50 protein-coding genes and 1 pseudogene (1 of these 51 running past the window's edge) are annotated in these 55,907 nt (G+C 72.4%); 20 read left to right on the top strand and 31 right to left on the bottom strand.

The genetic code is table 11. The features are described 5' to 3' along the window. A pseudogene (locus ACWD11_RS19205) lies at positions 1-174 on the top strand (ABC transporter permease); the annotation flags it as partial. Positions 175-204: 30 nt separating this feature from the next. On the opposite strand, the gene ACWD11_RS19210 reads toward ACWD11_RS19205, so the two are convergent. Next, entirely contained in the window at positions 205-1,545 is a 1,341-nt protein-coding gene (locus tag ACWD11_RS19210; RefSeq protein ID WP_451284270.1) for an aldehyde dehydrogenase family protein, read from the bottom strand. A 154-nt stretch (positions 1,546-1,699) separates the two neighbouring features. Between ACWD11_RS19210 and ACWD11_RS19215 the strand changes: the two genes are divergently transcribed. Continuing rightward, positions 1,700-2,140: an SPW repeat protein gene (locus ACWD11_RS19215; RefSeq protein WP_451284272.1), complete on the top strand. Its 441-nt coding sequence runs from the start codon at positions 1,700-1,702 to the stop codon at positions 2,138-2,140. A gap of 155 nt (positions 2,141-2,295) precedes the next feature. Here ACWD11_RS19215 and ACWD11_RS19220 read toward each other — a convergent pair whose 3' ends face one another. Continuing rightward, on the bottom strand, positions 2,296-3,012 hold the full coding sequence (locus ACWD11_RS19220; protein WP_451284274.1) for a phosphotransferase: 717 nt from the start codon (positions 3,010-3,012) through the stop codon (positions 2,296-2,298). A 70-nt stretch (positions 3,013-3,082) separates the two neighbouring features. Continuing rightward, positions 3,083-4,033 (bottom strand): SDR family oxidoreductase, encoded by a 951-nt coding sequence (locus ACWD11_RS19225; RefSeq protein WP_451284276.1) that lies wholly within the window; start codon positions 4,031-4,033, stop codon positions 3,083-3,085. A gap of 135 nt (positions 4,034-4,168) precedes the next feature. Between ACWD11_RS19225 and ACWD11_RS19230 the strand changes: the two genes are divergently transcribed. Further along, positions 4,169-4,654 (top strand): nucleoside deaminase, encoded by a 486-nt coding sequence (locus ACWD11_RS19230; protein WP_451284278.1) that lies wholly within the window; start codon positions 4,169-4,171, stop codon positions 4,652-4,654. Between the two features lie 130 nt (positions 4,655-4,784). Beyond that, the gene (locus ACWD11_RS19235) at positions 4,785-5,513 is read left to right on the top strand and encodes a class I SAM-dependent methyltransferase (RefSeq protein WP_389417959.1); all 729 of its coding nucleotides are present in this window, start codon (positions 4,785-4,787) and stop codon (positions 5,511-5,513) included. 54 nt (positions 5,514-5,567) lie between these two features. Here the strand turns inward: ACWD11_RS19235 and ACWD11_RS19240 are convergent, their stop codons facing one another. Then, the gene (locus tag ACWD11_RS19240; RefSeq protein ID WP_451284280.1) at positions 5,568-6,260 is read right to left on the bottom strand and encodes a chaplin; all 693 of its coding nucleotides are present in this window, start codon (positions 6,258-6,260) and stop codon (positions 5,568-5,570) included. 317 nt (positions 6,261-6,577) lie between these two features. Between ACWD11_RS19240 and ACWD11_RS19245 the strand changes: the two genes are divergently transcribed. Next, on the top strand, positions 6,578-8,158 hold the full coding sequence (locus tag ACWD11_RS19245; protein ID WP_451284282.1) for an alpha/beta fold hydrolase: 1,581 nt from the start codon (positions 6,578-6,580) through the stop codon (positions 8,156-8,158). Between the two features lie 10 nt (positions 8,159-8,168). On the opposite strand, the gene ACWD11_RS19250 is transcribed toward ACWD11_RS19245, so the two are convergent. Then, on the bottom strand, positions 8,169-8,594 hold the full coding sequence (locus tag ACWD11_RS19250; RefSeq protein ID WP_451284284.1) for a MarR family winged helix-turn-helix transcriptional regulator: 426 nt from the start codon (positions 8,592-8,594) through the stop codon (positions 8,169-8,171). Positions 8,595-8,659: 65 nt separating this feature from the next. On the opposite strand from ACWD11_RS19250, the gene ACWD11_RS19255 reads away from it, so the two are divergent. Together ACWD11_RS19255 and ACWD11_RS19260 are read left to right on the top strand one after the other, a co-directional pair. Continuing rightward, on the top strand, positions 8,660-9,073 hold the full coding sequence (locus ACWD11_RS19255; protein ID WP_451284286.1) for a PaaI family thioesterase: 414 nt from the start codon (positions 8,660-8,662) through the stop codon (positions 9,071-9,073). Between the two features lie 84 nt (positions 9,074-9,157). Beyond that, positions 9,158-10,255 (top strand): baeRF3 domain-containing protein, encoded by a 1,098-nt coding sequence (locus ACWD11_RS19260; RefSeq protein ID WP_451284288.1) that lies wholly within the window; start codon positions 9,158-9,160, stop codon positions 10,253-10,255. Positions 10,256-10,261: 6 nt separating this feature from the next. On the opposite strand, the gene ACWD11_RS19265 is transcribed toward ACWD11_RS19260, so the two are convergent. Further along, positions 10,262-10,675 (bottom strand): SsgA family sporulation/cell division regulator, encoded by a 414-nt coding sequence (locus ACWD11_RS19265; RefSeq protein WP_389417953.1) that lies wholly within the window; start codon positions 10,673-10,675, stop codon positions 10,262-10,264. 457 nt (positions 10,676-11,132) lie between these two features. Here ACWD11_RS19265 and ACWD11_RS19270 point away from each other — a divergent pair, with 457 nt between their 5' ends. After that, positions 11,133-12,560 carry a PP2C family protein-serine/threonine phosphatase gene (locus ACWD11_RS19270; RefSeq protein ID WP_451284290.1) on the top strand — a complete coding sequence of 476 codons (1,428 nt, stop codon included), beginning with the start codon at positions 11,133-11,135 and terminating at the stop codon, positions 12,558-12,560. Between the two features lie 56 nt (positions 12,561-12,616). On the opposite strand, the gene ACWD11_RS19275 is transcribed toward ACWD11_RS19270, so the two are convergent. Then, on the bottom strand, positions 12,617-14,107 hold the full coding sequence (locus ACWD11_RS19275; RefSeq protein WP_451284292.1) for a DNA-binding protein NsdB: 1,491 nt from the start codon (positions 14,105-14,107) through the stop codon (positions 12,617-12,619). Positions 14,108-14,360: 253 nt separating this feature from the next. On the opposite strand from ACWD11_RS19275, the gene ACWD11_RS19280 reads away from it, so the two are divergent. Next, a complete protein-coding gene (locus ACWD11_RS19280; RefSeq protein ID WP_451284294.1) occupies positions 14,361-15,503 on the top strand; it encodes an aminoglycoside phosphotransferase family protein in 1,143 nt (380 codons plus the stop codon). 172 nt (positions 15,504-15,675) lie between these two features. Continuing rightward, positions 15,676-17,613 carry an N-acetylmuramoyl-L-alanine amidase gene (locus ACWD11_RS19285; protein ID WP_451284296.1) on the top strand — a complete coding sequence of 646 codons (1,938 nt, stop codon included), beginning with the start codon at positions 15,676-15,678 and terminating at the stop codon, positions 17,611-17,613. 11 nt (positions 17,614-17,624) lie between these two features. Here ACWD11_RS19285 and ACWD11_RS19290 read toward each other — a convergent pair whose 3' ends face one another. The 7 genes from ACWD11_RS19290 to ACWD11_RS19320 all read right to left on the bottom strand — a co-directional run bounded on the left by ACWD11_RS19290 (position 17,625) and on the right by ACWD11_RS19320 (position 23,576). Beyond that, positions 17,625-18,122, bottom strand: coding sequence for a hypothetical protein (locus ACWD11_RS19290; RefSeq protein ID WP_250072606.1), 498 nt, complete (start codon positions 18,120-18,122; stop codon positions 17,625-17,627). Between the two features lie 105 nt (positions 18,123-18,227). Continuing rightward, positions 18,228-19,133 carry a universal stress protein gene (locus tag ACWD11_RS19295; RefSeq protein ID WP_451284298.1) on the bottom strand — a complete coding sequence of 302 codons (906 nt, stop codon included), beginning with the start codon at positions 19,131-19,133 and terminating at the stop codon, positions 18,228-18,230. A 150-nt stretch (positions 19,134-19,283) separates the two neighbouring features. Continuing rightward, on the bottom strand, positions 19,284-19,526 hold the full coding sequence (locus tag ACWD11_RS19300; RefSeq protein ID WP_250072611.1) for a DUF397 domain-containing protein: 243 nt from the start codon (positions 19,524-19,526) through the stop codon (positions 19,284-19,286). Positions 19,527-19,621: 95 nt separating this feature from the next. Beyond that, positions 19,622-20,788 (bottom strand): thiolase domain-containing protein, encoded by a 1,167-nt coding sequence (locus ACWD11_RS19305; RefSeq protein ID WP_451284300.1) that lies wholly within the window; start codon positions 20,786-20,788, stop codon positions 19,622-19,624. Beyond that, positions 20,785-21,828, bottom strand: coding sequence for a thiolase domain-containing protein (locus ACWD11_RS19310; protein WP_389417946.1), 1,044 nt, complete (start codon positions 21,826-21,828; stop codon positions 20,785-20,787). Before ACWD11_RS19310 ends, ACWD11_RS19305 begins: the two co-directional genes overlap by 4 nt. Beyond that, positions 21,825-22,766, bottom strand: coding sequence for a Zn-ribbon domain-containing OB-fold protein (locus tag ACWD11_RS19315; protein ID WP_451284302.1), 942 nt, complete (start codon positions 22,764-22,766; stop codon positions 21,825-21,827). The genes ACWD11_RS19310 and ACWD11_RS19315 overlap by 4 nt, the downstream gene beginning before the upstream one ends. Positions 22,767-22,775: 9 nt before the next feature. Continuing rightward, entirely contained in the window at positions 22,776-23,576 is an 801-nt protein-coding gene (locus ACWD11_RS19320; RefSeq protein ID WP_389417944.1) for a crotonase/enoyl-CoA hydratase family protein, read from the bottom strand. A 165-nt stretch (positions 23,577-23,741) separates the two neighbouring features. Here ACWD11_RS19320 and ACWD11_RS19325 point away from each other — a divergent pair, with 165 nt between their 5' ends. Both ACWD11_RS19325 and ACWD11_RS19330 read left to right on the top strand, forming a co-directional pair. Beyond that, entirely contained in the window at positions 23,742-25,343 is a 1,602-nt protein-coding gene (locus ACWD11_RS19325) for an acyl-CoA synthetase (RefSeq protein ID WP_389417943.1), read from the top strand. A gap of 329 nt (positions 25,344-25,672) precedes the next feature. After that, on the top strand, positions 25,673-27,211 hold the full coding sequence (locus tag ACWD11_RS19330) for a sulfatase (RefSeq protein ID WP_451284615.1): 1,539 nt from the start codon (positions 25,673-25,675) through the stop codon (positions 27,209-27,211). A 27-nt stretch (positions 27,212-27,238) separates the two neighbouring features. Here the strand turns inward: ACWD11_RS19330 and ACWD11_RS19335 are convergent, their stop codons facing one another. Next, positions 27,239-28,087, bottom strand: a complete 849-nt coding sequence (locus tag ACWD11_RS19335) for an alpha/beta fold hydrolase (RefSeq protein ID WP_451284305.1) — start codon at positions 28,085-28,087, stop codon at positions 27,239-27,241. Between the two features lie 10 nt (positions 28,088-28,097). Then, positions 28,098-29,597, bottom strand: coding sequence for an acyl-CoA synthetase (locus ACWD11_RS19340; RefSeq protein ID WP_389417941.1), 1,500 nt, complete (start codon positions 29,595-29,597; stop codon positions 28,098-28,100). Between the two features lie 124 nt (positions 29,598-29,721). Here ACWD11_RS19340 and ACWD11_RS19345 point away from each other — a divergent pair, with 124 nt between their 5' ends. Both ACWD11_RS19345 and ACWD11_RS19350 read left to right on the top strand, forming a co-directional pair. Next, complete coding sequence (locus tag ACWD11_RS19345; RefSeq protein ID WP_451284307.1) at positions 29,722-32,130, top strand: penicillin acylase family protein; 2,409 nt, start codon at positions 29,722-29,724, stop codon at positions 32,128-32,130. A 202-nt stretch (positions 32,131-32,332) separates the two neighbouring features. Beyond that, positions 32,333-32,605, top strand: coding sequence for a hypothetical protein (locus ACWD11_RS19350; protein ID WP_389417939.1), 273 nt, complete (start codon positions 32,333-32,335; stop codon positions 32,603-32,605). 38 nt (positions 32,606-32,643) lie between these two features. Here ACWD11_RS19350 and ACWD11_RS19355 read toward each other — a convergent pair whose 3' ends face one another. After that, positions 32,644-34,197 (bottom strand): acyl-CoA synthetase, encoded by a 1,554-nt coding sequence (locus tag ACWD11_RS19355; protein WP_451284309.1) that lies wholly within the window; start codon positions 34,195-34,197, stop codon positions 32,644-32,646. Next, positions 34,194-35,303: an NAD(P)H-dependent flavin oxidoreductase gene (locus ACWD11_RS19360; protein WP_451284311.1), complete on the bottom strand. Its 1,110-nt coding sequence runs from the start codon at positions 35,301-35,303 to the stop codon at positions 34,194-34,196. The genes ACWD11_RS19355 and ACWD11_RS19360 overlap by 4 nt, the downstream gene beginning before the upstream one ends. A gap of 168 nt (positions 35,304-35,471) precedes the next feature. Between ACWD11_RS19360 and ACWD11_RS19365 the strand changes: the two genes are divergently transcribed. After that, positions 35,472-37,235, top strand: coding sequence for a serine hydrolase (locus ACWD11_RS19365; RefSeq protein ID WP_451284313.1), 1,764 nt, complete (start codon positions 35,472-35,474; stop codon positions 37,233-37,235). Positions 37,236-37,254: 19 nt separating this feature from the next. Here the strand turns inward: ACWD11_RS19365 and ACWD11_RS19370 are convergent, their stop codons facing one another. The 5 genes from ACWD11_RS19370 to ACWD11_RS19390 all read right to left on the bottom strand — a co-directional run bounded on the left by ACWD11_RS19370 (position 37,255) and on the right by ACWD11_RS19390 (position 43,243). Then, on the bottom strand, positions 37,255-37,470 hold the full coding sequence (locus tag ACWD11_RS19370) for a hypothetical protein (protein ID WP_250072661.1): 216 nt from the start codon (positions 37,468-37,470) through the stop codon (positions 37,255-37,257). 125 nt (positions 37,471-37,595) lie between these two features. Beyond that, complete coding sequence (locus tag ACWD11_RS19375; protein ID WP_451284315.1) at positions 37,596-39,173, bottom strand: phytoene desaturase family protein; 1,578 nt, start codon at positions 39,171-39,173, stop codon at positions 37,596-37,598. A 59-nt stretch (positions 39,174-39,232) separates the two neighbouring features. Next, entirely contained in the window at positions 39,233-41,467 is a 2,235-nt protein-coding gene (locus ACWD11_RS19380; RefSeq protein WP_451284317.1) for a tetratricopeptide repeat protein, read from the bottom strand. A gap of 107 nt (positions 41,468-41,574) precedes the next feature. Further along, a complete protein-coding gene (locus tag ACWD11_RS19385) occupies positions 41,575-42,753 on the bottom strand; it encodes an acyl-CoA dehydrogenase family protein (RefSeq protein ID WP_451284319.1) in 1,179 nt (392 codons plus the stop codon). Positions 42,754-42,868: 115 nt separating this feature from the next. Further along, positions 42,869-43,243 carry a ferredoxin gene (locus ACWD11_RS19390; protein ID WP_389417932.1) on the bottom strand — a complete coding sequence of 125 codons (375 nt, stop codon included), beginning with the start codon at positions 43,241-43,243 and terminating at the stop codon, positions 42,869-42,871. 71 nt (positions 43,244-43,314) lie between these two features. Here ACWD11_RS19390 and ACWD11_RS19395 point away from each other — a divergent pair, with 71 nt between their 5' ends. After that, complete coding sequence (locus ACWD11_RS19395) at positions 43,315-43,680, top strand: DUF6479 family protein (protein WP_389417931.1); 366 nt, start codon at positions 43,315-43,317, stop codon at positions 43,678-43,680. 76 nt (positions 43,681-43,756) lie between these two features. On the opposite strand, the gene ACWD11_RS19400 is transcribed toward ACWD11_RS19395, so the two are convergent. Beyond that, complete coding sequence (locus ACWD11_RS19400; protein WP_451284322.1) at positions 43,757-46,138, bottom strand: phosphoketolase family protein; 2,382 nt, start codon at positions 46,136-46,138, stop codon at positions 43,757-43,759. Positions 46,139-46,186: 48 nt separating this feature from the next. On the opposite strand from ACWD11_RS19400, the gene ppk2 reads away from it, so the two are divergent. Then, positions 46,187-47,005 carry a polyphosphate kinase 2 gene (gene ppk2, locus ACWD11_RS19405; protein WP_451284324.1) on the top strand — a complete coding sequence of 273 codons (819 nt, stop codon included), beginning with the start codon at positions 46,187-46,189 and terminating at the stop codon, positions 47,003-47,005. Between the two features lie 21 nt (positions 47,006-47,026). Here ppk2 and ACWD11_RS19410 read toward each other — a convergent pair whose 3' ends face one another. From ACWD11_RS19410 to ACWD11_RS19420, 3 genes are read right to left on the bottom strand one after another with little or no spacing between them, the layout of a single operon-like run. Beyond that, the gene (locus ACWD11_RS19410) at positions 47,027-47,914 is read right to left on the bottom strand and encodes a universal stress protein (RefSeq protein WP_451284326.1); all 888 of its coding nucleotides are present in this window, start codon (positions 47,912-47,914) and stop codon (positions 47,027-47,029) included. Positions 47,915-47,929: 15 nt separating this feature from the next. Next, entirely contained in the window at positions 47,930-50,299 is a 2,370-nt protein-coding gene (locus ACWD11_RS19415) for a glycoside hydrolase family 65 protein (protein WP_389417927.1), read from the bottom strand. Then, positions 50,296-51,036, bottom strand: a complete 741-nt coding sequence (locus ACWD11_RS19420; RefSeq protein WP_451284328.1) for an HAD family hydrolase — start codon at positions 51,034-51,036, stop codon at positions 50,296-50,298. Before ACWD11_RS19420 ends, ACWD11_RS19415 begins: the two co-directional genes overlap by 4 nt. A 255-nt stretch (positions 51,037-51,291) precedes the next feature. On the opposite strand from ACWD11_RS19420, the gene ACWD11_RS19425 reads away from it, so the two are divergent. Further along, positions 51,292-52,038, top strand: a complete 747-nt coding sequence (locus ACWD11_RS19425) for an SCO2400 family protein (protein WP_451284330.1) — start codon at positions 51,292-51,294, stop codon at positions 52,036-52,038. Between the two features lie 7 nt (positions 52,039-52,045). Here the strand turns inward: ACWD11_RS19425 and ACWD11_RS19430 are convergent, their stop codons facing one another. Next, positions 52,046-52,900: a LysR family transcriptional regulator gene (locus tag ACWD11_RS19430; RefSeq protein ID WP_389417924.1), complete on the bottom strand. Its 855-nt coding sequence runs from the start codon at positions 52,898-52,900 to the stop codon at positions 52,046-52,048. Positions 52,901-52,968: 68 nt separating this feature from the next. Between ACWD11_RS19430 and ACWD11_RS19435 the strand changes: the two genes are divergently transcribed. Next, the gene (locus ACWD11_RS19435; protein ID WP_389417923.1) at positions 52,969-53,874 is read left to right on the top strand and encodes an EamA family transporter; all 906 of its coding nucleotides are present in this window, start codon (positions 52,969-52,971) and stop codon (positions 53,872-53,874) included. Here ACWD11_RS19435 and ACWD11_RS19440 read toward each other — a convergent pair. The 3 genes from ACWD11_RS19440 to ACWD11_RS19450 form a co-directional block, all read right to left on the bottom strand. Further along, positions 53,859-54,281 (bottom strand): PPOX class F420-dependent oxidoreductase, encoded by a 423-nt coding sequence (locus tag ACWD11_RS19440; RefSeq protein ID WP_389417922.1) that lies wholly within the window; start codon positions 54,279-54,281, stop codon positions 53,859-53,861. The genes ACWD11_RS19435 and ACWD11_RS19440 overlap by 16 nt on opposite strands. A 66-nt stretch (positions 54,282-54,347) precedes the next feature. Further along, positions 54,348-55,244, bottom strand: coding sequence for an NAD(P)-dependent oxidoreductase (locus ACWD11_RS19445; protein ID WP_389417921.1), 897 nt, complete (start codon positions 55,242-55,244; stop codon positions 54,348-54,350). A 49-nt stretch (positions 55,245-55,293) separates the two neighbouring features. Beyond that, positions 55,294-55,626, bottom strand: coding sequence for an ArsR/SmtB family transcription factor (locus tag ACWD11_RS19450; RefSeq protein WP_389417920.1), 333 nt, complete (start codon positions 55,624-55,626; stop codon positions 55,294-55,296). A gap of 122 nt (positions 55,627-55,748) precedes the next feature. Between ACWD11_RS19450 and ACWD11_RS19455 the strand changes: the two genes are divergently transcribed. Then, positions 55,749-55,907, top strand: partial view of a quinone oxidoreductase family protein gene (locus ACWD11_RS19455; protein ID WP_451284334.1) — the 5' end (the start) only. The gene runs 819 nt beyond the window's last position; 159 of the gene's 978 nt are visible here — the first part of the coding sequence; it begins with the start codon at positions 55,749-55,751; the stop codon falls past the right edge of the window.

A 55,907-nucleotide genomic window follows, 5' to 3' on the forward strand; every position in this document is an offset into this window, starting at 1 on the left:
CTGGGCGTCGGGCTCGGCCAGTTGCTGGAGAACGGCCGCAACAACGCCAGCATGTCCCAGGTGTTCCTGGCCATCTTCCTGATCCTGCTCGTCGGTATCGCCATCGACCTGCTGATCTTCAGCCCGCTGGAGCGCTGGGTGCTGCGCAGCCGCGGTCTGCTGGTGAGGAGCTGATCCGCACCTGAGGTCCGCAAGGTCCGCACCTCAGGTCAGCGGCTTCTCCAGTACGGCCTTGCGGTGACTGAACGTCTCGATGGAGTAGCGGCCGTGGTAGTTGCCCGTGCCGCTCTCCCCCACCCCGCCGAACGGCAGGTCGGAGACGGTGAGATGGGCGAGCGGGAGACCGAGGCCGAGGCCGCCGGACGACGTCTCGGCGGCGATGCGCCGGCGCGTTTCGTCCGACTCGGTGAAGACGTACAGGGCGAGCGGCTTGTCGCGGTCGTTGATGAAGCCGATGGCCTCGTCCAGGCCGGGAACCGTGACGATCGGCAGGATGGGGCCGAAGATCTCCTCGCTCATCACCGGCGAGGCGGGGTCCACGTCGGCCAGCACGGTCGGCGCGAGGTACTTCGACGCGCGGTCACCGGAGCCGCCCACGACCACCCGCCCCGAGTCGAGCAGCCCGCTCAGCCGGTCGAAGTGCCGTTCGTTGACGATACGGCCGTACTCGGGGGAGGCCGCCGGGTCGGTGCCGTACAACGACTCCACCGCGCGGACGAGTTCGGGTTCCAGCGCGGCGGCGGTGGCCGGGTCGGTGAGGACGTAGTCGGGCGCCACGCAGGTCTGCCCCGCGTTGAGGAACTTGCCCGCGGCCAGCCGGTCGGCGACGACCTTCAGGTCCGCGTCCCGGTCGACGAACGCCGGTGACTTGCCGCCGAGTTCGAGGGTGACCGGGGTCAGGTGCTGGGCCGCGGCGCGCATCACGATGCGGCCGACCGTGCCGTTGCCCGTGTAGAAGATGTGGTCGAAGCGCTCGGCCAGCAGGGCCGTGGTCTCGGGAACCCCGCCCTCGACGACCGCCACCGCCTCCGGATCCAGATACTCCCGCAGCAGCCGGGCCAGCACCGCCGAGGTCGCCGGGGCCAGCTCGCTGGGCTTGGCCACGACCGCGTTGCCCGCGGCGAGGGCGCCGAGGAGCGGGGTCAGCAGGAGTTGCGCCGGGTAGTTCCAGGGGGCGATGACGAGGACGACGCCGAGCGGGTCGTACTGCGTCCAGGCGCGCGCGTCGGCTCCGAGGTGGTCCGGGACGGGGGCGGGCTCGGGGCGCAGCCAGCCGTCGAGGTGATCAAGGGTGTGGTCGATCTCTCGGACGGTGAAGCCGATCTCGGTGCGCTGGGCCTCGGTGGCGCTCTTACCCAGGTCGGCACGGAGGGCCGCGGCCAGCTCCGGGGCGTTCTCGGTGAGCATCGCGCGCAGTCGGCGCAGTTGCGTGACGCGCCACTCGACGGGCTTGGTGCGGCCGGTGCGGAAGGCGGCGCGCAGTCGCGCCACGGTGTCGGCGGGGTGGTTCACGGTGCCTCGCTGAGGATCGACGTATTGATGCATAGGCCAACCATCTCGGTCCGCAGATCATTCCCGTGTTCGACCTTCCCCCCTCCCACCTCTACATATAAGGGAAGAATAAGCGCAGACTGCAGAAAAGCGGCACTGTCCGTACACCGCACCGGACGCGGTCAGGCCTAGTCGAAGGAGACGAGTGATGGCCAATGTCTCGCCCACCAGAGGTGACATGACCAGCCACCCGGATGCACCCGAGATGCGGGATCGGTACGCCCGCATGCTCGGCGGTCGTGATGTGGCGCTCGTGGACGGACCGGTGTTCCTGCTCGGTCTGTACTGCGCCGTATCCCCCTGGGTCGTCCACTACACGACCAGCCAGCCGGACCTCGTCCCGCACAATCTGGTCATGGGCATCGCGATCGGCCTCCTGGCCCTCGGGTTCACCCGCGCCCCGGAGCGCATGTACGGCCTGAGCTGGGCCATGTGCGCGCTGGGCGTCTGGATGATCGTCTCGCCGTGGATCGTCGGGGACGGCCCTGACGCGGGCGTGGTGTGGAACAACATCATCATCGGCGCCCTGGCATTGACCCTCGGCCTGGTGTGCGCCGGTACGGCGGCGAAGAGCGTCCCCCGGCCGTAGAGGCACGAAGGCCGTAGAGCCACGAAGTGAGGAACGAGAGTCAGAAGGAGGACGCGCCGGCCGGTCCGTGACGACACGGGCCGGCCGGCGCCCTGTGTCCGCGGTCAGTCACCCCGCCGGGTCGCTGACCCCCCCCCCCGTCCGCCCCGGAGCGCTCAACCGAGTTCCCGGCGATGGTCCGCCACCCAGTCATGAGCCGCCCGCACCTGCTCCACCACACCCTGGTCCCGCAGGGCGACCATAGCCTCCTCCCCCCGCTCGGCACCGGCCTCAATGCCCCGTCGGCACCGGTCCTGCCACCACAGCACGGTGTCGATCAGGCCGTCGAGGTCACCCTCGCCGTACGTCTCCCGCACAAGCCCGATCCGCCGGGCCGCCTCGGGCACGTCGGTCACGGCCGGGCCGAGGTCGAGGTACTGCCAGCAGACATGGGCGACGTCGTGCACCCGCTCCCCCGGCGCGGCGAGGTCCCAGTCGATGAAGGCCCTGGGCCTGCCGTCGCCGTCGTAGACGGTGTTCTTCGGGGCGAGGTCGTTGTGGCAGACCACGTCCCGGTCGCCGGCCAGGGGCGTGCCGTGAGTGAGGTCGTGGAACTCCCGGACCAGCCGGACGGTCCGCACCAGGGCGGCGTCCGTGCGGGCCGCGGCCCGCTCCTCGGGGCCCACCGCCGCGCGTCCCTCGATGAAGTCGAAGACCTCCCGCCCCCGCTCGTCGGTGCCGAGGAAGCGCGGGGCGCCCGGCCACCGGTGGCGTTCGAAGAGGGCCAGCAGGCCGCGCACGTACGCCGATCCCGCTGACGGCTCGCGCCGGACCGTCGCTCCCACCCGTACGACCCTGTTGACGGCCCCGCCGTCCAGCGCATGTTCCTTCATACGCCCGAGTATCGCCAGCGCCCGGAAGGGAACGGCATCGCGGCCGCCCTGCCCGGTTCGACCCCGCCGATCAGAGCCGGCCGAGCCATTCGGCGTACCAGGCCACCGTGGCGTCGATGGTCTCGGCCAGGGGGGTCGGGGCCGTGCCGAAGGCCCGCTCGAAGGCCGAGGAGTCCATGATCTGCGGCTCGGTGTGCTGGTAGAACATCTCCGCGTACTCGGCCATGAACTCCTCGTCGAAGGGGCCGAAGGGGCGGGCCTCGGGCACGGGCACGATGTTCAGCGGCCTGCCCGCCCGCTTCTCGATCATGGTGAGGATCTCGCGGGTGCTGACGGCGGGCGCCGTGGGCAGGTGCCAGACACGGCCGTCGCCCTCGGGCCGCTCGCCGAGGGTCGCGAGCCCGGCGGCCACGTCCTCGATGTTCGTGTAGCTGTGCGGCAGGTCGATGTCACCGAGACCGGGCACCTCACCGCCGGTCAGCGCGGCCGGGAACACGGCACCGCCGAGGGTGGAGTTGAGTACGCCGGGGCCGACGAAGTCGGCTGACCGGCCGAGGACGACGCGGGCGCGGCCCTGCCGGTGGGCGGCGAGGTACTTCTCGTCGAGTTCGGCCCGCATCCGCCCCTTGCGGGTGGTGGCCTGCCACGGCGAGTCCTCGGTCATCACCGCTCCGCCGGTCTCGCCGTACGGATACAGCGTGTCCAGCACCACCAGGCGGGCACCGGCGGTCTCGACGGCGGCCAGGACGGCCTCCTGGATCCGGGGCATCACCTCGACCTGGAGGTGATAGCCGACGTTGACGCAGTGGTAGGCCACGGCGGCTCCGGTCACGGCGGACCGCGCGCCCTCGGCCGTGGACACATCGGCGGCGAACCGCTCGACCCCGTCGAGGGCGGGCCCCTCCCCCTTGCGGTCGACGAGCCGCACCGGGTGACCGCGGCGGACCAGTTCCCGGGCGAGCGCGGTTCCGGCGGGCCCGGAGCCTAGGACGACGTGCAGAGAGCGTGCGGTGGCGGTCATGGCTGACCCCTTCGAGAGGTGAGTTAGTTGCTGTCGCTTTCGTTAGAGACTATAACTCTCACGACAGGGTCTGGCAACGGACGGCCGGGCGTAGGGTGCGCAGGAAGATCACCTGCGCGAGAAGGGTCGTACGCCATGGCCGTGAAGGAAGCCGAACTGCCGTACCTGCGCCGCTGCGTGGAGCTGGCGGCCGAGGCGCTTGACGCCGGGGACGAGCCGTTCGGTTCGGTGCTCGTCGGGGCGGACGGCTCGGTGCTCGCCGAGGACCACAACCGGGTGGCCTCCGGCGACCGCACCCGGCACCCCGAGTTCGAACTGGCCCGCTGGTCGGCTGCGCACCTCACCCCCGAGGAGCGGGCGGCGGCGACCGTCTACACCTCCGGTGAGCACTGCCCCATGTGCGCGGCCGCCCACGCCTGGGTAGGCCTCGGCCGCATCGTCTACGTCGCCTCCAGCGAGCAGCTCGGCTCCTGGCTGAACGAGCTGGGCGTGCCCGCCCCGCCGGTGCGCACGCTGCCGGTCCATGAGGTCGCGCCCGACGTGACCGTCGAGGGCCCGGTGGCGGAGCTGGTGGACGAGGTGCGCGCCCTGCACGTCCGCTTCCACCGCCGACAGGGCTGAGCAGGGGCGCGTTCCCGCCGAGATGCAGGGCCGGATCGACGCTGCCTACGATCGGGAAAGGCCTCGGCCGGATGGACGGCCGGGCCCCTCCCGCGCCGCGCGGCGCGGCGGCACAGGGACCGGTGCGGCCATGACGACACACAACGACGACGTGGACTGGAACCGCTGGCCGGTCGCGGACTACCTCGCCGAGAACTACCGGGAGGTGCACCCCTCGGATGCGGCGGTCATCGCCCACCACTCGGCGTTCTACCGGCGGCTGCCCCCCGGATCGGTGCCCCGCTCGGTGGAGTTCGGGGCGGGACCGAACCTGTATCCGCTGATGCTCGCCGCCGCCGTGAGCCGCCGGATCGAGGCCGTGGAGGCCGGGGCCGGGAACATCGCCTATCTGGAACGGCAGATCCTGTGCGGCCCGGAGGCGAGCTGGCTGCCCTTCCACGCCCTGTGCCGCCGGCTCAACCCGGCGGTGCCGCCCACCCCGGCGCAGGCACTGGCCCAGGTGTACGTGGTGCACGCGGACGTCCGTGACCTGCCGCCGGACACCTACGGTCTGGCGTCCATGCACTTCGTCGCCGAGGGCGCCACCGAGGACTTCGCGGAGTTCACCGCCTTCTGCCGGACCTTCGTGCGCTGTGTCGCACCGGGCGGGTATCTGGTGGCGGCGTTCATGGAGAACATGCCGACGTACCGGATCGGACCCGCCTCGCGCTGGCCCGGCTGCCCGATCGACCCGGACCGGGTCACCGAGGTGTTCGCGCCCCTGACCCGGGAGCTCACCGTCACCCGCATCGACTCGGACCCGACGCTGCCGGACTACGGCGGCTCCGGAATGGTGCTGCTGACGGGCGTCGCGCGCTGAGCACGGCGAAGGCCCCACCGGTCGCGCGCCCGGTGGGGCCTGGCGCGCTCGGCGTCAGCGCGTCGTCCGGACGCGGGAGCGCCGGTAGAGGACGGCGCCGCCGAGGACGAGGGCGGCGCTGCCCGCCATCGCGGGGACGGTGTGGTCCGCCCCGGTGTGGGCGAGCGAGGCCCCGGGACGGTCGGCGACCTCCGCCGCGGGCTTCGGGCCCGGCTGCGCGCGGGGCGGCGCGGGCGGCCCGGGTGCCGGTTCCGCGGGGCGGTCGGGTCGTACGGGGCGACCGCCGGAGGAGTTCTCCGACTCGTTGCCGACGGCCGCGTTGCCGAGGCCGACGACGTTCACGCTGTTGCCGCTGACGTTCACTGGGAGCTGGACCGGCAGTTGCACGCCGTTGCCGGAGACCACACCCGGCGAATCCTTTCCGCCGCCCCGCGCGGACGCTCCGCCTCCAGCGGACGCTCCGTCCCGCGCCGACGCTCCGCCCGGTGCGCCGCGCTCGTCGCCCGCGCTCGTGTTGGCGCAGGTGTTGCCCGCGGCCGGGTTGAGCAGCCCCACCACGTTCACGGTGTTCCCGCAGACGTTGACCGGGGCGTGCACCGGGAGCTGGATGGTGTTGCCGGAGATCACTCCGGGCGAGCCGACCGCGGCGCCGTCGGCCCCGGAGTCGGCCTGCGCGGGCATCGTCACAGCCATCGCACCGGACACGGCGGCGACGGCGATCACACCGTTTCGGGTAACCCGTTTCATAGGTTCCCTGCCTTCCAGAGATGGACGCGGGCGCTCACCCGCACCGGATTAAACGCAGGCGAACCATCGGAGTTATGGCTAATCGGCCTTTCACCCCATCGAGTGGCAGGGTTATCGAACTAGCGGCAAAGCTGCTGTATGTGGATTCACTGCTGCGTATGCGCATGCAACGGGCGTCGAGGAGCACGGACAGCAGCCTGCCCGGGCGTTCCCGCTCGCCCGCAGGCGGAGCCCCGGAGGCGGAGCCCCGGAGGGCCGCTTATCGTGATCGAGGGCGCCGGATCCCGGTCCGCCGACGGGCGCCCGTGGAGGCATCGATGCTGGGCAAGCTGTCGAAACGGCCCGCCCTGCGGCACTTCGCCGTCATCTCGGCCGTAGGGCTGACCGTGCTCGGCCTGGGACTGCCCGCGGCCGACGGTGACGAGCCGGATCTGACGCGGTTCTACCGTCAGAAGGTGGCGTGGGGGAAGTGCCAGGGCATGGAGGCGCCCAAGGACCTCCAGTGCGGCAAGGTCACGGTCCCCCTCGACTACGCGGACCCGAAGGCCGGGACGCTCGACCTGGCACTGGCCCGCTACCGGGCCACGGGCGAGGCGCGCGGCTCGGTGCTGCTGAACTTCGGCGGTCCCGGTGGTGCGGGCGTCGACCAGCTCGCCTACGGCGGCAAGGACTTCATGGGCCTGACCGACGACTACGACGTGGTGACCTTCGACCCGCGCGGCGTCGGCCGGTCCTCGCCGGTCAGCTGCGGCGACGGCGCCGAGGCGACCGCCGACTCGACGGACGACAGCACCGAACTCGACGCCGATCCGCAGGCGGTCCTGGAGGAGATACGCGCCACGGCCGCCTCGTGCGCCAAGCACTCCGGGCCCGTACTACCCCACATAGGCACCGTGAACGCCTCCCGGGACCTCGACGTGATGCGCCAGGCAGTCGGCGACAAGAAGCTCAACTACCTCGGCTTCTCCTACGGCACCCGGCTCGGCGCGGTCTACGCGAAACAGTTCCCCGACAAGGTGGGCCGCATGGTGCTCGACGGCGTGGACACCCTCACCGAGCCGCTCACCGAACAGGGCGTGGCGGGCGCCCAGGGGCAGCACAAGGCGCTGGAGGAGTTCGTCGACTGGTGCGCCGGGGACATCGGCTGCCCCTTCGGACAGGACGTCCGCACCGCGCGCGAGGAGGTCGAGCGGCTCGTGGAGTCGCTGGACGAGGATCCCGTGCCGACGGACTTCGGGGACGAGTTCACCGGCCAGGACCTGGTGGGCGCCATCGGGCAGGCCCTGTACAGCGAGGACCTGTGGCCGTCGCTGCAGCGCGCCCTGACCTCCCTGGTCGAGGACGGCGACACGCGGGGCGTACTGGGCTTCGCCTCCGGCGGTATGACCGTGCCCGGCCGCAACGGCGACGACGACGGCCACAGCGGTCTCGTGGACACGGAGGACGTCCCCCTGGACAACCTCCCCGCGGCGCTGATGGCGATCAACTGCGCGGACGATCCCGACCGGCCCAGCGCCGAGGACATCACCCGCGACCTCGACCGGCTGCGCGCCGCGTACGAGCGGGCCTCCCCCGTGTTCGGCCGCTACCGGCTCACCGAGGTCCTGATGTGCTACGGCCGCCCCAAGGGCACCGACTTCATCCGCGAGGAGGTCAAGGACCTGGACGGCCCGAAGATGCTCCTGATCGGCACCCGGGGCGACCCGGCGACGCCGTACCGCTGGACCACGCAGACGGCACGTCGCCTCGGTCCCTCGGCCGTGGTGCTCGACAACCGCGACGGCGGCCACACCGGGTACGCCTCGTCCAAGTGCGTGCACGAGAAGGTGGACGCGTTCCTGCTGTACGGCTCCCTGCCGGCGAACGGCAGTTCCTGCGGGCCGGCGCGGGAGGAGTGAGGCGGCCCGCTCAGTCCTCCTGGTACGCGATCCGGTGCAGGGCGGCCGCGGTCCGGCCGAAGCCGTCGTCGCCGAGCAGTTCCCGCAGCTCGGCGTTGAAGCGGTCGATCTCGGGGCGGGCCGCGCCCAGGGCGGCGGTCCCGGCGTCGGTCAACTCCAGCACCACGGCCCGGTGTTCGCTGGGGTGCGCCCGCTTGCCGAGGAGCCCGGCCGTGGTCAGCCGGGCCACCAGGCCCGTGACGGCCGACTCCCGCAGGCCGAGCGAGCGCGCCAGCTGCTGCTGGGTGATGCCCGGCCGGTCCTCGACGGCGAACAGCGCGCCGAGCTGGGCGGTGGTGATCCCGGCGGCCGCCACACAGCGCCGGTCGGCGGTGGTGCGCAGCCGGTGCGCCGCTCGCTGCAGAAGGAAGTAGAGGCGCTGATCGGGCTCGGACATGGTCCGATCTTGACAGAGGCGACATCCCCGCGCCACCCTCACTTCACTACTGAAGTGAGGTTCTCATGACCGAGTCCCTGGACCTGGCATCGGCCAGGAAAGTACTGGCCGCCCAGCCTTTCAGCACCCTGCTCGGGGCCCGCCTGACGGCGTTCGGCAAGGGCGCGGCCACCCTGGAACTGGACATCCGCGACGAGCTCCTGCAGCAGTTCGGGTACGTCCACGGCGGAGTGCTCGGCTATGCCGCGGACAACGCGACGGCCTTCGCCGCCGGAACCGTGGCCGGGCCCCGGCTGACCACCTCCGGGCTCACGCTCGACTTCCTGCGCCCGGCCAAGGGCGAACTCCTGCGGGCGCACGCGGAGGTGGTCCGCGCGGGCCGTACCCGGGTCGTGTGCCGCTGCGATCTGATCACCGTCGACAGCCAGGGCACGGAAACGCTGTGCGCGGTGTCCCAGGGCGCCGTCGCGGTGACCTGAGCGAGGTTAGCGGTGAAATGCCCGGAACACCCGTCCAGTTTGCCCCCCCATGCCCTCTTCGCGAATCAGTCCTATCGTGCTGTCATGGAGCATGCACTGAGTCCCGCCACACTCGCCGAGCTGCGCCGCCCGCGCCCCTACCCCGCGGTGTCCGTGCTGACCCCGACGCACCGCAGGGAACCCGACAACGCCCAGGACGCGGTCCGGCTGCGCAATGTCGTGGCCGACGCCAAGAAGCGGCTGGAAGCGGATCCCGCGGTCAGCCGGGAACGGCGGATCGACGTCGTCCGGCAGCTGGAGGAGGCGCTCACCGAGGTCGACCTGACGCACGCCGAGGACGGCCTGGCGATCTTCGCCGCGCCGGGTGAGCACCAGGTGTGGTCGCTGGCGCGCCCGGTGCCCGAGCGCGTGGTCCTCTCCGACACCTTCCTGACCCGCAACCTCGTCTCGGCGCAGGCCGCCGAGCGGCCGTTCTGGGTGCTCTCGGTCTCCGCCGACCGGGTCGCGCTGTGGAGCGGCGGAACCGACCGGGTGGTGGAGGAACACGTCGGCGGCTTCCCGCTCACCCGGAGCACGGACAACTTCGACGCCGAGCGCCAGGAGCGGATCGGCGATCTGCCGAGCACCTTCCGCGACGAGGGCACCCGGCACTTCCTGCGGGAGACCGACACCGCGATCGGCAGGCTGCTGCGCGACGATCCGCGCCCGCTGTACGTCACGGGCGAGACCGCCGCGCTGTCCCTGCTCGACGAGGTCGGCAGCGTCACCAAGGACGCCGTCCACGTCCGGCACGGCGGCCTCTCGCACGCGACCCCGGACGCGGTGTGGCAGGCAGTACGGCCCATGGTCGCGGCCGACGGCCGTAAAACCGACGACGAGGTGGCCCGGGAACTGGAGACGGCCCGAGGCCGCAAGGCGTACGCGGCCGGTCTCGACGAGGTCTGGCAGAGCGCCCGCGAAGGCCGGGTCCGGCTGCTGGCGGTCGAGGAGAACTACCGCGCGACCGTCCGCGACGACGCCGGCGACCACCTGGTCCCGGCCGACAGCGGCGACCTCGACGCCCGCGAGGACATCGTGGACGAGATCGTCGAACAGTGCCTGGAGACCGGCGCCGACGTCCGCTTCGTACCGGACGGCACCCTGGACGACGCCCCCGGCATCGCGGGCATCCTGCGCTACTGAGCCGGGTCAGACGCTCCCGAAGAGCGCGCTGAGCCCCTCGTCCACGGCCGACCCGACGTCCTCCTGGCCGACGGCGACGACCGCGCAGCTGCGCGCCAGGAAGCGGCGCAGCGCCGAGGTGTCGAACTGCAACAGGGCCAGCCCGTACGGCGAGTGGAACTCCAGCACCGTACGGGCCGGACCGCACGGCCAGATGTGCACGTCCCCGGCTCCGGCCGGCCCGTGCAGCCCCTCCGCCAGCAGCGAGCGGGCGAAGGTCCAGGTGACGCCCTCGCCGTCGAGGGACACCTCGGACGGGAAGTCGATGTGCACGGCCAGCGGGTCGGCCGAGCTGTACCGGAGCGTGGCGGGAGCGGGCAGCGTCTCCTCGTCGGCGGTGATGAGACGAGCGCGGACAGGCTGCTCCAAGGTGACGTCCATAACGATCTCCCCCGTGGTGATCGATGAGGTCGGACCGGCGAAAGCCGGGATGTCTTTAAGACCTCGCAGACGCCGTTCGCATTACCCCTGAGCCGGATCCCCTCGAGTGACCTGCGTCACGCTCAGGCGGAGCATTTTCGCCTTACCCGTACGAAGCCACCCGAAGCCCCCGCGAGAGATGCGGGACCCCTCGAACAGACTGCCGTCGAACACGAGGGTGGGCGCCTCATCGTCGGCCCGACGCCCCGTCAAACCACGTACTGTGTCTACGACTTGACCCGTCCGAGCAGTACACCATCGGCATGGCGTGACCGGCCCGTGAAGACACTGGCATATGCCAGAAGCACCACCGGATCGGGTGTTGCCGAATCCCTTACAGCGCGTCTCGGGCTGTGCAACAGTCGTAACGGTCCCCTCCGTCAATCTGGTCGTACCGTCCCCTCCACCGGAGTGCGTCATGCCGTCCCATCTCTCTGCGGACCGCCCAGCCGCCCAGCCGCCCGGACGCGGCTCGGTCGACGCGCTGATAACGCAGGCGCGACGCCTCAAGGGCGACGTGGACGCGGTACGCCGGGACACGCCCGGTGACGGTTCGGACCCGGAGGAACGCTGGCAGCGCGCGCTGTACGACCTGGCCCTCACTCAACTCGACGACCTCGACGCCCACTTGGCCCAGCTCCGGGAGGGGCCGCCGCCGGTGCCCACCGCATCGGCGACGCCCGCGGCCCCCGAGTCCGCGCCTCCCGCCCCGCCCGGCGCATCGCTGCTCAGCCGCGTCGGCAGCGCCGAGTGGAACCTTTTGACGGACGAGGCCAGTTGGTCCGGCGAGCTGTACCAGATCCTGGGCCGGGACGCCTCCGCTCCCCCGCTCACCCTGGACGAACTGCCCTCCCTGGTCCTCGACGAGGACCGGCCGCGGTTGACCTCGATGGTCACCGACTGCCTCGTCGACGCCAAGCCGATCGACGGGGAGTTCCGCGTCGTCCGCCCGGGCGGCGAGGTTCGGACCGTCCACATGATGGGCGAACCCGTGCTCGATGCCGACGGCAGCACCGCCTCGATGTGGGCCGTGCTGCGGGACGTCAGCGAACTGCGCCGCAGCCAGCGCGAGGTGAGCGAGACCCGTGACTCGCTCCAGCGCCAGCGGCACCGCGCGCAGACCGAGCACCGGCTGGCGGTCGAGTTGCAGGAGGCTGTGCTGCCGCCGTGGCGCGGCTCCCTGCGACTCCCGCACCAGGGCCCGGAAACCCTGGACCTCGCCGCCCGCCACCTGCCCTCCACCAACGGCTCGCCGATCGGCGGCGACTGGTACGACGCCCTCGAACTGCCCAGCGGCGAGACGCTGCTGAGCGTCGGCGGCCTCACCGGCCAAGGCGTGGCCGCGGCCTCGGGCATGGCGACCCTGCTGGGTGCCGTGCGCGGCATGGCGATGGCCGGCACCGCGCCGGGCCAGCTGATGTCCTGGCTCAACCAGTTACTCGACGCCACCGTCCAGCCCGCCCTCGGCAGCGCCGTCTGCTGCCGCTACCGGCCCGCCACCCGCACCCTGGTCTGGGCACAGGCGGGACACCCCGCCCCGCTGCTGTTCCGCGGCGGGACGGGGCGCAGACTGGCCGCACCGGAGGGCGTCCTGCTGGGCGCCACCCCCGGCGCCTCCTACGACCAGGCCGAAGTGACCCTGGCCGACGGCGACCTGCTGCTCCTGCACACCGATGGACTGGTGCCCGGGCAGGACGGAGCCGACGCGTCGGACCGTCTCCTCGACCTGGCTCCGCGCTTCGACGCGGCGCACTCCGCGCAGGACTGCGTGCGGATGGTGATGGAGGAGTTCGGCGCGACCCAGCGCGCGGACGACGCCTGTGTGCTGGTCGCCAAGGTCATGTGAGCCGGAACATGTGAGAAGGGATCGAGCGCACGGGACCCTGTACCCGTGCCGTCCTCTTATGCCCGTGCGCTGCTACCGCCCTTCGCCGGCTTGGGCAGGGCCACTCTGATCTCCTCCCGCAGCTCGTGGATCTTCGGATAGCTGGAGTACTCGGCGGTCAGCCGGTACATCTGACGCAGCCGGTCCCAGGTGCGGTGGGAGGAGTTGGATCCCATCGACACCAGCGCGAGGCGCGCGTAACGGTCGGCCTGTTCGGGGTCGTCGGCGATGAAGCAGGCGGAGGCCATGGACAGGAAGTCGAAGATCTTCGACCGCTGCCGCCCGTCGACCCGCAGGGACAGCGCCTTGTCCGCGTAGTGCTGGGCGTGCACGGCCGCTTGCGGCTCGAACTCCGCCAGCGTGCGGTAGGCCAGGGCCTGCATGCCGTACAGGTCCGCCTCCTTGAAGGTCTGCATCCAGCTCGGGGGCGGCACATCGCCCTTGTCCGAGACGAACAGGTCCTCCGCCTGTCCGAGGGTGCGGCGCATCGCCTGGCCCTTGCCCATCGATGCCTGGGCCCAGGCCTCGATGGTGTAGAGCATCGCCCGGGTCCGCGGCAGCACCTCGGCGCCGGAGCCGGACTGGGCGAGCTTCATCAGGTCCAGTGCGTCGTCGGGCCGGCCCAGGTGCACCATCTGGCGAGCCGCTCGCGAGAGCGCCTCCCCGGCGCGGGGCCGGTCGCCGCCCTCACGGGCCGCGTGGGCGGCGATGACGAAGTACTTCTGCGCCGTGGGCTCCAGACCGACGTCGTGCGACATCCAGCCCGCGAGGACGGCGAGATTGGCGGCGACGCCCCACAGGCGCCGCTGGAGGTGGTCCGGATGCCGGTAGGCGAGCATGCCGCCCACTTCGTTGAGCTGTCCCACGACCGCCTTGCGTTGCAGCCCGCCACCGCGGGCGGCGTCCCAGGCACGGAACACCTCTACGGAACGCTCCAGTTCCTCGATCTCCTGCGACCCGATGGGGGCGGCCTCGTAGCGGTCGAACCCAGCGGGGTCGGCGTGCAGGGGATCGTCGAATCGGGGAGCGTCGGCCTTGAGAGTCGGATCGGAGAGCAGCCAGTCGTGCATGGCGCTGCTGAGTACGGATCCCGCGGCGAGCGCGGCACCCGCGCCCACCAAGCCGCGTCGGTTGAGCATGAGGTCCATTCCCGTGAATTCGGTGAGGACCGCAGCTGTCCGTTCGGGCGCCCACGGCACGCCGTCGGGATGTTCCACACTCCCGCCGCCCTGCCGTTTCCCCGCACGCCCGTGCCGGACCAGACCGAGGTCCTCGATGGTCACGACACGGCCGAGTCGCTCGGTGAACAGAGCCGCCAGCACCCGCGGCACCGGATCGCGCGGGATCTCTCCCATGTCGATCCAACGCCGCACCCGCGAGGTGTCGGTCGACAGCTGGGGGTGGCCCATGGCCGCCGCCTGCCGGTTGACCAGCCTCGCGAGCTCACCCTTGGACCAGCCGGCCAGGCCGAACAGGTCCGCTAGGCGGGAGTTGGGTTGTCCGTTCACGTCAAGCCCCCAGGTTCTCGGCTGAGTTGACAGTAGCCCGGGGAGAGTTGCCGGGCGACTATTCGCCAGGGTTCGCCAGGGTGCGCCAGATGGTGTGCCACTGGGCATCGGGTGTCAGGTAGGAACGCGCCACCCCGACCCGGTCGCCGCTCTGCAAAGGGCGCACTCCCCAGGGTGCACTCCTGCGGCCGGGCCGGGTAGCGCGCTTGCGCAGAACAGGCAGTGAAGGCACACGAAGGGATCTGTTTCGCCCATGTACACAGCATCGTCCTCCGTGTCCGCCCCGCCCCGGACGCTGTACCCCCGCCCGGCGGGCAGCGGCCCCTACCTCGACCCCGCCCGCTCGGCGGCGGCCCCCGTCATCGGTACGGGCCGTACCCGCCGCGCCACGGGGCTCGGCACCCAACCGCTCAGCGGGAGACTCGACTTGTCCGGCCCTCAGGGCGCCCAGCTGCGTACGGCCATCGCGTCGGTGCACCGGATCTGCCCGGAGTTCGCTCCGGTCCAGGTCCTGCGCCGGAGCGGGCGGTCCGTGCTCCTCGTGGGGACGACAGGACGCAGCACGGCCGTCGCCAAATGTTTACTGGACCACTCGCCGGTCTGGGCCGAGCGGATCAGGCACGAAATAGCTGCCTACCGCTCGTTCGTCCGGCACCGCCCCCCGGTGCGGGCGCCCCGGCTGATCGCGGCGGACCCGGACAACTGCACGCTGGTCATCGAGCGGATGCCGGGGCGCGTGGCGGCCCTGCAGCGGCACCCCGCCGAGGCCCCGCCCCGCACGGATGTCAGGGCGGCCCTGGGCGCGATCTGCCGCCTGAACGCCTGGCGTCCGCCGGCGGGCACCTTCGACGCCCCGCTGGACTACGCCGCACGCATCTCCCGCTACCACGAGCTGGGGCTGCTCACCGACCGGGACATGGGAGACCTGCAGAAGCTGCTGCACGGCATCGCGCACTCGGCGGGCCGGCAGGGCATGGGCCAGTTCTGCCACGGCGAGGCACTGCTGTCGAACATCCTGCTCTCCCCGGCCGGTCCCGTTCTGGTGGACTGGGAGCACGCGGGCTGGTACCTCCCGGGATACGACCTGGCCACCCTCTGGTCGGTCCTCGGGGACGCACCGGTCGCGCGCCGGCAGATCAGCCAGATCGCCCAGTCGGCGGGTCCGGCCTCACGGGACGCGTTCCTGGTGAATCTGATGCTGGTACTGACCCGCGAGATCCGTACCTACGAGACGGCCGTGCAGCGGTCGATGCACGACCCGGCCCCGGCGGCACCGGGCACGGCCCACCCGGGTGCCGCGCCGTCCGGCGAGGAACAGCGTCTGCTGCTCAGGCGGCTGCACGACGACTGCCAGATGGCCCGACGGGCCGTACGGGCCGCGGTCGGCACTCGCTGAGGGGGACGGCGGTCCGCGGTGCGCCCTGAGCGGCGGCGCACCGCGGACCTTCGTATGCCCGCCTCTTCCCCTGCCCCTGGGCATGATTGACGGATCGTCGGCAGGCCGGTACCACGGACGCATTGCCCGGCCCCGCACGGCTCATCGCGCCACACCGTCCCAGGAGGCTGCATTGCGACGATCCGTCACCGCCCTGAAGAGAGCCGCCGCTCCGGTGGCCTGCGCCGCCCTGGTCCTCCCGCTGCTCGGCGCGGCCCCCGCCCCGGCCCCGTCGCCCGCGCTGCTCCTGCAGTCGGCGTTCACCTCCGCAGCCGCCCAGTACGACGTGCCGCGGAGCGTGCTCCTCGGCGTCTCCTATCTCCAGTCCCGTTGGGACACGCATGCCGGAGCGCCGAGTGTGACCGGCGGCTACGGCCCGATGCATCTGACCGACGCCCGGACCGCGCTCGCCGGCGCGGCCCATCACAGCGAGGGCGCGGAGGACGCCCGCGGTGACGAGGCCCGTGCCCCCCTCGTCCCCGAGGAGCGGATCCCCGAGGACGGTGAGATCCCGGCGCGGCTGCGGACGCTGCCGCGAGCGGCGGAGCTGACCGGCCTGAGCCCGGAGCGGCTGCGCACCGACCCCGCCGCCAATGTGGCGGGCGGTGCCGCGCTGCTCGCCGCCGCTCAGCGGAGCCTGGGCGAACCGGCGAGCGCGGACCCGGCGGACTGGTACGGCGCGGTGGCCCTGTTCTCCGGCGCCGACGACCGCGCCACGGCGGCGGCGTACGCGAACGACGTCTACGACGTGATCCGCACCGGCGGCGCCCGCCGCACGGACGCCGGTCAGCAGGTCTCCGTGGCGGCCCGGCCGGACCTGGCGCCCGACACCGCGACCCTGGAGGACGCCGCGCTGCGCGCCCCGGCCGCCGGTGACACGGAGTGCCCGGCGTCGGTGTCCTGCGAGTGGATCCCGGCACCGTACGAGGAGTTCGGGGACGGCGACTACGGCAACCACGACCTGGGGAACCGGCCGGAGTCCCAGAGCATCGACTACATCGTCGTGCACGACACCGAAGGCGCCTGGGAGGGTGTCCTCCGGCTCGTCCAGGACCCGACCTACGTCTCCTGGAACTACTCCCTGCGCTCCACCGACGGCCATATCGCCCAGCATCTGAAGGCGAAGGACGTCGGCTGGCACGCGGGCAACTGGTACGTCAACGCCAAGTCGATCGGCCTGGAGCACGAGGGTTTCCTGGCGAACCCGGACGCCTGGTACACGGAGGCGATGTACCGCTCCTCGGCCCGGCTGGTGAAGTACCTCGCCAAGAAGTACGACATCCCGCTGGACCGGCAGCACATCCTCGGCCATGACACGGTGCCGGGACCGACCGCCGCGACGATCAGGACCATGCACACCGACCCGGGCCCGTACTGGGACTGGCAGCACTACTTCGAGCTGCTCGGCCGGCCGTTCGCACCGACCGCCGGGAAGAAGGGCGGCATGGTGACGATCCGCCCGGACTACGCCGAGCACCGGCCCGCGTACACGGGCTGCACGACGGCGGGCGAGCCCTGCGCGCCCCATGGTTCGAGCGCGGTCCGGCTGTACTCCGGGCCGGGGACGTCGTACCCCTTGATCAAGGACATCGGCCTGGGGAGGACCCCGTCCACCGGGGTCAACGATCTGTCCTCGCGGGTCTCCACCGGGCAGCAGTACGCGGTCGCCGGGCGGGACGGGGACTGGACGGCGATCTGGTACCTGGGCCAGAAGGCCTGGTTCCACAATCCGGCGAAGCAGCCGACGGCCGTGCACGCGACGGGCCTGGTGGTGACACCGAAGGACGGTCTGGAGGAGGTCCCGGTGTACGGGCGGGCCTATCCGGAGGCGTCCGCCTATCCGGAGGGGGTGCCCGCCCAGCCGGTGTCGCCGCTGCCGTACCGGCTGCCGAAGGGCCAGAAGTACGTGGTCGGGGACAAGGTGCCCGGCCAGTACTACTACGCCGTCACCTTCGACGAGGCCGCGCACCGGGTGGTGACCGGCAAGGAGCTGTACTACGAGATCCAGTTCGGCCACCGGGTGGCCTTCGTCCGGGCCGCGGACGTCGAGGTCGGCTCCGCGGCCGGGTAGCGAGCCGCCCCTCAGCCCTGCTGGAACAGCTCCGCGGGGAGCGGCTTCAGCAGGGCGTAGAGGTCGTCGGTGATGGGGCGGTCCCAGGCGGCGATGGTGACGAGGACGTTGTCGCTGCGGTCGAACTGCACGCAGGAGATCCGGCTCTCGGAGAGCTTGAGGCGGCGCACGATCAGGAGGTTGTCGCCCTGCATCACCGGCACGTCCTCGGTGCCGACGACGGTGATCTCCTCGTCGTTCTCCAGCGCCAGCAGCAGCTGCGCGACCTCGAAGGGGATCTCTCCCTCGGCGATGTCACGGGCCGGGGAGCCCTCCGGCAGATTGCCGATGATCATCGCGGGGCCGCGGCCGCCGAACAGGTCGTAGCGCAGGAAGACGCCCTGGCAGCTGCCGTCGGGGGCGGGCAGCAGCCCGGCGCCCAGATTGCCGGGCCAGTCGCCCGGATCCATGGCCAGGACGTCGAAGTCGGGCCCGGCGGGCGTGGCGCTGCGGCGGCGGAGGAACGACATGCGCCCATGCTACTTGGCCGTGGGCGCTGCCGGGTTGCGGCCCTGTGCCGTCCGGCGGGTGCGGCACGATCGCGGTTCGCCGCGTTTCTGACCGGCACGCCACCGTCACTCCTCCGGCGGAGAAGGGGGAATGACCGCGACCGGGCTCGCCGCGTGCAGCAGGACGGCCTGGGTGACGGAACCGAGCAGCCGGGCCGGGGCCAGCAGGCGGCGCCGGTGGCGGCCGACGACGACCAGGTCCGCGTCCTTGGAGGCGGCGACGAGATGGCCGGCCGCGTCGCCCGGGGCCACGTACGGCTCGGCGGGGACGTCGGGGAACCGGGCGGTGTGCGGGGCGAGGAAGCCCTCCACCAGGGCGCGGGTCTCGTTCTCGACGGCCCGGTCGTCGACGGGCGGGGGCACGATCTGGGCGGGGGCGGCGGTCCAGATCTGGACCGGGGACGGGTAGGCGGCCACCACCTGGAGCAGGGCCCCGCGCCGGGCGGCCTCGGCGAAGGCGAAGCCGAGGACGGCCTCGTCGGAGCTGTCGACCTGGAGGCCGACCACGACTCTGGGTCCGGGTGCGGCCGGCACGCCCTCGTGGACCTCGCGCCCGGGCCGGGGCACCACCACGACGGGGCACTCGGCGTCCCGGGCGGCGGCCATGCCGTTGGAGCCGAGGATCAGACTGGCGAAGCCGCCCCGGCCGCGGGAGCCCAGCACCAGCAGCTGGGCGGTGGCGCCCAGTTCGGACAGTACGGCGCTGGGGGCGCCCTCCAGGGCGACGTACTCCGTGTCCGGCTGCTCCGGCACGGTGGCCAGGCGGGCGCGTACCTGGCCGAGGACCGGGTCCTCCTCCGCCGCGGGCGGTCCCGCGACGAGGACGTCGGCCTGCATCCAGGCCGCGTACTGCCGCACATGGACCACGCGCAGCGGCGCCTCGCGGCGGCGGGCGGTGTCGAGGGCCCAGTCCAGGGCCCGCAGGCTGTCGTCCGAGCCGTCGACCGCGGCGATGACCGGCAGGGTGCTCATGGGTTCCTCGCTTCCCGAGTACGACCGTCCCCCTCCCGGGTCAGCCTGGCTCAGGGCCCGGTCCCGGGAGGGTGGTGGAGGTCGCGTGTCCGGAAAAACGGGCGGAACACCCCCGGATCGGCCCGCCGGACCGGCTCCGGCGGGGGTGGCTCAGGTGAGGTCGAACTCTCCCTCCCGTGCGCCCGACACGAAGGCCCCCCACTCGGCGGGGGTGAAGATCAGCGAAGGGCTCTGTGGGCGGCCGCTGTTGCGCATCGCGATGAAACCCTCGACAAAGGCGATCTGGACGTCCCCCAGACCGCGACTGCTCGAGTGCCATTCGGCGCTGCTGAGGTCCAGCTCCGGCTTGTCCCAGCCCGTGAGCGGCTGCTGCTGGATGGTGCTCTCGGCCACGTCCGTGCTCCTCCCGGTTCGTCGTCCGCGGCCAGCCTAGCGATCGGTCGGGGGTGCCAACAGGCCACGTGAGGGGGACCCTTCACGCAGCCCGCTCAGGAGTCGGGGGGCCGGGCTCCCACGAGCCACATGGCGAAGAACTGCGAGCCGCCGCCGTAGGCGTGTCCCAGTGCCCGGCGGGCGCCCGCCACCTGGTGCTCCCCGGCCTGTCCGCGCACCTGGAGGGCGGCCTCGGCGAACCGGATCATGCCGGAGGCGCCGATGGGGTTGGACGACAGGACGCCGCCCGACATGTTGACGGGCAGGTCGCCGTCCAGCTCGGTCACCCCGGACTCGGTGAGCTTCCAGCCCTCGCCCTCGGCGGCGAAGCCGAGGTTCTCCAGCCACATCGGCTCGTACCAGGAGAACGGCACGTACATCTCGACGGCGTCGATGTCCCGGCGCGGATCGGCGATGCCGGCCTGCCGGTAGACGTCGGCGGCGCAGTCCTTGCCGGCCTGCGGGGACACGGCGTCCTTGCCCACGAACAGGGTGGGTTCGCTGCGCATCGCGCCGCCGTGCATCCAGGCGGGCGGCCGGGGTGCGCGGGCGGCTCCGGCGCGGTCGGTGAGGACCATGGCGCAGGCGCCGTCGGAGGAGGGGCAGGTCTCCGAGTAGCGGATGGGGTCCCAGAGCATGGGCGAGGCCTGGACCTTCTCCAGGGTGATGTCGTGCTCGTGGAGGTGGGCGTAGGGGTTCTTCAGGGCGTTGCGCCGGTCCTTGTAGGCGACGAGGGAGCCGACGGTGTCGGGGGCGCCGCTGCGGCGCATGTAGGCGCGCACGTGCGGGGCGAAGAAGCCGCCGGCGCCGGCGAGCAGGGGCTGCTGGAAGGGGATCGGCAGGGACAGGCCCCACATCGCGTTGGACTCGGACTGCTTCTCGAAGGCGCAGGTCAGGACCGTGCCGTGGACGCGGGAGGCGACGAGGTTCGCCGCGACGAGCGCGGTGGAGCCGCCGACCGAGCCGGCCGTGTGCACGCGCAGCATGGGTTTGCCCACGGCGCCGAGCGCGTCGGCGAGGTAGAGCTCGGGCATCATGACGCCCTCGAAGAAGTCGGGGGCCTTGCCGATGACCACGGCGTCGATGTCGGCCCAGGTCAGCTCGGCGTCGTCCAGGGCCCTTCGGGACGCCTCGCGCACCAGCCCGGCGATGGACACGTCCCGGCGGGCCGCCACGTGCTTGGTCTGGCCGATCCCGACGACGGCCACGGGTTCCTTGCTCATCGCGGATCCCCTTCCAGTACGGCGACCAGGTTCTGTTGCAGGCAGGGGCCGGAGGTGGCGTGGCCGAGGGCGCGGTCGGACTCGCCCCGGTGGATGCCGGCGGCGGCCTCTCCGATGCGGATCAGTCCGGCGGCCATGACCGGGTTGGCGGCGAGGGCACCGCCGGAGGGGTTGACGCGCACACTGTCGTCGAGCCGGAGGGCCTTGCGCAGGACGACCTCCTGGGCGGTGAAGGGCGCGTGCAGTTCGGCGGTGTCGACGGGCCGGGCGAAGGCGCCGGCCCGCTCGGCGGCGCGGCGGGTGGAGGGCGAGTCGGTGAGGTCGCGGACGCCGAGGGAGTGGGCCTCGATGCGGTGGTCGATCCCGCGGATCCAGGCGGGCCGGGCGCACAGGTCCCGGGCACGGTCCCCGGCGGCGAGGATCACGGCGGCGGCGCCGTCGCCGATGGGCGGGCAGTCTCCGGTGCGCAGCGGGCGTACGAGATAGTCGCCGTGCGGCACCGGGCCCCGGAGCTGTGCGTGCGGGTTGCCGGTGGCGCGGCTGCGGGCGGCGATGGCCGCGAGGCGCGGTTCGTCCGTCTCGCCCGCGTCGATGAGGGCCTGTGCCTGGAGGGCGGCCAGGGCGACGGAGTCCGGCCACAGGGGGGCCAGGTAGTACGGGTCGAGCTGGCGGGTGAGGACGTCGCGCAGCGGGCCCGGGGAGGACTTGCCGTAGGAGTAGACGAGGGCGGTGTCCGCGTCGCCGGTCAGGAGTTTGGTCCAGGCCTCGTACAGGGCCCAGGCGCCGTCCATCTCGACGTGCGACTCGGAGATCGGCGGCCAGGCGCCGACGCCGTCGAGGGCGAGGGTGAAGGAGAAGGCGCGGCCCGCCAGGTAGTCGCTGGAGCCCGAGCAGGTGAAGCCGATGTCGGCGGTCTTGAGGCCGGTCCGGTCCAGGACCCGGTGCAGGACGGGCATCAGCATCTCGACCTCGGAGAGGTCGTCGCTGGTGCGCCGGTGGTCGGTCTGGGCGAAGGCGACGACGGCGATCTCGCGGGTCACAGCAGCTCCCGGTAGGTGTCGTAGTCCGCGTCGGGTTCGCCGGTGGGCCGGTAGTGGTCGGGGTAGCGGGAGCCCTCGGTCCATACCGGTTCCACCCGCAGTCCCATGCGGACCTGGTCGTAGGGGATGCCGGCGATCCGGCCGTGCAGGGCGAGCCCGGCGCCGTCGAGGGCGATGTGGGCGTAGACGTAGGGGACGTCGATGTCGAGGTTCTTGGCCTTGATGTTGACGATGCAGAAGGTGGTGACGGTGCCGTGCGGGCCGACCTCGACCTGTTCCGTGGTGGCGACCCCGCAGGTGGGGCAGGCGCCCCGGGGCGGGACGTACACCTTGCGGCAGGACGGGCAGCGTTCGCCGACGTTGCGGCGGTCGGCGAGGGCGTTGATGTAGGCGGTCTGCGCGCGGCCGGGTGAGTAGGTGTAGTCGAGCCGGGCGGGGGCGACGATGCCGGTGACCATGTTCGCGAACTCGCCCGGGTGGCCGCCGGGTCGGGCGGTTTCTCCGTCGTACGGCTCGAAGCAGGCGATGTCGGTGATGGCGCCGGTGCGGTCCTCGGCCCAGCGGACGCGGACGCGCAGGCCGGTGCGGACGGCGTCGGGTCCGGGGGCGTCGAGGGCGTGCAGCAGGGCGGTGTCGGCGCCGTCGAGGCGGACCAGGACCCAGGCGAAGGGGGTGTCCAGGGGCTGGCCGCGGCGGGGTTGGTGGTTCCAGGCCCAGGTGGTGACGGTGCCGGTGGGGGCCACCTCGACGAGGTCGCGGATCTCCTCGGCGGTGACCGGGTCGTACTCGACGGGCGGGACGAGGGTGCGGCCGTCGGTGGTGCGCACGCCCAGGACGACGCGTTCGCGCAGGCCGGTGAGGAAGGCGCTCTGCACGGGGCCGAGGGAGCGGGTGAAGGGGAACTCGACGACGAGGGGGGCTTTGAGGACTTCGGGCACGGGGGCTCCTCAGGCGCGCTTGTAGTGGGGCGGTCGCTTCTCCGCGAAGGCGCGGGCGCCCTCCTTGGCGTCGGCGGTGTCGAAGAGGGGCCAACCGCGCTCGAGTTCGGCGGCGAGGCCCTCGGTCTCGGTCAGCTCGGCGGTCTCGTACACCGACGCCTTGACGGCCTCGACGGCGAGCGGGCCGCAGGCGTTGATCTGTTCGGCGATCTCCAGGGCCTTGGCGAGGGCGGTGCCGTCGGGGACGACATGGCCGATCAGGCCGATGCCGGCGGCCTCCTGGGCGCTGTAGGGGCGGCCGGTGAGCAGCATTTCCAGGGCGTGGGTGCGCGGGATCTGGCGTGGCAGCCGGACCGTCGAGCCGCCGATCGGGAACAGGCCCCGCCTGACCTCGAAGAGGCCGAAGGTCGCGGAGTCGCCGGCGACGCGGATGTCGGTGCCCTGGAGGATCTCGGTGCCGCCGGCCACGCAGTGCCCCTCGACGGCGGCGATCACCGGTTTGCGGGGGCGGTGGTGGCGCAGCATGGCCTTCCAGTGCAGGTCGGGGTCGGCGGTGAGCCGGTCCCGGTACCGCTCGCCCGCCATCCCGCTGCCCGCCAGGGCCTTGAGGTCCATGCCCGCGCAGAACGCGCCGCCCGCGCCGGTCAGCACGATGGAGCGGACGGTGTCGTCCTCGTCGGCCTCGATCCAGCCGTCGTACAGACCGACGAGCATGGGCAGCGAGAGCGCGTTCCTGGCCTCGGGCCGGTTCAGCGTGAGCACGAGTGTGGCGCCCTCGCGCCGCACGGTGAGGTGTTCGGTTCCGCTCATCGACCGTCTCCCCTCATGAGAACGAGAACAGGTTGCAGGAGCCGGCGGAGCACTTCAAGAGTTTTCTGACAGACAGTCAGATTTGTTGTGCGCGGAGTCTTCCCAGTCATGCCGCCCTTTGCTCTGATGACCGGCAACCGAGGGACAGCGAGGTCAGGAGGAGCGGTGGAGTACAACCTTGCCGACCTGTTCGAGTCGGTCGTGGACGTGGTGCCGGACCGCGAGGCGCTGGTGTACCTCGACCATCCGGGCACCGGTGCGGAGCGCCGGCTGACGTATGCCGAGCTGGACGCGGCGGCCAACCGGATCGGGCACCATCTGCTGGACAGCGGGATCCGCCCCGGCGAGCACCTCGGACTGCACCTGTACAACGGCGTCGAGTACCTCCAGACGGTACTGGGCTGCCTGAAGGCCCGGATCGTGCCGGTGAACGTCAACTACCGCTACATCGCCGAGGAGTTGGTCTATCTCTACCGGGACGCCGATCTGGTGGCGGTCGTCTTCGACGCCGAGTTCGAGGACCGGGTGGCGGCGGCCCGGCCGCGGGCGGAGCGACTGCGGCACCTGGTGCGGGTGGGGGACGGCACCACCGGCATCTCCTTCACGCAGGCGGAGGCCGATGGTTCACCGGAGCGGGGGTTCCCGGCGCGGTCGGGCGACGACCAGTTCATCATCTACACCGGCGGCACCACCGGGATGCCCAAGGGTGTCATGTGGCGCCAGGAGGACCTGTTCTTCGCGGGGCTCGGCGGCGGGGCGCCGACCGGTGAGCCGGTGAAGACACCCGGGGAGCTCGCCGAGCGGGTCGCGGCCGGCGGGTCCGGGATCACCTTCTTCCCCGCTCCCCCGCTGATGCACGGCACCTCCACGCTCACCGCGTTCATCGGCTTCAACTTCGGTCAACGCGTCGTGCTGCACCGCCGGTTCGTGCCCGAGGAGGCACTGCGCACGATCGAGAAGGAGAAGGTCACCAGCGTGTCACTGGTCGGCGACGCGATGCTGCGGCCGCTCATCGACGCGCTCGGCGGGCCGCTGCGGGGCACCGACTGCTCGTCGCTGTTCAGCGTGTCGTCGTCCGGGGCGATCATGTCGGAGACCGTACGGCGGCAGTTCCTGGAACTGGTGCCGAACGTGATGCTGCTGGACAACTTCGGCTCCTCGGAGTCCGGTTTCAACGGCACGGCCACCGAGGACTCGGGTCCCGGGCGCGGCTTCCGCATCCGCGTCAACTCCCGTACCCGGGTGGTCGATCCGGCCACGCGCGAGCCGGTCGGGGTCGGCGAGGTGGGCCGGGTCGCGCAGTGCGGGAACGTACCGCTCGGCTACTACAACGACCCGGCGAAGACCGCGGAGACCTTCTTCGAGAAGGACGGGCGGCGGTGGGTGCTGCTCGGGGACATGGCGACCGTCGACGAGGAAGGCGTGGTGACCGTCCTCGGCCGGGGTTCGCAGTGCATCAACACCGGCGGCGAGAAGGTGTACCCGGAAGAGGTGGAGCAGGCGCTCAAGTCCCATCCGGACGTGTACGACGCGCTGGTCGCCGGGGTCCCGGACGCGAAGTGGGGCCACCGGGTGGCGGCCGTCGTCCAGCTCCGCGCGGGCGCGGGCCGGCCCTCCCTGGAGGACATCCAGAACCACTGCCGGTCCCATCTCGCCGGGTACAAGATCCCGCGCCGGCTGGTGGTCACGGACGCCATCCGCCGCTCGCCGAGCGGGAAGGCGGACTACCGGTGGGCGCGGGCGGTGGCGGTCGCCGCGGACCGGTGACCCGGCTGGGCCGATTCGGTGAATCCCGGGGCGGTGCGGATTGAACCGTAGGGGACGTGCGAGCGTACTGATGGTGGGGGGCGGGTTCGCCATGCCGTCGCCCGGTTTGCGCACGGTTCGCAGGAAGGTCCTTCGTGTCGCTGTTCACGCGTCCTCGTCAGCAGATCGTCCCCGAGGTCGCGGACGCGGACGGTCCGCCTGGGGCGCCGGGCCGGTTCCGTCTGCGGCAGCGGTACCCGCGGGTGGCTCGGGGCGTGTCCGTCGCTACGACCGTGCTGGCCGCCGCCCTGGTCCTGTTCGCCCTGCTGCTGCCGAACCGCCTGGAGCGCATGTCGGTCGACATGTTCGTGCGCATCCCCGCCGAGGGCGTCCTGCTCGCCGGGCTGCTGCTCCAGCTTCCGCCCCGGGCCCGGCGGATCTGCGCGGGAGCCGCGGGGGCGCTCCTAGGTGTGCTGACCGTGCTGAAGTTCGTCGACATGGGCTTCTACTCGGTGCTGGCCCGCCCCTTCGACCTGGTCCTGGACTGGATCCTGTTCGACGACGCCGCCGAGTTCCTGCGCACGTCGGTCGGCCGCACCGGTGAGCTGCTGGCGATCGTGGCGGTGATCGTGGGAGTCATCGCCGTGCTGGTGCTGATGACGCTGGCTCTGCTGCGGCTGACCTCGATGATGGTGCGCCACCGGCCCGTCGCCGCCCGTACCACGCTGATCCTCGGCACCGCGTGGATCACCTGCGTCACGCTGGGCGTGCAGTTCACCGAGGTGCCCGTCGCCTCGAAGATCAACGCCGACTACGTCGAGAACCGCGTCGAGCAGGTCCGGGCGGGACTGCGGGACGCGGAGGTGTTCGAGAAGCAGGCGGCCGTCGACGCCTTCGCCGACACTCCGCCGGACCGGTTGCTGACCGGACTGCGGGGCAAGGACGTGCTGTTCACCTTCGTCGAGAGCTACGGCCGGGTCGCGATCGACGATCCGGCGATGGCAGGGCAGATCGACACGGTGCTCGACGAGGGCACCGAGCGGCTGCAGGCCGCTGGATTCGCCTCGCGCAGCGCCTGGCTCCGGTCCCCGGTGACGGGGGCGGGCAGCTGGCTCGCGCACTCCACGTTCCTGTCCGGACTGTGGATCAAGAACCAGCAGCGGTACCGGAGTCTGACCACCAGCGACCGCGCGACGCTGGGCAGCTACTTCCGCAAGACGGGTGCGTGGCGCACGGTGGGCATCGTGCCGGGGGTGCGCAGGGCCTGGCCGGAGGGGAAGTTCTTCGCCCTGGACCACATCTACGACTCCGAGCACCTCGGCTACCACGGCCCGTACTTCAGCTGGACACCCGTGCCGGACCAGTTCAGCCTGGAGGCGTTCGAGCGCCTGGAGCGCGGCAAGAAGGACCGTGAGCCGATCATGGCCGAGATCATCCTGGCCTCCAGCCACAACCCCTGGGCACCGGTCGCCCGCATGATCGACTGGGAGGACCTCGGCGACGGCTCGGTCTTCCACCGGATCAAGGAGGAGGGCAAGGACCCCAAGGAGGTCTGGAAGGACCCCGACAGCGTCCGCGCCGAGTACGCCAACGCCATCGAGTACTCGCTGCGCAGCCTCGTCGAGTACGTCGAGCGCTACGGCGACGACGACACGGTCCTGGTCTTCCTCGGCGACCACCAGCCGGTACCGACGGTCACCGCGGGCAGCCGCAGCAAGGACGTCCCCATCACCATCGTCGCCCGCGACCCGAAGGTCCTGGACCGCATCTCCGACTGGAACTGGACGGACGGCCTCAAGCCGGCCGAGGACGCCCCCCAGTGGGGCATGCACGAGTTCCGGGACCGCTTCATGACGGCGTACGGGCCGGAAACGGCTCCCCGGCGCTGACGGTGGTTCCGCGGCCGGGGCGGCGTCCTACGAGCGACCCGCCCCGTCCAGGAACCTTCCGACGCGCTGCGCGAACCACTCCGGGTCGTCCAGCCACGGGAAATGGCCGGCGCCGGGCTGCACCGCCACTTCGGCGTGCGGGAAGACGTCCCCGGTGCGGTGGGCCAGGGCGGGGTTGGGGGCGCCGTCGAGTTCACCGGCCAGGACGAGGACGGGCGCGGGCAGCCGGGAGAGGGCCGCCCGGGTGGCGGGAGGGTCGTAGGCGCCCTCGGAGCCGTACACCCCGGCGGCCTCGTCGTTGTACTCCTCGTCCGCGCGGGCGTCGTGCTCCTGGGCGGCCCGGTCCCAGCGGCCGTAGAAGAAGGGCGAGAGTTCCGGCACGAAGTCCCCGGTGCCCCTCAGCCAGGCCTCCAGGGCCGGGAACGCCTCCCCGAACCAGGGCTCCGACTTGCGCAGCCGCGCCGCCGCGAGGCGGTCCTCCGGCGTCGCCGGGGTGCCGAGGGCCCACGGGTTGGGGGTCACCAGCACCAGCCGCCGGACCCGCTCCGGGTGGCGGGCGGCGTGGAGCATGGCGAGACTGCCGCCCGCGGAGTGGCCCAGCAGGTCGATCCGGTCCAGGCCCAGGTGGGCCCGGAGCGCCTCCACGTCGTCCACGAGCCGGTCGCAGCGGTACGTCGCCGGATCCGCCGGGACGTCCGAGTCCCCGGTGCCGCGCAGATCGAGCCGGATCAGGCTGCGCCCGGCGGCCGGTCCGCCCAGGTCACCGAGGTAGGAGGAGGCGCGCATCGGCCCGCCGGGCAGGACCAGGAGCGGCTCGCCCTCGCCCTGCCGGTGATACGCGAGGCGGGTTCCGTCGAAGGCGGTGAAGGTCGGCACGGCGTCGATCCTAGGAGCCGGCGAACCGGTCCCGCAGCTCCCTCTTCAGAATCTTGCCGCTGGCGTTGCGGGGCAGCGCGTCCACGAAGACCACCCGCTTGGGCGCCTTGAAGTGCGCGAGCTTCTCACGGGCGTGGTCGATCAGTTCGGCCTCGGTGACCTCCCCGCGCGGGACGACGACGGCGGTGACCGCCTCGATCCACCGCTCGTCGGGCAGCCCCACCACCGCCACCTCGGCCACCGCCTGATGCGTGTAGAGCGCGTCCTCGACCTGGCGCGAAGCGACCAGCACCCCACCGGAGTTGATGACGTCCTTCACCCGGTCGACGATCGTGAAATAGCCCTCGGGGTCCTTCACGGCCAGGTCCCCGGAGTGGAACCAGCCGTCGCGGAAGGCCTCGGCGGTCTCCTCGGGCTTGTCCCAGTACCCCTCGCACAACTGCGGTGAGCGGTAGACGATCTCGCCGGGCGTGCCGTCGGGCACGTCCTTGCCGTCCTCGTCGACCACGCGCGCGTCGACGAAGAGCACCGGCCGGCCGCAGGAGTCCATCCGCCCCGCGTGCTCGTCGGGGGCGAGGACGGTCGCCAGGGGGCCGATCTCGCTCTGGCCGAAGCAGTTGTAGAAGGCCAGGTCCGGCAGCCGTTCGCGCAGCCGCTCCAGTACGGGCACCGGCATGATCGAGGCGCCGTAGTACGCCTTGCGCAGACCGCCGAGGTCGCGGGTGGTGAAGTCGGGGCGGTTGGCCAGGCCGATCCAGACCGTGGGCGGCGCGAACAGGCTGTCCACGCGGCCGGCTTCGATCAGGTCGAAGAGCCGGTCGCCGTCGGGCGCGTCCAGGATGATGTTGCGGGCGCCGACCGCCAGATAGGGCAGCAGGAAGACGTGCGTCTGCGCCGAGTGGTACAGCGGCAGGGAGTGCGCGGGCCGGTCCCCCGCGCCCAGGTCGAGCGCGGTGATGGCGCTCAGGTACTCGTGCACCAGGGCGCGGTGCGTCATCATCGCGCCCTTCGGCAGGGCGGTCGTCCCCGAGGTGTACAGCAGCTGCACCAGGTCCTCGCCGCGCGGCTCGGGGCCGTCGTACGCGGGGGCCGAGTCCAGCAGGCCCAGCAGGGACCCTTCGGCGTCGCGCAGCGGCAACGTCCGTACGCCGTCGGGCAGTCGGTCCGCCAGGTCCGGGTCGGTGAGGACGAGCGTGCTGCCGGACTGGCCGACCAGATAGGCCAGGTCGTCACCGGTGAGGTTCTGGTTGACCGGCACGTGGACGAGCCCGGCGCGGGCGCAGGCGAGGAAGCCGATGAGGTAGGCGTCGGAGTTGTGGCCGTAGGCGCCGACCCGGTCGCCGGGTGCGAGGCCCTGGTCGAGCAGGACGCTCGCCGCGCGGGAGACGGCCGTGTCGAACTCGTCGTACGTCCATGTCCGGTCGCGGTACTCCACCGCGACGCGTGCCGGGGTGCGGCGGGCGCTGCGCCGCAGCACCCCGTCGACCGTGCTGCCGTGTCCGGGCGTCATGACAGGTGATCCTCGGCCCCCGCCGAAAGGAGGTCAAGACAGCCGACGACGACACGCCCCCCTGGACACATACCGGTTGGTACGCTCAACCGCCCCTTCCCGCCCACAGACGTTGGGAGGCTTGATGCGCATCCGCCCGAGACGGCTCGCCGTCGCGGCCCTGGCCCTGCTCACCGCCACGGCCACACTGCCGGCGGCCGCGGCCGACCGCCAGGACCGTCGTGACCACCCTTCGCACGGCGGCCTGTCGGCCGTGATCCGCTACACCGAGTACGGCATTCCGCACATTCTCGCGAAGGATTACGCGAACCTCGGCTTCGGCACCGGATGGGCGCAGGCCGCCGACCAGGTGTGCATACTGGCCGACGGTTTCGTGACCGTGCGCGGCGAGCGCTCCCGCTTCTTCGGCCCCGACGCGGCGAGCGACTCCTCGCTGTCCTCGGCGACCCGGAACCTCTCCAGCGATCTGTACTTCCGTGGCGTGCGGGAGGCGAAGACGGTCGAGAAGCTGCTCGCCGAACCGGCGCCACGCGGTCCCAGCCGCCAGGTGGAGGAGCTGATGCGGGGCTTCGCGGCCGGGTACAACGCCTGGCTGCGCCAGAACGAGATCACCGATCCGGCGTGCAAGGGCGCCGCCTGGGTGCGCCCGGTCACCACGCTCGACGTGGCCACGCGCGGCTTCGCCCTGTCGGTGCTGGGCGGTCAGGGCCGGGCGGTGGACGGCATCACGGCCGCGCAGCCGCCGACGGGCGCGGCGGCATCGGCGCCCGACGCCCAGGACACCGCCCGCGCCGCGCGCGAACTCCTCGCCGCCGACACCGCCGACATGGGCTCCAACGCCGTCGCCTTCAGCGGCGCCACGACGGCGAACGGCCGCGGGCTGCTGCTGGGCAACCCGCACTACCCGTGGCAGGGCGGCCGCCGCTTCTGGCAGTCGCAGCAGACCATCCCGGGCGAGCTGAACGTGGCGGGCGGTTCGCTGCTCGGCAGCGCGACGATCTCGATAGGACACAACGCCCATGTGGCCTGGAGCCACACCGTCGCGACGGGCGTCCCGCTCAACCTCCACCAGTTGACGCTCGATCCGGCGGATCCGACGGTGTACCTCGTCGACGGGAAGCCGGAGCGCATGACGCAGCGCACGGTCACGGTGGCGGTGAAGGACGGCGCGCCGGTGACGCGGACGCAGTGGTGGACGCGGTACGGGCCGGTCGTCACCTCGCTCGGCGCCGCGCTGCCGCTGCCGTGGACGGCCACCACGGCGTACGCCGTCCACGACCCCAACGCCGTCAATCTGCGCGGCTCCGACACCGCGCTCGGCTTCAGCAAGGCCCGCGGCACCGCGGACGTCCTCGGCTCGCTGCGGCGCAGCCAGGGTCTGCCCTGGGTGAACACCATCGCCGCGGACTCCTCCGGGCACACCCTGTTCACGCAGTCGCAGGTGCTGCCCCGGATCACCGACGAGCTGGCGCAGACCTGCTCCACCCCGCTCGGCAAGGTCACCTACCCCTCCGCGGGTCTTGCGATCCTCGACGGCTCGCGCGGCGCCTGCGCGCTCGGCGCCGACCCCGACGCCGTGCAGCCGGGGATCTTCGGGCCCGCGAAGCTGCCGACGCTCACGGACGCCCCGTACGCGGAGAACTCCAACGACAGCGCCTGGCTGTCCAACGCGGACCGGCCGCTGACGGGGTACGAGCGGGTCTTCGGCACGATCGGCACGCAGCGCTCGTTGCGGACGCGCGGCGCGATCGAGGACGTCGCGGCGCTGGCGAACCGCGGTGAGCTGACCGTACGGGATCTTCAGCGGCAGCAGTTCGCCAACCGGGCACCGGCGGGTGATCTGGCGGCGAAGGACGCGGCGGCGGCCTGTGCGGCTCTGCCCGGTGGCACGGCAACGGCCGGTGACGGCAAGGCGGTTGACGTCTCGGCCGCCTGCGCGGTCCTGGCCGCCTGGGACCGCACGACCGACACCGGCAGCCGGGGCGCCCTGCTCTTCGACCGCTTCTGGCGCAAGCTGACGGCCACGGTCCCGTCGGCCCAGCTGTGGAAGGTGCCGTTCTCGGCGTCCGACCCGGTGGGCACCCCGAACACCCTGAACACCGCGGCGCCGGGCTTCACCACCGCCCTGGCGGACGCGGTCGCCGAACTCCGGGCGGCGGGCATCCCGCTCGACTCCCCCCTCGGTGAGCACCAGTTCGTCGTACGGGACGGCAAGCGCATCCCCGTCCCGGGCGGTACCGAGTCGCTGGGCATCTGGAACAAGATCGAGCCGGTGTGGGACGCGGCGAAGGGCGGCTACCCGGAGGTGACGACGGGCTCCAGCTACATCCAGGCGGTCGGCTGGAACGGCACCCGCTGCCCGGTGGCCCGCACGCTGCTGTCCTACTCCCAGTCCTCGAACCCCGACTCGCCCCACTACAGCGACCAGACGAAGCTGTTCTCAGCCGAGAAGTGGGTGACGTCCCGCTTCTGCGAGAAGGACATCCTGACATCACCGTCCCTCCGGTGGGTGGTGGCACGGGAGCGCCGGTGAGGGCGCCTGATCGCGTACGGCGGTGACATGGACCGCCGTGGCCCCGCTTGGGTCGCGGCGGTTCGTGTCTCCTGAATGCCCCCGACCGTCAGCCACTCGGACTTTCTGGTTCCCCGCGGAGAATGATCATCTCGTTGCCACGCACCTGCCCTACGTACCGTTCCCGGCTCGCCGGGTGTGCTGTGGTGAGGGCGGCGGGACGTTGGTCGAAGCCGGTGTGGAGCGTGTGGGAGAGGGGATCCATACCGAGCCCGGGCTGAGCGAGGGGAAGGATTACCGGCTCAACCTGGTGTGTGTCGGCAGCGGGACCGCGCGACTGGCGTTCGTGCCCTCGAAGGCGGGTGCGGAGGCGGCAGTGCCCTGTGATGAGTCAGTGGTGCAGCAGCGCATCACCGGGGGTGACTTCGTGCGGATCGACGTGGACGGCGCCAAAGGGGCTATCGGCGTGGTCGCTTGGCGGATCAACGCCCTTTGAGCCGGGGGGAGTGACTGTCCGGCAGCGCGGCTGGGGCATCACACCCCCCGCGTCCGCCCCTCCCAGTACGGGTCCCTCAGCTTCCGCTTGTACAGCTTGCCGTTCGGGTCGCGGGGCATTTCTGGGGTGAAGTCGATGGACTTGGGGCGTTTGTAGGGGGCCAGGTGGTCGGCGCAGTGGGTGAGGAGAGTCGTGGCGAGGTCGGGTCCCGGCTCGTGGCCTGGGGCCGGTTCGATCACCGCCTTCACCTCCTCGCCCCAGTCCTCGTGCGGTACGCCGAAGACGGCCGCGTCGGCGACCGCGGGGTGGGCGAGGAGGGCTGACTCGATTTCGGCCGGGTAGATGTTGACCCCGCCGGAGATGATCATGTCGATCTTGCGGTCGCGGAGGAAGAGGTAGCCGTCCTCGTCCAGATAGCCGAGGTCTCCTACCGTGAAGAAGTCGCCTATGCGGTTCTTCTTCGTCTTGTGTTCGTCCTTGTGGTAGGCGAAGCCGCCGGTGGTCATCTTCATGTAGACGGTGCCCAGTTGGCCCGGTGGGAGGCGGTTGCCGTCGTCGTCGAAGACGGCCAGTTCGCTGATGGGCCAGGCCTTGCCGACGGTCCCGGGCTTCTTCAGCCAGTCCTCCGCCGTGGCGAAGGCGCCGCCGCCCTCGCTGGCCGCGTAGTACTCCTCCACGCAGTGGCCCCACCAGTCGATCATCGCCCGCTTCACATGGTCGGGGCAGGGTGCGGCGCCGTGGATGGCGTGCCGCATCGCGGAGACGTCGTAGCGGGACTTCACCGGGTCGGGCAGGGCCAGCAGGCGGTGGAACTGGGTGGGGACCATGTGGGTGTGGGTGCACCGGTGGGTGTCCATCAGGCGGAGCATCTCCTCCGGGGTCCACTTGTCCATCAGCACCAGTCGGTGCCCGATGTGCAGGGACGCGCCCGCGAACTGCAGGACCGCCGTGTGGTACAGCGGGGAGCAGACGAGGTGCACATTGCCGTCGTAGGGCTTGATGCCGAAGATGCCGAGGAAACCGCCGAGGTAGGCCTCCTCGGGGAGCTTGCCGGGCAGCGGGCGGCGGATGCCGCGCGGGCGTCCCGTGGTGCCCGAGGTGTAGTTCATGACCCAGCCGAGGGTGCGGTCGGCGGGCGGTGACTCCGGTTGCCCGGCGAGGAGTTCGGCATACGACCGGAATCCCGCGACCGTGCCGACGGCGTACCGGTGGGTGGCCGGGAGCCCGGCCTCGTCGGCCGCTCGGCGGACCGGTTCGGTGAACCGTTCGTGGGCGATCAGCACCTTGGCGCCGGAGTCGGCGACGATCCAGGCGATCTCCGGGCCCACGAAGTGGTGGTTGACCGGCACTAGGTAGAACCCGGCCTGGCTGGCGGCGAGATACGCGGTGAGGAACTCGACGCCGTTGGGGAGGACGACCGCGAAGGCGTCCCCGCGCTCGAGCCCCGCGGCCCGCAGGCCGTGGACCAAGCGGTTGGCGGCGGAGTGCAGTCGCCCCGCGGTCCACTCCTCGCCGTCCGGGGCGACGAGAACCGTGCGGTCGGGATCCTGGGTCGCCTGGGCCCAGAAGCCCACGGGCGGGGTGCCGGTCACTGGACGCTCCTTCCGGCGATGCGGTTGATGCGGTTCACCGCCCGCTCGAAACCCCGGGTGAGGTCGTCGAAGACGGCCTGGACGCTGCGTTCGCTGTTCATCCGGCCGACGATCTGGCCGACGGGCGTGCCGAGCAGCGGTTCGACCTCGTACCGCTGGATGCGGGAGACCGCGTCGGCCACGAGGAGCCCCTGGAGGGGCATGGGGAGGGTGCCGGGTCCGGCCGGGTCGTCCCAGGCGTCGGTCCACTCGGTGCGCAACTGGCGGGCCGGTTTGCCGGTCAGCGCGCGGGAGCGGACGGTGTCACCGGAGCCCGCGGCGAGGAGCTTGCGGGTCAGCGCCCGCGAGTGCAGGTCGGCCTCCGTGGTGGTCAGCCACAGGGAGCCCAGCCATACGCCCTGGGCGCCGAGGGCGAGTGCCGCGGCGGCCTGCTCCCCGCTGCCGATGCCGCCGGCGGCCAGCACGGGCAGCGGGGTGACGGCCTCGACGACCTCGGGGGTGAGCACCATGGAGGCGATCTCGCCGGTGTGGCCGCCGGCCTCGTAGCCCTGGGCGACCACGATGTCGATGCCGGCCTCCTGGTGCTTGCGGGCGTGCCGGGCGCTGCCCGCGAGGGCGGCGACCAGGACGTCCTGGTCGTGGGCCCGGTCCACGACGTCCGCGGGCGGTGAGCCGAGGGCGTTGGCGAGCAGGGCGATCGGGTAGTCGAAGGCGACGTCGAGCTGGGTGCGGGCGACCTGCTCCATCCAGCCGGTGATCCGCCAGCCGGACGCCTCGCCCTCGGCCAGCTCGGGCACGCCGTGCTTGGCGAGGGTGTCCTGGACGAACGCGCGGTGCTCGTCGGGGATCATCGCCTCGACGTCGGCCTCCGTGACCCCTTCCACCTTCTTCGCGGGCATGACGACGTCCAGCCCGTAGGGCTTGCCGTCGATGTGCTGCTCGATCCAGTCGAGGTCGCGTTTGAGCTCGTCGGGGGCGGTGTAGCGGACCGCGCCGAGCACCCCGAAGCCGCCGGCCCGGCTGATGGCCGCGGCGACGGCGGGGAACGGCGTGAACCCGAAGACGGCGTGCTCGACTCCCAGTTGCTTGCTCAGCTCCGTCTGCATGGGCGCAGGATGCCGGAGTCCTCCGGAGGACGGAAGAGTTTTCCTGATGGACTGTCAGATTTGTTGCGCCGAACGCCTGGTTGACACGACCCCCGTCTGACAGGAAAGTTTCAGCGCGCACGGTGATCCCGGAAAGATACTTTCAGGCGGACTCGCGGGAGGAACCCGATGACCGACGACCGACACGGCCTGACCCGGCGTCAACTGGCCCGAAGAGCCCTGGCCCTGGGCGGCGCCCTGGCCCTCGTCCCCTTCCCGGCGGGACCGGCGGCCGCGTCCACCGGCCGCAGCACCCTGCGGTACGGCTCACCCGAGCGGGCCGGACTCCTCCCCGCCCACCTCCGCCAACTCGTCACCGACGCCCGCGCCTTCCTCGGCCCCTCCCCCAAGCACCCCTGGTACGCGGGCGCCGTGCTGCTCGCCGGGCGGGGCGGCACCGTGGCGCTGCACGAGCCGATCGGGATGGCGGTGCGCTACTCCGCGTACGACGAGAAGACCGACACCGGCGTCGAGTTCCCCGCCGACCGGCAGATCCCGATGGCCGAGGACACCGTCTTCGATCTCGCCTCGGTGTCCAAGCTGTTCACCTCGATGCTCGCCGTGCAGCAGATCGAGCGGGGCGCGCTGGAGCTGGAGGCGAAGGTGGCCTCCTACCTGCCGGAGTTCGGCTCGGCGGGCAAGAGCGAGATGACGATCCGTCAACTCCTGACGCACACCTCGGGCTTCCGCGCCTGGATTCCCCTCTACAACGCGCCCACCTACGAGGACAAGCTCCGGCTCATCTGGAACGAGGCCCCGCTGAATCCGCCGGGCACCCGATACCTGTACTCCGACCTGAACCTGATCTCGCTCCAGCTCGTCCTGGAGGAGATCACCGGCCGCCCGCTGGACGTCCTGCTCCACGACGACGTCACCGGTCCGCTCGGCATGGACCGCACCCGCTACAACCCACCCGCCTCCTGGAAACCCGGGATCGCCGCCACGGAGGACGCCCGCAAGCCCTGGTCGGGGCTGGACCGGGGCCTGGTGTGGGGAGAGGTGCACGACGAGAACGCCTTCGGCCTCGGCGGGGTCGCCGGGCACGCGGGCGTCTTCTCCTGCGCCTGGGACCTGGCGGTGCTCGGCCGGACGCTGCTCAACGGCGGCACCTACGGCCGGACGCGGATCCTCGACCCGGAGTCGGTGGAGCTGATGTTCACCGACTTCAACACCGCCTTCCCCGGCGACGAGCACGGTCTCGGCTTCGAGCTCTACCAGCACTGGTACATGGGCGCGATGGCCACGCCGCGCACCGCGGGCCACACCGGGTTCACCGGCACCTCGCTGGTCCTCGACCCGACGACCGACTCGTTCCTGGTGGTGCTCGGCAACTCGGTGCACCCGGTGCGCAGTTGGCGGTCCGGGTCGGCGCCCCGGGTGGCCGCCGCCAACAACCTGGCGCGGGCCGTCCCGGTCCGCCCACGCCATGGCCGTACCGCCTGGTTCTCCGGCATGACCGCCTCCGCCACCGCCACCCTCGCGCTGCCCGCGCTGGACACCTCGGCGGGCGGGGCCCGGCTGCGCTGCGCCCTGTGGTGGGACACCGAGCCGCAGGCGGACGCCCTCGTCCTGGAGGCCAGCGCGGACGGCGGGGCGACCTGGCAGCCGGTGCCCTTCACCACCGCACTCCCCGGCGGGGAACTCCAGGAGCGCCCGGCGGGAACGGTCACCGGCTGGTCCGGCCGCGTCTGGCACCGCCTGACCGCGGACCTCCCGGCCGCACGGCAACTGGCCCTGCGCTGGCGGTACGCCACGGACCGGCTGTACGTGGGCCGGGGCGCCTATGTGGACGGCCTGCGGGTCGCGGACCCGGACGGCGTCCTGTTCGACGAGGCCCGCCCGGCGGACGCGGCCCGCATCACGGCATCCGGCTGGACGGCGTCAGGGGACTGACGGGCCGGTGAACGCCGTGTCAGCCCTCCCACACCTCGGGACCGCCGCCCTGCCAGTCGATCAGCGAGGACTGCACGACGTCCATCTCGTCCCAGTCCTGCAACCCGGCCTCCTGGAGGAACGCCGTGACGTCGAGCAGCCGGTAGGCGATGCCGACGTACCGGCCGTCGATGCGGACGCGCCGACCACCGTCCGCGGTGGGCGGGAGGACTGCGACGGGGTGATCGGTGGCCATGAGGCCAGCGTGCCGGTAGGGCGGCCGGGGCGCACGAGGTGCTGCTCCGATCGCCGGTTCAGCGGGACGCGCGGGCGCCCGGCGTCATCGACCACCTCAGGTCCTGGGGCAGGGCGGCCTGACGCTCAGGCGCCGCCCTGTTCCAGCACCGCCATCGCCGCGTTGTGTCCGGGCACCCCGCTCACTCCCCCGCCGCGCACCGCGCCCGCTCCGCAGAGCAGGACGTTCGGATGCTCCGTCGCCACGCCCCAGCGGCCGGTGCCGTCCTGGGTGTGGGGCCAGGACAGGTCGCGGTGGAAGATGTTGCCGCCCGGCAGGCGCAGGTCGCGCTCCAGGTCGAGCGGGGTCTTCGCCTCGATACAGGGCCGTCCCTCGGCATCCGTCGCCAGCAGCTCGGCGAGCGGTTCGGCCAGGTGCGCGTCGAGCTGCGCCAGCGTCGACTTGAGCAGTTCCTCGCGTACGGCGTCGTTGTCCCGCGCGAAGAGCCGGGCCGGGGTGTGCAGGCCGAAGAGGGTGAGCGTGTGGTAGCCGCGGTCGACGAGACCCGGGCCGAGGATCGTGGGGTCGGTGAGGGAGTGGCAGTAGATCTCCGAGGGCGGGGCGGCGGGCAGTTCACCCGCGGCGGCCTGCGCGTGGGCGGCGGCCAACTGCTCGTAGCCCTCGGCGATGTGGAAGGTCCCGGAGAACGCCTCGCGGGGGTCGACGGAGCTGTCCCGGAGCCTGGGCAGCCGCTTGAGCAGCATGTTCACCTTGAGCTGGGCGCCCTCGGCGGGCTCCGGTGAGGTGCCGCCGGTCAGCTCGGCCAGGTCCCGCGGGGAGGCGTTCACCAGGACATGCCGGGCGGCGACGACGCCCTCCCCTCCGGCGGTGCGGTACCTGACCTCGGCGGTTGCGCCGTCCGTGTCGATGCGTACGGCCTCGTGGCCGGTGGCGAGGACGGCGCCGGCCGCCCGCGCCGCCGCCGCGATGGCGTCGGTGAGGGCGCCCATGCCGCCGACGGGCACGTCCCAGGCGCCGGTGCCGCCGCCGATGACGTGGTAGAGGAAGCAGCGGTTCTGCTTCAGGGACGTGTCGTGGGCGTCGGCGAAGGTGCCGATCAGGGCGTCGGTGAGGACGACGCCGCGCACCAGGTCGTCCGAGAAGCGGTCCTCGATCGCGGCGCCGATGGGCTCCTCGAACAGGATCCGCCAGGCCTCCTCGTCGTCCACCCGGCGGCGCAGCTCCTCGCGGGTGGGCAGCGGTTCGGTGAGCGTGGGGAAGACCCGCTTGGCGACCTCGCCGGTCAGGCCGTAGAAGCGCTGCCAGGCGGCGTACTCGCGCTCGTCGCCGGTGAGCTTCGCGAACGCCTCCCGGGTGCGCCGCTCGCCACCGCCGACCAGCAGACCGGTGGCCTGTCCGGCGCGTTCGGCCGGGGTGTACGAGGAGATCGTGCGGGCGCGGACCCGGAAGGTCAGGTTGAGGTCCCGCACGATCTTCTTGGGCAGCAGGCTGACCAGGTACGAGTAGCGGGACAGCCGGGCGTCGATGCCCGCGAAGGGACGGCTGGAGACGGCGGCGCCGCCGGTGCGGTCCAGCCGCTCCAGCACCAGCACGGACCGGCCGGCCCGGGCCAGATAAGCGGCGGCGACCAGGCCGTTGTGCCCGCCTCCGACGATGACGGCGTCGTACGCGCGATGTCCCGGGTGTCCCTCGTGTGCAGGCATGGTTCTTGGTAACACGGGCTGATCCAGGTCGGCCAGGGCTGGGCAGCGCTCCGGACCGGTCAGGGGCCGCCGGTCGCTCCCCGCTGCCGCAGCGCCGCGACCTGACGGTACAGCTCGACCGCCTCGGCCATTCGGCCGAGCTGTTCCAGGCAGTGGGCCTCGTCGTCGCGGCCGGCCAGGGTGTCGGGGTGGGCGGGGCCCAGGACGCGTTCGCGGGCCGCGGCCACCTTGCGGTACTCGGTGAGCGCGTCGGACCAGCGGCCCAGCCAGCCGAGGCCGACGGCGACCTCGCGGCGGCTGACGAGGGTGTCCGGATGGTCGGGGCCGAGGACCCGCTCGCGGATCGCGCACACGTCACGGGACTCGGCAAGGGCCTCCTCCCAGCGGCCCAGGCGGCCGAGGTTGACGCCGAGGCCGTGGCGGGCGCGCAGGGTCTCGGGGTGGGTGGGGCCGTGCACCCGGGTGCGGTCGGTGATCAGTTCGCGGTACAGCCGGCGGGCCTCTTCGCTGCGGCCGAGCCGGCCGAGGCTGATGCCGACCTCGTAGCGGGCGGCGAGGGTGTCGGCGTGGTCGGGGCCGAGCGCCCGGGCGCGGGCCTCGGCGACCTCCCGGTAGGTGTGCAGGGCCTCCGCCCAGCGGCCCGACCGGCCGAGCGCGTAGGCGACTTCGTAGCGGGTGACCAGGGTTTCCGGATGGTCGGGGCCCAGCACCCGGGCGCGGGCCTCGGCCACCTCGCGGGCCATGCGGTACGAGTCCTCCAGGCGGCCGAGGCGGCTGAGGTTGAAGGCGAGGTTGTGGCGGCAGCGCAGGGTGTCGGGGTGCTCGGCGCCCATGGTCCGCTCGCGGGCGGCGAGCACCGAGTTGTAGACCTCGTGGGCGTCGAAGTGGCGGCCCAACTGGCCCAGTACGTACGCCATTTCCTGGCGGGCGGCGAGCGTCTCGGGGTGGTCCGGGCCGAGGGCGAGGCTTCTGGCGCGGGCGACGTGCTTGTACGCGCGCAGGGCGTCGGCCGCGCGGCCGGTGCGGCTGAGGGTGAAGGCGACCTCGTAGCGGCTGGCGAGGGTGTCGGGGTGCTCGGGTCCGAGCAGGTGCTCCCGTTCGGCGGCGACCGCCCGGTGCACCTCCCCGGCCTCCGCCCAGCGGCCGAGCCGGCCGAGGCTGAGCCCGGCGTTGTGCCGTCCGGCCAGTGCGGTGAGCACCGCCGGGTCGGGGACGGGCGGGTCCTCGGGGGCGGGGTCGGGCCGGCCCGGGGCGGGGCGCGGGATCCACTCGCCGGTGAGTCCGGCTCCGGCGTCCGGGGGCGTGGTGCGCAGTCCGGCGCCGGTGGCCTTGTGGCCGGTGGTCATGCCCCGGGTCCAGGACGGCAGCCGGACCTCGCGGCCGGTGTGCTCGGGTGGCCGGAGCGCCGGGCGCGGGCTGAGGACGGTCGGCACGTACGTCGGCGTGCCGCGGCCCAGGACGATGCGGCGGCCCACCTCGCGTGCGTCGCGCGGCCGGTCCTCGGGGCCTTTGGCCAGCAGGTCCAGGACGATCCGCTCCATGAACTCGGGGAGGTCGGGGCGGTGTTCGCGGGGCGGGCGCGGCGGGGTGTCGCGGTGCCCGACGAGGACCGCCCAGGCGTCGTCGAGGTCGAAGGGCGGTGCGCCGGTGGCGATCTCGTAGAGGACACAGCCCAGCGAGTACAGGTCGCTGCGCCGGTCGACCTCCGCGCCGCCGATCTGCTCGGGGGACATGTAGTGCGGGGTGCCCATGGCGATGCCGGTGCCGGTGAGCCGGGAGGTGAAGCCGATGTCGGCGCCGAGGCGGGCGATGCCGAAGTCGCAGATCTTCACGGTGCCTTCGGTCAGGCGCACGATGTTCGCGGGCTTCAGGTCGCGGTGCACGATGCCCTGCTGGTGGGTGTAGGCGAGAGCGGCGGTGACCTGGTCGGCGATGTCCACGACGGCGGGCACCGGCAGCGGACGGTGGTCGTTGTCCTCCAGGAGCTGACTGAGGTTGCGGCCCTCCAGCAGTTCCATGACGAGGTAGAGGACGCCGTCGGACTCCCCGAAGTCGTGGACGACGGTGACGCCGCGGTGCTGGAGGGCCGCGGCCACCCGGGCCTCCCGGCGGAACCGTTCCCTGAGCACGCGGGTGAACTGCTGGTCGTGGTGCGGGCCCAGCGGTTTGAGGCACTTCACGGCGACCTGACGGCCGAGCGACTCGTCGCGCGCCCGCCACACCTCGCCCATGCCGCCGCGTCCGATCAGGTCCAGGAGCCGGTACCGGCCCTGGATCAGCCTGCTGTCCCCCATCTCCCGCGCCCGCCCCCGTCGCTGTGGTCCCCCGCCGACCCCTGGCTCGTCCAGTATGGCGAGCTGTCGTCCGACTTTGTACGGTGCCGAGCGGGGGGGTGAGCGGGCTAGCGCCGCACGCGTGGCATGCCCAGGCCGATCCAGGAGATGATCTCGCGCTGGATCTCGTTGTTGCCGCCGCCGAAGGTGAAGATGACGGCGGAGCGGTAGCCGCGCTCCAGTTCGCCGTGGAGGACCGCGCCCGCCGAGCCCTCCTTCAGGGCGCCGGGTGCGGCGACGATCTCCATCAGCCAGGCGTAGGCGTCGCGGCGCGCCTCGGAGCCGTAGACCTTGACGGCGGAGGCGTCCTGCGGGGTGAGGGTGCCGTCCTGGACGGCCTGCACCATCTGCCAGTTGAGGAGTTTCAGGGCGTCGAGGCGGACATGGGTCCGCGCGAGCAGGCGCCGCACCCAGGGCAGGTCGACGACGCGGCTGCCGTCGGCGAGCTTGGTCTGCGTCGCCCAGCGCTGGACGTCGTGCAGGGCGCGGATCGCCATGGTGCCGTGGGCGGCGAGGGTGACGCGCTCGTGGTTGAGCTGGTTGGTGATCAGCCGCCAGCCCTGGTTCTCGGCGCCGACGCGCCGGGAGACGGGGACGCGGACGTTCTCGTAGTAACTGGCGGTGGTGTCGTGGCCGGCGAGGGTGTTGATCAGGGTGCAGGAGTAGCCGGGGTCACTGGTCGGTACCAGGAGCATGGTGATGCCCTTGTGCGGCGGGGCGGCCGGGTCGGTGCGCACGGCGAGCCACACCCAGTCCGCGGTGTCGCCGTTGGTCGTCCAGATCTTCTGCCCGTTGACGACGTACTCGTCGCCGTCGCGCACGGCGCGGGTGCGCAGCGAGGCGAGGTCGGTACCGGCGTCGGGCTCGCTGTAGCCGATCGCGAAGTCGAGTTCGCCGGAGAGGATCCGCGGCAGGAAGTACGCCTTCTGCTCGTCGGTGCCGAACTGCATGATCGTCGGGCCGACGGTGTTCAGCGCCATCAGGGGCAGCGGTACGCCCGCCTGGGCGGCCTCGTCGAAGAAAATGAACTGGTCCATCGCGCCCAGGCCGCGGCCACCGTACTCCTCGGGCCAGCCCACGCCGAGCCAGCCGTCGGCGCCGAGGCGCCGGATGGTCTCGCGGTAGAAGCGTTTGTGGGCGGCGGGGTCCGCGTGGCGGGCGTGCCCCGTGTCCGGCACCAGCTCGGCGAAGTAGGCGCGCAGGTCGGTGCGCAGCCGTTGCTGCTCGGGCGTGTGGTCGAGATGCACGGCGCCTCCAGGGTTGCCCTTGGCCGGTCCTGACGGCGCACACCGTAGAACGTGTTACAGAAATAGGGAATGCCGGGGACGCCTCACCTGCGTCTCGCCCGCGCGCGGGGGTGTCTCACGTCAGCGTCTCCAAGAAGTCCGTGCACGCCTGGGCGCACTCGCGGCACGCCTTCGCGCCGTCCTCCGCGCCCAGCCAGTCGTCGAACACCTGCGCGGTCTCCAGGCACACCGTGCGGCACCACTCCAACTGGACGCGGACGCTCTCCTCGTCCGTCAGGCCCTGCTCGGAGAGCATGCGGCAGGTCGCGTCGCACACCTCCGCGCACATGATGCCCTTACGCCGTACGCGTTCTTCTTCCGCCGTCCCGTCGGGTTCCGCCAGGCTCGCGCGCAGCGCGCAGGCCCGCGCACACTCGGTGCACGCCTGGGCGCACGCGAAGCGGTCCTCCAGGTACTGGAAGAGCTCCTGCTGCGAAGTAGTCGAGGTCACAGGGTGCGGGTAGCCGCCGCTCGGGGGGTCAAACCCGGTTGAATTCGAGCGCCAGGGGTACTCGCGAGCTCATGAATACGACCTGGCTGGACTTGGCCGCCGAGAGCGGCGCCCTCGGAATCGGACTGATCGTCGCTGGCGTGGTCGTCGTGGCGCTGCTCCTCGGCGCCTTTGTGCTGGGCTCCCGGATCAGGCGCCGGGAGCCCGGGCCGCCGAGCCCCGAGGAGCAGCCGCGGATGCCCGCCGACGGCCCGGTGCGCGAGGTACGGGAGACCCGCGAGCCGAACGAGATGCCCCGCAGCGACCACCGCCTGACCCCGCACGAGATGCCCGGGCACGGCAACATGCCCTCCCGCTCGAACCCGGAGAAGGAGCGCCCGCGCTGGAACCAGGACAGTGGCGGCTCCTTCGGCAGCGGCGGCCCGGGCGGCACCTGACGCCCGTAGACCGGGGCTGGGCGGAACGCCTCCCCTCTCAGGGCCCATCGGCCCTGAGAGGGGAGGTTCTGTTTTCTCAGGCGTTCCAGCTCCACTCCGCGATCTCCGGCATGTCACTGCCGTGCTCGCGGATCCAGGCGTGGTGGCGGGTGCGGGCGTCGGCCATCTCCTGGCGTACGGCCGCGGCGCGCACCGCGAGGCCGGGGACGCGGTCGATGACGTCCATGACCAGGCGGTAGCGGTCGAGGTCGTTGCGGACGACCATGTCGAACGGTGTGGTCGTGGTGCCGTACTCCTTGTAGCCGCGCACGTGCAGGTGCTGGTGGCCGTTGCGGCGGTAGGCGAGGCGGTGGATCAGCCACGGGTAGCCGTGGTAGGCGAAGATCACCGGCTTGTCGGCGGTGAACAGGCCGTCGTACTCGCGGTCGCCCATGCCGTGCGGGTGCTCCTCCTCGGGCATCAGCCGGGCGATGTCGACGACGTTGACCACGCGGACCGCGAGCTGGGGCAGATGGCGGCGCAGCAGCTGGGCGGCGGCCAGGACCTCCTGGGTGGGGACGTCACCGGCGCAGGCGAGGACCACGTCCGGCTCGCCGCCGTTCTCGCTGCCCGCCCAGTCCCAGATGCCGGCGCCCCGGGCGCAGTGGGCGCGGGCCTCGTCCATCGAGAGCCAGTCGAAGCAGGGCTGTTTTCCGGCGACGATGACGTTGACGTAGTCGCGGCTGCGCAGCGCGTGGTCGGCCACCGAGAGCAGGGTGTTGGCGTCCGGCGGGAGGTAGACCCGGACGACCTCGGGGCTCTTGTTCAGGACGTGGTCGACGAAGCCGGGGTCCTGGTGCGAGAAGCCGTTGTGGTCCTGGCGCCACACATGGGAGGTCAGCAGGTAGTTGAGGGAGGCGATGGGCGCCCGCCACGGCAGTTCCCGCGAGGTCTTCAGCCACTTGATGTGCTGGTTGACCATCGAGTCGACGATGTGCACGAACGCCTCGTAGCAGGAGAACAGCCCGTGCCTGCCGGTCAGCAGGTACCCCTCCAGCCAGCCCTGGCAGGTGTGCTCGGAGAGGATCTCCAGGACCCGGCCGTGCCGGTCGAGGTGCTCGTCGACGGGCAGGATGCCGGCCTGCCATGCCTTGCCGCTGCTGTCGAAGACGGCCTGCAGCCGGTTGGAGGCGGTCTCGTCCGGGCCGACGACCCGGAAGTCCCGGCGCTCGGCGGTGTCCTTCATGATCTGGGCGAGGAGGTCGCCGAGGACCCGGGTGGGTTCGTGCAGGGTGGTGCCGGGCTTGTCGACGGGCACGGCGAACCGGTCGGGTGAGCCGATCGGCAGCTCCCGCACCAGCAGGCCGCCGTTGGCGCGTGGGGTGGAGCCCAGCCGGCGGGTGCCCTCCGGCAGACAGGCCAGGACGTCCGGGACGGGCCGCCCGTCGTCGTCGAACAGTTCCTCGGGCCGGTAGGAACGCAGCCACTGCTCCAGCCGGCGCAGGTGCTCGGGGTTCTCGCGGACGCCGGAGAGCGGGACCTGGTGAGCGCGCCAGGTGCCCTCGACCGGGAGACCGTCGACCTCGGCGGGCCCGGTCCAGCCCTTGGGGGTGCGCAGCACGATGACGGGCCACCGCGGGCGCTCGGTCGCCCCTTCCTCGCGGGCGCCGCGCTGGAGTCCGGCGATGCGGTCCAGGGCGGTGTCGAGGGCCTGGGCCATGGCGCGGTGCACGGCGGCGGGGTCGTCGCCGGAGACGTACAGCGGGTCGTGGCCGTAGCCGCGCAGCAGCTCGTCGAGTTCCGGTTCGGGCAGCCGGGCGAGCACGGCGGGGTTGGCGATCTTGTAGCCGTTGAGGTGCAGGATCGGCAGGACGGCGCCGTCGTGGACCGGGTCGAGGAACTTGTTGGAGTGCCAGGAGGCGGCCAGCGGGCCGGTCTCCGCCTCGCCGTCGCCGATCACGCAGGCGACGACCAGACCGGGGTTGTCGAAGGCGGCGCCGTAGGCGTGGGAGAGCGCGTAGCCCAGCTCGCCGCCCTCGTGGAGGGAGCCGGGGGTCTCGGGCGCCACATGGCTGGGCACCCCGCCGGGGAAGGAGAACTGCCGGAACAGCCGGCGCATGCCCTCCGCGTCGCGGCCGATGTCGGGGTACGTCTCGCTGTAGCTCCCCTCCAGCCAGGAGTTGGCGACCACCGACGGCCCGCCGTGTCCGGGGCCCCACACGCACAGCGCGTCGAGGCCGCGGGCCTTGATCACCCGGTTGAGGTGGGTGTACACGAGGTTCAGACCGGGCGAGGTGCCCCAGTGCCCGAGCAGACGTGGCTTGATGTGCTCGGGGCTCAGCGGCTCGCGCAGCAGCGGGTTGGCGAGCAGGTAGATCTGTCCGGCGGCCAGATAGTTGGCCGCCCGCCAGTGGGCGTCCAGGGTGCGCAGCTCGTCGTCGGTCAGTACGGTGCTGTTCTGGTGTTCGACCGTGGACATACGGTGACTCCTGGGTCATCGACAGGGTGACGGGCGGTGGGAGGCGGCATGGCCGGTGACAAGGCGAAGAAGCTGCCGCGCAAGGCGTACGAGCAGGAACTGCTGCGGCTGCAGACCGAATTGGTGCAGATGCAGGAGTGGGTGCGTGCGCAGGGCGCCCGTCTTGTCGTCATCTTCGAGGGACGGGACGCGGCGGGCAAGGGCGGCACCATCAAACGAGTCACGGAGCACCTCAATCCCCGCGTGGCGCGGATCGCGGCCCTGCCCAGGCCGACCGAGCGGCAGCGCACCCAGTGGTACTTCCAGCGGTACGTGGAACAGCTCCCCGCCGCCGGGGAGATCGTGCTGTTCGACCGCAGCTGGTACAACCGGGCCGGCGTCGAGCATGTGATGGGCTTCTGCACCAAGGCGGAGTACCAGATCTTCCTGAGGCAATGCCCCATTTTCGAGCGGATGCTCGTGGAGGACGGGATCCTGCTGCGCAAGTACTGGTTCTCGGTCAGCGACGCCGAGCAGCAGGACCGCTTCCGGCGCCGACTGGCGGATCCGCTGCGGCGTTGGAAGCTGTCGCCGATGGACCTGGAGTCGATCACCCACTGGGAGGACTACTCCCGGGCCAAGGACGACATGCTGGTCCACACCGACATCGTCGAGGCGCCCTGGTTCGTGGTGGAGAGCGACGACAAGCGCCGCGCCCGGCTGAGCATGATCGCCCATCTGCTGGACTCGGTCCCCTACCAGGACGTACCGCCCCAGGTGCTCGAACTGCCGGAACGGCCGCCGTCGACCGGCTACGAGCGCCCGCCGCGCGACCTCCAGAACTACGTGCCGGACCACGCGGCGAGCCTGGGACCGGACCCCGCGTGACCCGGTGACGTACGGCGCCGGCTACTTTTCCGCGGCGCGTACGACGGCGACCGGGCAGTCCGCGTGGTGCAGCACGGCCTGGCTCACCGAGCCGAGCAGCAGCCCGGTGAAGCCGCCCCGGCCGCGCGCCCCGACCACGACGAGCCCGGCGTCCGCGCTGGCCTCGATCAGCGTGTGCCGGACCCGGCCGCGCACGAGGCGGCGCCGCACCTCGACGTCCGGGTACTTCTCGCCCGGCCCGACGAGCGCTTCGGCGAGCACCCGCTCCTCCTCGTGGCGCAGCCGCTCCTCGTCGTAGGTGACGAAGGGCGGGTCGCCCGGGGCGTCGTAGACCCGCTCGGTGTGGGTGTTCCAGGCGTGCAGCGCCACCAGGTCCGTGCCGTGCCGCGAGGCGTGCGCGAAGGCGAACTCGACGGCGGGCTCGGCATGGGGCGAGCCGTCCACGGCCAGCAGGACCGGTCCCGCGGGATCCGGCCGGCCGCGCACGACCAGAACCGGACAGCCCGCGTGGGCGGCCAGGTGCGCGGCCGTGGACCCGAGCAGCAGGCTGCCGAAGCGGCTCAGGCCCCGGCTGCCGACGACCGCCAGGGACGCGGTCCTCGTCTCCAGCTCCAGCACCATCACCGGCTCGCCGACGACGACGTCACGGGAGATCTCCAGGTGCGGTGCGGCCGTGCGCGCCCGGCGTTCCGCCTCGGCGAGGGTGCCGTCGACCAGTTCGCGCACCCCGGCACTGGCCGGACTCCAGGGCGGCACATGGACCGACGGCCCCCCGAAGGCGTGCACCAGCCGCAGCCCCACGCCGCGCAGCGCGGCCTCCCGCGCGGCGACCCGCACCGCGGTCAGGCTCGCCTCCGAGCCGTCCACGCCCACGACGACCGGACCGTTCACGACGCCAGGACCGTTCATCTCCGGTCTCCCTTCTCAGTCCGGCAGCTTCAGCCGCGTCGACTCCCCCGGTTCCAGGACGACCGTGCGGTCCGGCAGCCGCAGGTCGATCGGGGGCGCGTCGGAGAACGGCACGGAGATGTCCAGCTGGCCCTGCTCCAGATGCAGCCGCACGCCCCAGTGCCCCTGGTAGCGCAGGCCGAAGCCGTACGCGGACACCTCCGGCAGCGGCACCGGGTCCAGCCACAGCGCCCCGTCACGCGTCTCCAGGCCGGTCAGCCCGCGCTGCACCAGGTCGAGGGTGCCCGCCATGGCGCCGAGGTGGATGCCCTCGCCGGTGGTCCCGCCCTGGACGTCCGCGATGTCACCCTGCAGGGCCTCCTGGCAGAACGTCCACGCCTCCGCGCGGCGGGCCCGGGCCAGCACCCAGCCGTGCACCAGGCCGCTGAGGGTGGACCCGTGGCTGGTGCGGTGCAGGTAGTAGTCGACGGTACGGTGCCAGATCTCGTCGTCGAGCCGCAGACCCAGCCGGCGGAACAGGCCCCGCAGTTCGGCCGGGGCGAAGAGGTAGCCGAGCATCAGCACGTCCGCCTGCTTGGAGGCCTGGTAGCGGTTGACGCTGTCGCCCTCCGCCTCCAGGATCCGGTCCAGGCGGCGGATGTCGCCGTACCGCTGCCGGTAGTCGTTCCAGGGCAGCTCGGCCAGCTCGCCGTAGCCGTCGAACTGGCTGATGACACCGGCGTGAAAGGGCACGTGAAGCGTGCGCGAGACCTCCTGCCACAGCTCCAGTTCGGTTCCGTCCAGGCCCGTGCGCTCGGCGAGCTCGCGGCGCCTCGGTTCCGGCAGGGCGTCGATCAGTTCCAGGGCGCGCATGAGCACCCAGGCGGCCGTGACGTTGGTGTAGGCGTTGTCGTCGAGGCCGGGGGCGCTCGCGCCGGGGTAGGCGTCGTGGTACTCGTCGGGGCCGACCACACCCGTGATGCGGTACCGGCCGAGGCCGTCGTCGTACTCGGCGGCGTCCGCCCAGAAGCGGGCGATCTGGAGCATCATCTCGGCGCCCTTGGTGTGCTGGAACTCCATGTCGCCGCTGGCCTCGCAGTACTGCCACACGTTGTACGCGATGGCCGAACCGACGTGGTACTGCAGATGCGAGTGGTCGGGCAGCCAGCGCCCCGAGCGCGGGTTGAGATGCAGCTGCTGGGTCTCCTCGCGGCCGTCACTGCCGCTCTGCCACGGGAACAGGGCGCCCCGCCGGCCGACGGCCCGCGCCGAGGTGCAGGCTCTCGCCAGGCGGCGGTGGCGGTAGCGCAGCAGGGCCCGGGAGACCTCGGGGAAGTGCAGATTGAGGAACGGCAGCACGAACAGCTCGTCCCAGAAGACATGCCCCCGGTAGGCCTCGCCGTGCAGTCCCCGCGCGGGCACGCCCACGTCGAGGTCGGCGGTGTGCGGGGAGAGCGTCTGCAGCACATGGAACAGGTGCAGCCGCAGGATGCGGCCGGACTCCCCGGCGACCTCCAGGGCGGCCCGCCGCCAGAGCTGGTCCCAGGCCGTGAAGTGCGAGGTGAGCAGGTCGTCGAAACCGGGCGCACGGCCGACCCGGTCGACGGCGGCGTGCAGCGGATCGCTGATGGCCGGGTCGCGCGAGGTGTACAGGGCGACGATCTTGTCAACGGTGCGGGCGCGGCCGTCGGTGAGCGCCAGGACGGTGTGCTGGGTGGTGCGGCGGTTCTTGTTGCGGACGGCGACCAGCCCGTCGGAGGTCAGCCGGGCGGCCATGCCGATGCGGACGTCCGAGGTGCGGGTGCGGCAGCGCAGCCACACGGTCTCCGGGGTGGCGGTGCCCGTCTGCGCATGGATGAGGTGGTGGCCGTCCAGGTCCCGGTAGCGCGGTACGCCGGAGTTGGTGACGCCGCCGTCGAGGGACGCCTCCACCTCCAGTTCGCCGGAGAAGCCCTCGGCGGTGAACTCGGTGCGCAGCGCGGCCAGATGCGGGTCCGCCATGTGCACGATCCGCTGCTGGTGGACCGCCAGGACGCGTCCCGCACCGAGGTCGTAGCGGGTGCGCCGCTCCAGCATCCCGGAAGCCAGGAGCAGCCCCATGCGGTGCTCCACCAGCGGGGCGGTGTCGGGGGTGAGCCAGGGCCCGCCGCGCAGCCGGAAGCGCAGCGGCAGCCAGTTGGGGACGTTGACCATGTCCTCGTTCTCGACCTGGCGTCCCGCCACGCCGGAGGTGAGCCGGTTGTAGCAGCCCGCGACGTACGTGCCCGGGTAGTGGATGTCGTCGGCCGTGCACTCCGGCAGCGCGCCCCGGGTGGCGAAGTAGCCGTTGCCCAGGGTGCACAGGGACTCGCGCAGCCGCTCGTCCGTGGGCTCGTAGCCCTCGTACTCCCAGGTCCATCCCGTCACGTCGACTCCTCACCGAGCAGTTCCGCGAGATCTCGTACGACGATGTCGGCACCGTGGCTGCGCAGTCTGTCCGCCGAGTCCCCCGAGGCGGTCCGGTCCACGCCCACCACCAGGGCGAACCCGCCCCGTCTGCCCGCCTCCACGCCCGCCAGGGCGTCCTCCACGACGGCGCAGCGGCCGGTGGGGACGCCGAGCCGGCCGGCGGCGGTGCGGAACAGATCGGGCTCGGGCTTGCCCGGCAGGCCGAGGCGGGCCGCCTCGCCGCCGTCCACCAGGACGTCGAACAGGTCGCGCACACCGGCCCCGGTGAGCAGTTCTCCGGCGTGCCGGGAGGCCGAGGCCGCCGCGACGGGGATCCCTGCCCGGCGCAGGGCGCGCACCAGTCGCACGGTGCCGGGGTAGGCCGCCACGCCGTGCTCGCGCAGGCGCCGGGTGAACAGTTCCTCCTTGTGGGCGGCGACGGCGTGCACGGTGTCGTCCGAGGCCTCGACGGCGCGGGAGGCGAGGAAGGCGGCGGCCCCGTCGAGGCGGGACCTGCCGTCCACGAACCGCAGGTAGTCGTCCTGCACGTCGAAGGGCCGCCGCTGCCCGGGATCCTCGGGCGGATGCGCGTCGAGGAAGGCGTCGAACGCCTCCTTCCAGGCCGCCGCGTGCACCCGCGCGGAGTCCGTGATCACCCCGTCGGTGTCGAAGACGACGGCTCGGACGCCGGTCAGCGTGGGGGCGAGGCGCTCCATGGTCACTCCCGCTGGGGTACGACGGCGACGGGGCGAGCGGCACGGTGCGGCCGGGGCGGGGCAGCGCCGTGCCGCGCTGCTCCGTCTCCACGGTCGCACGGGTGCCCGGGAAACCGCAGGCGGGCGGGTCGGCCACGGCCGGTGCACGACTTCTGCGCAGGAGCGGCACACAGGCTGCACACGGCCTCTGGAAAGGCTCGCTACGGTTCTGGCCGATCGATCCCCCGTGCGAACGCCGAGTCAGAAAGACCGCGGATGGACTACTGCTCCACATGCCGTCGGCATCTCAACGGTGCCCTGGTGTGCCCCGGGTGCGGCGCCTACGCCCCGGACATCGCTCCCCCGATCGCGCAGGCTCCCTCGGCGGCCCGCTCCGACACCATCTGGCCCGCCGTGGAGACCCCCGCCGTGGAACCCCCCGCGAAGGACCAGGACCCGCACGAGGAGCCGCAGCCCCTGCCCGACGCGCCCTCGGGCCGGGCGGCGCGCCGACGCCGGCGGGCGCGCTGGAAGAAGAACCAGCGCAAGGCCGTGGTGGCCACCGCGGTGGCGCTGGTCGGCGGCGGGCTGACCCTCGCCTCGCTGGGCCAGCAGTCCGGGGACCGGGCTCAGGCGGCCACGGCGCCCGACACCACCGCCATGGGCACCGGCGAGGAGCAGGCCGGTGCGGCCGATGAGCCGGCCCCGGCGGCGTCGACACCGCCGGACGCGCCCCGTTCCCGGCCCGACACCCCGCCCGCGCGGCCCTCGGCCACCCACGCCCCGCGCGAGCAGGACGTCGCCACCGCCCCGGCCACGGCCCAGCCGCACACCCCCGCCGCTCCGCCCGCCACGGCGCCCCCGGCCGCCCAGTCCCAGGCACTCCCCGCCACCGACCCGGCCCCCGAACCTACGGCCACGCCCACGCCCACGCCCACCGAGAGCACGCCCGCACCGACGGCCCCCTCACCCTCGGCGACCTCCCCGTCGGGACTCTGCCTGCTGGTGCTGTGCGTCAACTGATCGCGGTTCACTCGTCGCGGTACAGGCCCGTCATGAGTTCGATCACCGCCTGGGTCGCCGGATGCGGGTCCTCCCGCCACCAGCCGAGCCGTACGGCGATGGGCTCGGCATCCCGCACCGGGCGGTAGACCACGCCGGGGCGCGGGTACTGGTTGGCGGTCGCCTCGGCGGTCACGCCGACGCAGCGGCCGGTGGCGATCACGGTGAGCCAGTCGTCGACGTCGTGGGTCTCCTCCGTCGCCGGGCGGGCGTCCGGGGGCCACAGGTCCGCGGTGGTCGTGCCCGTGCGCCGGTCGACGAGCAGGGTGCGCCCGCCCAGGTCGGCGAGCCGGACCGAACGGCGGCGGGCCAGCGGATCGTCGGCGGCCACCGCGCACAGCCGCCGCTCCAGACCGACGATCGCGGAGTCGAACCTGCGGTCGTCCAGCACCCTGCGGACGACGGCCAGGTCCGAGGCGCCCTCCGCGAGACCGGCGGTGGCCGAGTTGACGCGCACCAGCTGCAGGTCGGTTCCGGGGTGCGCGGCGGCCCAGCGGCGCAGAAACGGCGGGGTGTGCCGGCCGAGCGCCGCCCAGGCGTAGCCGATCCGCAGCCGCGCGTGGCCGGAGGTGGCCTCCCGGACCAGGTCGTCGACCTCCCCCAGCACGCGGCGGGCGTGCGCCAGTACCCGCAGCCCCGTGCCGGTCGGGGTCACCTCCCGGGAGGTCCGGCGCAACAGCCGTACGCCCAGGCTGCGTTCGAGGGAGGCGAGGGTCCGGGAGACGGCCGCCTGGGAGACGCCGAGCGTCAGGGCGGCGTCGGTGAAGCTGCCCTCGTCGACGATGGCGACCAGGCAGCGCAGCTGGCGGAGTTCCACATCCATGACTCAAGCGTATAGATGGCTCGGCGTACGCATTTTGCGCATACGACGGTCGGCTCCACGCTGTCCGCATGTGCTCCGCCTCCGCCGCCGAAGCCGCCGAAGCCGCCCTCCCCCACGTCGAGTCCGCGCCCGGCAGGCTCGCGGGTGTGGCCACCATGGTCGCCAGCGGGCTGTCGAACCAGACCGGTGCCGCGATCGGTTCGCTCGCCTTCCCCGTGCTCGGTCCGATCGGTGTGGTGGCGGTACGTCAGTACGTCGCCGCCCTCGTCCTGCTGGCCGTCGCCAGGCCCCGGCCGCGTGCCTTCACCCGGCACCAGTGGTGGCCGGTCGCCCTGCTGGCGGTGGTCTTCGGCACCATGAACCTGTCGCTGTACACCGCCATCGACCGGATCGGTCTGGGGCTGGCGGTGACCTTGGAGTTCCTGGGTCCGCTCGCCATCGCGCTGGCTTCGTCCCGGCGGCGGCTGGACGCGCTGTGCGCGGTGATCGCGGCGGCGGGGGTGATCGCGCTGCTGCGTCCGGGCCCGTCCGCCGACTATGTCGGTCTGGGCCTGGGCCTGCTGGCCGCCGTCTGCTGGGCGTCGTACATCCTGCTCAACCGCACCGTGGGACAGCGTCTGCCCGGCGCGCAGGGTGCGGCCGCCGCGGCCGCGCTGTCCGCTCTGCTGTTCCTGCCGGCCGGGGTCGTCCTCGTCGTACGGCAGCCCCCGACGGCCGCGGCCGTGGCCTGCGCCGTGGCCGCCGGGGTGCTGTCGTCGGCCGTCCCCTACCTCGCGGACCTGCTCACCCTGCGCCGGGTCCCGGCCCGGGCGTTCGGGCTGTTCATGAGCGTCAACCCGGTGCTCGCCGCGCTCGTCGGCCTGGTCGGGCTCGGGCAGGGCCTCGGGTGGGCGGAGTGGGCGAGCATCGGGGCGATCGTGGCCGCGAACGCGATGAGCATCCTGACCTCGCGCGTGCCTCAGGCGGAGGCCTGATCGCTGTCCTTGTGCGCGCCCCAGCCGTGCCAGCGCTCGACCTCGATCCAGGCGCTGGTGCGGGGGCGGACGCGGTTGGCGTAGGGCTTGCCGGTGTAGTGCGAGGCGATCCGGTCGATGTCGGCGAGCCCTTCGTCGCCGTACGTCTCGACGACGCGTCCGATGAGGGTGACGTGGGTGTACCAGTCCTCGCCGTCGAGCACGGTGAGCGTCACGCGCGGGTCGCGGCCCAGGTGTTTCAGGCGTACGCGGCCGTCGTCCAGGCTGATCAGCACGCGGCCGTCCTCCCACAGGTACCAGGTGGGCGTGGAGACGGGCGTGCCGTCCGAGCGCAGGGTGGCCATCACGGCCGGGTTGGGGCGGCGCAGCAGTTCCTGCGCCTCGTCGGGCAGCGGGGGCTTGGACATCTGGGGTTCCTCCTCGGTTCGGTGCGGTCGGCTCGGGTCGTCGACGGTGTCGAAGGTCCGGTGCGGTCAGCTCTGCTTGCCGACGGTGTCGTCAAAGCTGGCGAAGTAGGCGGCGGCCATGTCCTCGTCGCCGTGGCCGAGGGCGACGGCCCGCTCCAGACGGGCGGCGCCCGCCTCGGCCACGTCCAGACGCACCCCGCCCCGCTCGCCCGCCTCGACGATCAGCCGCGCGTCCTTGGCGGCGGTGGACACCGCGAACTGGGCCGGGGACAGCCGCTCCTCGATGATCAGCCCGGACTTGGCGCGCAGGTACCCCATGTCCAGCGGGCCACCCTCGATCAGGTCGAAGAACGTGCGCGGGTCCACGTCGAGGGCCCGTGCCAGGGCGAGCGTCTCCCCCGCCGCCGCGGTGGCCGCGATGACCCAGCTGTTGGCGACCAGCTTCAGCCGGGTCGCGGTCCCCGCCGCGCCGTCCTCGCCGGTCCACACCGTGCGGGCGCCGATCGCCTCGAAGACCGGTGTGACCTTGTCCCGGCCGTCGGCGGGCCCGGCCGCCAGCACGGTCAGCTGTCCCGCCTCGGCGGGCCCGCGGGTGCCGAGCACGGGGGCGTCGTAGAAGGCCAGCCGGTGCTCACCGGCGAGGTCCGCCAGGGCGGGGAGGCCGTCGAGGCCGACGGTGGTGGACTGCACCCAGGCGGTGCCGGGACCCAGGGCGGGGGCGGCCTGGCGCATCACGTCCAGGGCGGCGGGGCCGTCGTGCAGGACCGTCAGGACGACATCGGCGTCCTGGGCGGCCTCGGCGGGGGTGTCCGCGACGGAAGCGCCGTCGGAGGTGAGCGGCTCGGCCTTGGCGCGGGTGCGGTTCCAGGCGCGGACGGTGTGTCCGGCGCGGGCGAGGTTGCGGGCCATCGCGGCCCCCATGATCCCGGTGCCCAGCACCGCCACGGTGAGCCTGTCGGTCATGGCGTTCGCCTTCCTGTGTCGTCCTCGGGTACGGCCTGGTACTTGCCGTTCAATCCCGCAGTACCAGAGCCAGGAGCCCCGGAAAGCGTGCGTCGAACTCCTCGCGCCGCAGCCGGTTCACCCGCTTCGGCCCCTCGTCGCGCTGCTCGACCAGCCCCGCGCCGCGCAGCACCGAGAAGTGGTGGCTGAGCGCTGCCTTGCCGACCGGCACGTCGAAGCTGCCGCAACTGCGCGTCCAGTCCGCGGAGTCGGCCAGCTCGCGGATGAGCTGCATGCGTACCGGGTCGGCGACCGCGGACAGTGCGGTCTGCACCGAGACGTCCTCGGGATCCGTGTGCACCGGCGCGGCGCGATGACCGCCGCCCGCCACCTGGTTCGCCATGTTCCGCTCCCGTGCCGCTTGCCGAGTGTTCGATCTGTATCTTACAGTCCGAGTGTTCGCTTCCCGTCGAACAGCCAGGTCGGCACGTCACGGTCGACACGTCACAGAAGGGGCCATCCGTCATGCGCGCAGTGGAGTTCGAGGAGTACGGCGATCCCGAGGTGCTGAAGGTCGTGGAGGTTGACGTCCCGGAGCCGGGGCCGGGCCGGGTGACCGTCGAGACCGCCTATGCCGGGGTGAACTTCGCGGACCTCAAGGCGCGGGCCGAGGGGTACCGGGTG

Source organism: Streptomyces sp. NPDC002776 (assembly GCF_053592195.1).

What these genes read in the sequence shown, in the direction of transcription:
- ACWD11_RS19345 (WP_451284307.1), top strand. Translation starts at nt 29,722, where the DNA reads ATGCGCATCCGCCCGAGACGGCTCGCCGTCGCGGCCCTGGCCCTGCTC.
- ACWD11_RS19425 (WP_451284330.1), top strand. Translation starts at nt 51,292, where the DNA reads ATGGACTACTGCTCCACATGCCGTCGGCATCTCAACGGTGCCCTGGTG.
- ACWD11_RS19305 (WP_451284300.1), bottom strand. Translation starts at nt 20,788, where the DNA reads ATGAGCAAGGAACCCGTGGCCGTCGTCGGGATCGGCCAGACCAAGCAC.
- ACWD11_RS19450 (WP_389417920.1), bottom strand. Translation starts at nt 55,626, where the DNA reads ATGGCGAACCAGGTGGCGGGCGGCGGTCATCGCGCCGCGCCGGTGCAC.
- ACWD11_RS19410 (WP_451284326.1), bottom strand. Translation starts at nt 47,914, where the DNA reads ATGAACGGTCCTGGCGTCGTGAACGGTCCGGTCGTCGTGGGCGTGGAC.
- ACWD11_RS19255 (WP_451284286.1), top strand. Translation starts at nt 8,660, where the DNA reads ATGACCGAGTCCCTGGACCTGGCATCGGCCAGGAAAGTACTGGCCGCC.
- ACWD11_RS19245 (WP_451284282.1), top strand. Translation starts at nt 6,578, where the DNA reads ATGCTGGGCAAGCTGTCGAAACGGCCCGCCCTGCGGCACTTCGCCGTC.
- ACWD11_RS19210 (WP_451284270.1), bottom strand. Translation starts at nt 1,545, where the DNA reads ATGCATCAATACGTCGATCCTCAGCGAGGCACCGTGAACCACCCCGCC.
- ACWD11_RS19420 (WP_451284328.1), bottom strand. Translation starts at nt 51,036, where the DNA reads ATGGAGCGCCTCGCCCCCACGCTGACCGGCGTCCGAGCCGTCGTCTTC.
- ACWD11_RS19270 (WP_451284290.1), top strand. Translation starts at nt 11,133, where the DNA reads ATGCCGTCCCATCTCTCTGCGGACCGCCCAGCCGCCCAGCCGCCCGGA.
- ACWD11_RS19295 (WP_451284298.1), bottom strand. Translation starts at nt 19,133, where the DNA reads ATGAGCACCCTGCCGGTCATCGCCGCGGTCGACGGCTCGGACGACAGC.
- ACWD11_RS19445 (WP_389417921.1), bottom strand. Translation starts at nt 55,244, where the DNA reads ATGACCGACAGGCTCACCGTGGCGGTGCTGGGCACCGGGATCATGGGG.
- ACWD11_RS19290 (WP_250072606.1), bottom strand. Translation starts at nt 18,122, where the DNA reads ATGTCGTTCCTCCGCCGCCGCAGCGCCACGCCCGCCGGGCCCGACTTC.
- ACWD11_RS19220 (WP_451284274.1), bottom strand. Translation starts at nt 3,012, where the DNA reads ATGAAGGAACATGCGCTGGACGGCGGGGCCGTCAACAGGGTCGTACGG.
- ACWD11_RS19330 (WP_451284615.1), top strand. Translation starts at nt 25,673, where the DNA reads ATGTCGGTCGACATGTTCGTGCGCATCCCCGCCGAGGGCGTCCTGCTC.
- ACWD11_RS19235 (WP_389417959.1), top strand. Translation starts at nt 4,785, where the DNA reads ATGACGACACACAACGACGACGTGGACTGGAACCGCTGGCCGGTCGCG.
- ACWD11_RS19250 (WP_451284284.1), bottom strand. Translation starts at nt 8,594, where the DNA reads ATGTCCGAGCCCGATCAGCGCCTCTACTTCCTTCTGCAGCGAGCGGCG.
- ACWD11_RS19340 (WP_389417941.1), bottom strand. Translation starts at nt 29,597, where the DNA reads ATGACGCCCGGACACGGCAGCACGGTCGACGGGGTGCTGCGGCGCAGC.
- ACWD11_RS19215 (WP_451284272.1), top strand. Translation starts at nt 1,700, where the DNA reads ATGGCCAATGTCTCGCCCACCAGAGGTGACATGACCAGCCACCCGGAT.
- ACWD11_RS19280 (WP_451284294.1), top strand. Translation starts at nt 14,361, where the DNA reads ATGTACACAGCATCGTCCTCCGTGTCCGCCCCGCCCCGGACGCTGTAC.
- ACWD11_RS19265 (WP_389417953.1), bottom strand. Translation starts at nt 10,675, where the DNA reads ATGGACGTCACCTTGGAGCAGCCTGTCCGCGCTCGTCTCATCACCGCC.
- ACWD11_RS19225 (WP_451284276.1), bottom strand. Translation starts at nt 4,033, where the DNA reads ATGACCGCCACCGCACGCTCTCTGCACGTCGTCCTAGGCTCCGGGCCC.
- ACWD11_RS19365 (WP_451284313.1), top strand. Translation starts at nt 35,472, where the DNA reads ATGACCGACGACCGACACGGCCTGACCCGGCGTCAACTGGCCCGAAGA.
- ACWD11_RS19230 (WP_451284278.1), top strand. Translation starts at nt 4,169, where the DNA reads ATGGCCGTGAAGGAAGCCGAACTGCCGTACCTGCGCCGCTGCGTGGAG.
- ACWD11_RS19395 (WP_389417931.1), top strand. Translation starts at nt 43,315, where the DNA reads ATGAATACGACCTGGCTGGACTTGGCCGCCGAGAGCGGCGCCCTCGGA.
- ACWD11_RS19430 (WP_389417924.1), bottom strand. Translation starts at nt 52,900, where the DNA reads ATGGATGTGGAACTCCGCCAGCTGCGCTGCCTGGTCGCCATCGTCGAC.
- ACWD11_RS19360 (WP_451284311.1), bottom strand. Translation starts at nt 35,303, where the DNA reads ATGCAGACGGAGCTGAGCAAGCAACTGGGAGTCGAGCACGCCGTCTTC.
- ACWD11_RS19375 (WP_451284315.1), bottom strand. Translation starts at nt 39,173, where the DNA reads ATGCCTGCACACGAGGGACACCCGGGACATCGCGCGTACGACGCCGTC.
- ACWD11_RS19240 (WP_451284280.1), bottom strand. Translation starts at nt 6,260, where the DNA reads ATGAAACGGGTTACCCGAAACGGTGTGATCGCCGTCGCCGCCGTGTCC.
- ACWD11_RS19380 (WP_451284317.1), bottom strand. Translation starts at nt 41,467, where the DNA reads ATGGGGGACAGCAGGCTGATCCAGGGCCGGTACCGGCTCCTGGACCTG.
- ACWD11_RS19260 (WP_451284288.1), top strand. Translation starts at nt 9,158, where the DNA reads ATGGAGCATGCACTGAGTCCCGCCACACTCGCCGAGCTGCGCCGCCCG.
- ACWD11_RS19435 (WP_389417923.1), top strand. Translation starts at nt 52,969, where the DNA reads ATGTGCTCCGCCTCCGCCGCCGAAGCCGCCGAAGCCGCCCTCCCCCAC.
- ACWD11_RS19400 (WP_451284322.1), bottom strand. Translation starts at nt 46,138, where the DNA reads ATGTCCACGGTCGAACACCAGAACAGCACCGTACTGACCGACGACGAG.
- ACWD11_RS19440 (WP_389417922.1), bottom strand. Translation starts at nt 54,281, where the DNA reads ATGTCCAAGCCCCCGCTGCCCGACGAGGCGCAGGAACTGCTGCGCCGC.
- ACWD11_RS19370 (WP_250072661.1), bottom strand. Translation starts at nt 37,470, where the DNA reads ATGGCCACCGATCACCCCGTCGCAGTCCTCCCGCCCACCGCGGACGGT.
- ACWD11_RS19320 (WP_389417944.1), bottom strand. Translation starts at nt 23,576, where the DNA reads ATGAGCGGAACCGAACACCTCACCGTGCGGCGCGAGGGCGCCACACTC.
- ppk2 (WP_451284324.1), top strand. Translation starts at nt 46,187, where the DNA reads ATGGCCGGTGACAAGGCGAAGAAGCTGCCGCGCAAGGCGTACGAGCAG.